This window comes from Candidatus Cryosericum hinesii (assembly GCF_003570985.1).
Taxonomy (GTDB): Bacteria; Caldisericota; Caldisericia; order Cryosericales; family Cryosericaceae; genus Cryosericum; species Cryosericum hinesii.
Map to the genome: position 1 here is coordinate 1 of NZ_QXIW01000032.1, position 43,960 is coordinate 43,960.

A 43,960-nucleotide genomic window follows, 5' to 3' on the forward strand; every position below is an offset into this window, starting at 1 on the left:
CGCGTTTACAAACTACCTCATCACTGTATACTCTTCGTGTGGATTATCAATGGCAGCCGAAGGGGTGAGCGTGAACAACCTCTGGGACAACAATATCCTGATAGTCGCGATCATCGCGGACCTCATTGCACAGGGCATCAAGCCGCTCATCCACTACGGCGAGTATCATGAATGGAAGTGGCCACTCCTCCTGTCCAGCGGCGGATTCCCCAGTTCGCACAGCGCTACCGCTACAGCCCTGACGGCGATGGTGGGATTCACGGAAGGCTTCGCATCCCCCTTGTTTGCCATCTGCATAGTCTTCAGCGGCGTCGTCGTATTCGACGCTTCGGGCGTCCGCCAGGAAGTCGGCAAGCACGCACGGACCCTGAATGCCATGTTCGAAGAGTTCAAGTGGGGGGACAGCTTCGACTATAAGCACTTCACCGAACTTGTCGGACATTCCTTCTTCGAAGTAGTCGGAGGCATGGCGCTTGGATTACTCATTGCGCTGTTGTCTCTTCGCATCCCATTCCTCAGACCGAGGTGAGTACATGAAAATCATCATTGGTTCCGATCACGGTGGATTTCGCCTCAAGTCGTTCCTCACCCATGCATTGACGCTCAAGGGCTATGAAGTCGAGGACCTGGGCACCGACAGCGGTGAGCGCGCCGTCGACTATCCCGATTTCGCAGCAGCGGTAGGCCGCAAGGTCGTAGCAGATCCAACCACAGTCGGCATCGCCATCTGCGGTACCGGCATCGGCGCCAGCATCGCGGCCAACAAGATCGCCGGCGTCCGCTGCGCACTGGTCTACGACGGCTATACGGCACGGATGGCCAAGGAACACAACAATGCCAACGTGCTCGCGCTTGGCGGTCGGACGACAGCCGAGGAGATCGCGCTCGACTGCGTCGTCACCTGGCTGAACGCGACCTATCAGGATGGGCGTCACCAGCCACGCCTCGACAAAATCGCCGCCCTTGAGGAGTGTCCTCTGGGGTCAGCTGGTAAATAACCCAGAGTGGTACATTTGCAACCTGACCAGTGAAAACCGCTCTGCTGCTCGTCGACATCCAGAAGGAGTACTTCCCGGGTGGCGCAATGCCCCTCGATGGCCCCGTCGAAGCAGCCGTTCAGGCTCGAAAGCTGCTCGCCCATTTCCGGTACAACCACCTGCCCGCTATCTTCATCCAGCACGTGTCCCTCGACCTCGAAGCGACCTCATTCAGACCCGGCTCTCCCGGTATCAGTCTCGACAGCAGCATTCGTCCTCTTCCCGGTGAAGCCGTCGTTCGCAAGCATCATCCCAACAGCTTCCGTGAAACGAACCTGCTGGAGTTACTGCGGACGGATCAGGTCTCCCGCCTGGTCATCTGCGGCATGATGACCCACATGTGTATCGACGCGACGACGCGCGCTGCCTGTGACTACGGGTTCGAGTGCATTGTTGCAGCCGACGCGTGCGCCACCCGGGATCTGGCGTTTACCGGAGAAACGGTGCCTGCGGCCATGGTCCAGCGAGCCTTCCTCGCGGCGCTGAATGGCACGTACGCCCAAGTGACTACGACAGGCGAGATCGTCACGATGGTTCAGCAGCCGGCGCTGGATGACGCTGATGCCCATTCATTGGACGTGGAGGGTAGACATGAGTACCCATGAGACATGGGAGCTGTACCGTCAGGCGCTGGACGCCTCGATAGATGGCATGGCCCTGCTGGATGCCGCTGGGCGGTACGTCTACGCCAACGCAGCGCACGCCGCCGCCTACGGCTTTGCGCACGCCGAGGACCTTATCGGGCAGTCCTGGCGCATCCTGTATGATGATAAACAGCTGCACTTCATCGACGAGCAGGTCTTCCCCATCCTGCAAAGCCAGGGCCACTGGCAAGGTGAGGCGGTCGGCAGACGCCGCGATGGGTCAGTGTTTCCCCAGGAGCTTTCTCTCGCGTCCCTTCCCGACGGGGGCCTCGTCTGCGTCGTCCGCGACATCTCGGACCGTGTGCTGGCCGAACAGGCCCAGCTCCTGTACCTGCTGCTGTCCGAAAACACGCATGACATCATCCTGTTCATCGCTCCCAATGGCAGCATCCGCGAGGCCAACACGGCCGCTTGCACAGCATATGGCTACACCCATGACGAGCTGCTGAGACTGGGCATAAAGGACTTGCGGGCCCCAGAGGCGAGAGCAACCATCCCCACCCAGTTCGCCCAGGTGGCCAAAGGACCCATTGTCTTCGAGACGACACAAATGCGCAAGGACGGTTCGGCGTTCCCTGTCGAGGTGAGTTCCCACAGTGCCGACTACAACGGTGAACAAGTGATCATCAGCGTCATCCGCGACGTGACGGAACGACAGGCCCACGAAGCCGAAATAGCTCAGCTGGGACGGGCGGTCGACGAATCGTCCGATGAAATCTACGTTGTTGACGGTGACACCCTCTCGTTCATGCAGGCCAACCTGCGGGCAACGCAGAATCTGGGGTATTCCCTGGATGAGTTGCAGCAGATGAAACCGGTCGACGTAGCGCCCGAGATGACTGCTCAGCGTCTTGCCGAGGCACTTGAGCTCGTCCGGGCTGGCATACGGTCAACCGCTATGCTGCGTACGACCGCACAGCGGCGCGATGGCACGACCTATCCCGTCGAGGCACGCCTCTCCCTCGCCGAGACTGGTGGCAGGACGGCCATCGTTGTCATTTTCACCGACATCTCGGAACGTCTTGCTGCCGAGGCGGAGCATACGCTGATCCTGACTGCCATGGACCAGGTGTCCGAGGGAATCGTCATCCTCGACGAAGACGAACGGCTACAGTACGCAAACCAGGGGCTGGAACACATCCTGGGCGTACCGGCTGCGAGCATCCTGGGGAAGACACTCGCCGAGTTTCCTGCCGGGCCGGGCTTTGAGGAACTCCATCAACGTGCTGGCGCAGCGATGCTTTCGGGACAGCCGTGGACAGGAATGCTGATCATGACCCGTTCCGACGGGACGCCACTGACCCTGCGTGTCACTGTGCGCGCTATTCGCCAGCCCGAAGGCCAGACCCGGGGGTACTGTGTCATCATTCATGACGCCACCGAAGAGGCGCACCGAGAAGAGGAACTGCGTCAGAGCCAGAAAATGGAAGCGGTCGGATTGCTGGCGGGAGGCATCGCCCACGACTTCAACAATCTGCTGACCGCCATCATGGGCTATGCGGACCTGTTGACGTACTCCCTGCCCCCGGGTTCTCCCGAGGCAGCAGGTGCAGCCACCATCAGTCAGGCAGCTGTGAAGGCGGCCGACCTCACTCGCCGCCTGCTGGGCTTCGCACGCAAGGGGAAGATCGAGGATATCTCCGTCGACCTGCATACGGTCATCCATGAAGTGTGCAGTCTGCTGGAACGGACTATCCCACGCAGTATCGTGATCGCTGAAGAGCTGGATGCAACCCACTCATCGGTCATGGGCGATTCCACCCAGCTGCAGCAGGTCCTGCTGAACCTCGGCATCAACGCCAGAGATGCGATGCCCAACGGCGGTACGTTGTCCTTCAGGACGCGAAACGTGCATCTGGACGCCTTGTTCTGCCAGCTCCATCCAGAAACTCGTGAAGGGTGGTACCTGCAGACTGACGTCGAAGACACGGGGTGCGGTATTCCTGTCGAGAACATGCCACACATGTTCGAGCCGTTCTTCACGACCAAGGGTGTCGGCAAGGGGACCGGCATGGGACTAGCCATGGTCTACGGCATCGTCCGCAATCACGGCGGAACCATCCATGTATACTCTGAAGAAGGTCGGGGGTCAGTGTTCCGTATGTACCTGCCGTTCACGGAGATTACAGGAACTCCGTCCATCAACAGCCAGCAGCAGCCTGTTTCTGGTCATGGGCGCATCCTCGTCGTCGACGACGAGGATGCTGTCCGGAAGGTTTCGGCCGATATCCTCAGGCAACTCGGCTACGTCGTCGACGAATGCAGTTCCGGCGACGCTGCAGTGTCCTGGTATGCCACGCAGCCACAGGAACGGCGCCCTGACCTCATCGTCATCGACCTGAACATGCCTGGCATGGATGGCATCCAGACCCTGAAGGCACTCAAGACCATCGACAGTGGGACACGCGCTGTGCTGTCCACCGGTTTCGGCCTGGATGGGCGTCTGCCGGAAGCGACTGCGGCCGGGTTCACGGGCTGGGTCCAGAAGCCGTTCCATCCCTACGAGCTGTCAGTTGCTGTCGCACAGGCGCTGAACACGCAGCACTAGACATCCCTTGGCTCGTCATTCCCGCAGGCATCCGTCATTCCCGCGGGCATCCGTCATTCCCCCCCGAGTATTTCTTTTCAATACCCCTGAGCATTTCAGTTCAATACGAGGGGCGTTCTGAGGGGTGCTTTCGGCGAAGGCGGGAATCCAGTCCTGCCCTTACCCGTTAACCCCGTTCCAGGGTCTGTCGCTCCGCGTCGAGGTCAAACACGAACTGCCGCAGACTTGACCGGAAGAAGTCCCTGATGTGGTCCCACGCAACAGGAGTCCCAACGTAGACGGGGTCCTCCTGAACGTCGGCGTGCTCGAACCAGACAAACCCCTTGCCGATGACCAGCGGCTCGAGGACGGTCACTCCATACCGCTCCAGAGCATTGCGTGCAACCTTGCGGAAGGGGACGGTCTGGAGAACGGTATATAAGTCCACGAAGTCACTGCGCGTACCGCCCTGACTGACAGCCAGCAGCTTCATGGCTGCAATGTCCACGACACCGGCGACGTCACAACCATTCAATTTCGTGGTAGACTCCGCGAAACGCGCCGGGGTTTGCGTCAGCAAGAGCTGGGCGCCGTCTGCCTGCACGATCATCGCGTCGTCCCCCATCGTCACGGACTCCACGACGCTGGCAAGCCCGCGCAATTCCTCGAGGATGCCGGACGGTCTGAACACCTGCTGAGCGAAGAACTCAAGGTCGCCGGAGGTCCGGTGCCCCAGGTACAGCGCCAACCCCGTCCCCCCTGCCAGAACCCCTCCATGCATGCCCAGGGTCGGCCCCACCCGGCTCATCAGGATACGCGCCTTCTCTTCTACGCACTCAGGATGCATCGGGCACCTCGAACCACACCATCCAGAAGTTGCGTGCCCTCGCCGACAAGCTCTTCGCGGAGAGGACAACGTCGATGATAGTACTCTCGGGGTAGACGCCGGCGAGCCAGCGCAGGTCCTCCAAATCTCCTTGTTCCAGCAGACATGCGATAATGGCAGCGGCGTCCCTCTGCAGGGAGAGGGCGCTGGGATCCACACCGGCAAACAGCCGCATGGTATGCAAGGGCATCGTCGTCGCCCGTTGCGCCGCGTCGACTCTCCGCCGTACCTCGGGCCGGGTGAGCGGACCGATGTAGGACTGGACCATGCGCGCGCCATCACGGTGCACCATGTACGCGTACTCTTTGTTCCCCGTCTTGCGAATAGTGATGCTCATATGGTGCCTCCTGCGAGCATCATATATATCTTGCTATACAAGTCAATCGACTTCTTGTATAACAAGATATGTACAACTGACGTTTTTCCTCTTCAGAACGGACGTTCATGGACATAAATGACAGTCACTGCAGGCAAACCGCCAGATGTCCGGGCGACTCAGGTGTTTTTCCGTCATTCCCGCAAGATTTCGTCATTCCCGCGAAGGCGGGAATCCAGTCTGTTCTTTTGCGACGGACAACTCTCCGTGTCAGGTGGCAAATGTACCAGCTGACCCCAAAGTCTTGCTGGCATCCATGGTGATGGTCGCGGGGTTCGTGCTGCCCGTGAGGCCACCGGACCAGCCGGTGAAGGTGTAGCCGGCAGCGGGAATGACGGAGGCAGGGCGGTTCACCTCCGTTCTTACGTGAGTTGACACGGTCACACAGGAAAGCGACCCCCCAGCCAGTGACCCTGTGACCGGGGGTCGCGTATCACTCTCTGCTAGGGCATGTATGTGATCGTGATTGTTTTGGTTGCAGTTGCCCAGACGACAGAGCATCCAAGATTCTCAGAGACGAATCTCAGGGGAAGCATGGTTCTGCTACTGATGATCTCGGGGACTACCAAGGCATTCGTTGAATCGATGGGGGTGTTTTTACCATTTACGGTTGCGACATTCTTGCCAATCCAGAGTTCAATAGTCGTACTTCCAAGAGTCACTGTCGCCTTTCTGGTGGTTCCATCCCAACCTATCGATCCTTTGAGCGCTTCGATGATTGTACGTATGGGCACAAGGGTTCTCCCGTTCTTGATGATGGGTGGTGAATCGAGCGAACCATTCGAAATCCCATTGACGGTGAACGTAGACTTCCCGATCTGAAGAACGATGACCGCCTGTTCCTTCGTGGAAACAGTGATGGCTTGATAGCCCTTTATGCCTGAACCATCATGGGCAAGAGCCTCTACTATTACGCGACCAACACTCGTTCCAGTCAATATTCCTGTTGAGGCATCAATTGTTGCTGTTCCTTCAGCATTTCCCACTAACCAGATGACGCTCGGATCGGTGGCATTAGTTGGAAGAACAGTAGCGTTCATTTGAAGGGTTTTTCCATTCATGACTGTCGTGGCAAACCCTTCACTTGTGACGGTGATTCCTGCTACGAGAACGGGGGCTGTTGTTGCTTTTGCCGACAGAACCGACACGAAGACACCGGTGCACAGTGACAGGACGAGACATACTGCGATGAAAACTGACAGAACCTTTCTCATAGGGTATTCCTCCCCTTCAGGATGAACTTTCAGCGCCTGTGACGGTGGCAGCACCGTGGAACACAGTCAACAAAAACACATCCGATCCGTCTTGTGCTGTTTATCTATCTATAGTTCTACAAACAAGTATTCACCGTATCTCTACAATATCAAGGACTGTTCCTGAACACCCAACACAGCCACACCACAGCATCGTGCCCCATGGAGTCAGAACGCCAACCCACGCGGCGGTGCAAGGATGGATTCCCGCCTGCGCCGAAAGCACCCCTCAGAACGCCCCTCGTATTGAACTGAAATGCTCAGGGGTATTGAAAAGAAATACTCGGGGGGGGAATGACGGAGGCGTAAGACTACGGCAGCTTGCCCTCGACCAGTAGGATGGCACGCCTGAGGTCGTCCATGCCCTGCTTGAAGCGCTTGACAGCCGTCGTGACCGAACAGTGGCGTTCTTTGGCGATGACNNCGATGTCCGAACTCGTCCGGTGTGCCGTGAGGTCGCTCATTGTTCCTCCTGAGGTGACAGGAAGGCGTCACCGGTGCCGGCAGTGAACCACGGCGACGTCCCCGCCGTGCCGAGGTGCGTGGGTGTACGGCCCTCGTGGTCGCACCAGTGCAGCATGGTCCGCCTCGCGACAGTGTTGCCGATACGCAGCTGCTCGTCGAGCGGACGGCCCTGGTACCGGCCACAGCAAGACCACAGGGCATAGCCGGCAATCTGGATCAGGTCATCGGCGTCGAGCCCCCACGTCCGGGCGTAGCGGCGCGCCATGCCGACGATGACAGGGCGCAGACCATCATACAGTGGTACAAACCAGACATCCTTTCGTTTCACGCAATCCCTCCCTATGTGGATTATTTTACACAATCTGTGAACAACGCAAGTCATGTCACTATTTTCCTCTGTGTACTTTTTACGCTGTCGTGTATAATATGGTAGACACCANNGGTGCACGGCATGGCTTGCCACGACTGAAGCGCATGTGGTTCCTCATTCAATGTGAAAGGAGCAGATGATGGGGTTTAAGGAGAATGTCCAGACACTACTTGCACAACGCGGCTGGAGTCAAAGGGAGCTGGCAGCCGCCGCCGGCATCTCGCCCGGCGCCGTCGGGGACATCCTCGAGGGGGAGTCGTCCAATCTGCGGACCGCCACGAAGGTGGCCGCCGCGTTTGGCGTCGAGGTCGCCGATCTCATGCGGGAGGAGCAGCCCTTGGAGCCCCGGGACGAACTGGACGTGGCACTGCGTCACCAGGGAGACCTGTCCCCCGCCGACATCCAGGCCGTAAACGCCTTCATCTCCTATATCCGGGGCACCCGGCCGGGACGGGGCAAGCGTGGTCGTTAGAACGTGCCCATATGACAATGCAAGCATGGATTCCCGCCTGCGCGGGAATGACGGAAGCCAGGCGTAACCATGGCGGCTAGAACGTGCCTCTCCCCGCGCCTGATGGCATATGCCCAGCACGTGCGTGAGCACTTTCCCCGAGCCATCGCGGGGACAACCGTCGCCGACCTGGACGCCCTGGCCGATGATGTGTGCACCTCCCTCGACGACTTTCCTCTGACGACGGGCGTGCTGGGCTGTACGGTGTTTGAACATGGTGAGGCTTACACCGCCATCCGGGAGGGCTTGCGGCGCGACGAGCCAGCGCGTTATCGGTTCACCCTGGCGCACGAGCTCAGCGAGATCCTCTTGCGGCGCTATCTCGACGCCCTGCCCGATCAGAGCCGGCGCGAGCATGTCTGTGACGCCTTCGCGGCCGAACTCCTGCTCCCGCATGCAGCGGTCCTAGCCACTATGGCAGTTCTCATCCAGGTCCATGCCGGAGGCCCCGGACCGTCCGACGCAACGCTCGACCAGCTGGCACGGCGCATGGCATCCACCTATGACGTGTCACTCACGGCGGCGCGCATCTCGATTGCCGAGTGCCTTTAACTGTCATTCCCGCGAAGGCGGGAATCCATTTTTGCCACGACGTATGGGTCCCCGCATTCGCGAGGACGACAACAAGGGATCGTGCGGGGTGCCACTCTGGACTTAATTACCAGCTGACCCCATATAGCTGGACAGTGCCTGGTCCCGCCGCTATACTGCTGAGGTTATCTCCAGAAGGGGAGGCACCACAGTGTCCGAGAACGACCAGAAAACGAGTATGTCACGCCGATCGTCCCTGACCCGCCTCCTGCACACGCAGTCGGTAGCCCAGGCGGCGGTACTCATTGCCGTGATTTCATTCCTCAGCAAGTTCGTCGGTTTCGCCCGCGAGGTCGTCATCGCGCGCCAGTTTGGCGCCACTGGCCAGACGGATGCCTTCCTCATCGGCATGATGGTCCCCAGCCTGGTGCTCGGCCTCTTCGCGGGAGGACTCGGAACGCTCATCGTGCCCTGGTATCTGGGTCATAAGCGGGAGGACCCGGAACGCGCACGTGTGCTGGTCGACCAAGTGACACTCGTATGGGGAGTTGTCTTCGCGCTCGTCTGCGTCGGCGTGTGGGTCTTTGCGCCCCAGCTGGTGCACATCTTCGCTCGTGGCTTCGAGGGCGCGCGGTATACGCTGGCCGTCCAGGTAACACGCCTGCTGGTCCCCATGGGCTTCATGCTCATCATGACCGGCTTGTTCACCGGCCTCCTGCAGGCAGAGAGCAGCTTCCTGGTAGCGTTGCTCTGGACAACCGTAGGCAACATCGCCTTGGTCGCCTGCCTGCTTGCGTTCTCGTCCCGCATGGGCATTCAGGCCTGGACACTGGGCCAGACAGCGCTGGCCGTCATAGGTTTCGTCCCGTTGGTCATCCTGCTGGCAAGCAAGAGGTACGGCTTCTTCCGCCGTTTCGACATCCGGCATATGAATTGGCCGGCTATCCTGCAGTTTGCCGCCCTGCTCATGCCGCTGGTACTCGCGGGTGGCGTGGGCTCCCTCAATGTGATGGTCGACCGCTGGGTCGCCTCACGCCTGCCGGAGGGGGCAATCGCCGCCCTGAACTTCTCCGGTCGCGTCTGGACCATCCCCATTACCCTGCTTGCCAGTCCCATCGCCATAGCCGTCTTCCCCGCGTTCTCGTCCATGGCGGTGGACGGCTCAGCCCTGCATGCGATGGACGACAAGGTGCGCCGTACTGTGGCCTTTCTCGCCTACATCGTCATCCCGTCATCCGTCGGCATCATCATCCTGGCAACGCCCATCACCCGTCTGCTGTTCCAGCGAGGGGCTTTCGACACCACCGCGACCGCCATCACGGCCTCCTGTGTCCAGATGTATGCCCTGGGACTCGTGTTCCAGGCGGTACTGCCCATCCTGGGCAAGGTCTTCTACGCATTCAAGAACACGGTGACGCCCCTGCTCATCAGTCTGGGCATTGTGGGAGCCAACATGGCCGGCAACATCATCCTCAGCAGGTACCTCGGGGCTGCCGGCATTGCGCTGGCGACGTCCATCACCGTCACGCTGGGCACAATTATCTACGCCCTCCTCCTGCGGCGCTACTTCCGCACGGAGGACCGCCCCACGACGACTTACCCGCTCTGGACTCAGACGCTCAAGACTCTGCTGGCGACCGTCCCCGTCGGGCTCATCGCCTGGCTGGGCCTCAGGTGGGTGAACCCGGTCACGGCGTTCGTTCCTCTGGTCGTCCGCACCATGGCCGTCTGTATTGTCGCCGCCCTTGCCTACGCGGGTTGCAGTATCGCCCTGCATCTCGACGGGTGGCAGACCATCCAGAGCCGGTTCACGGGGCTGGCGCATCGACTGCGAGGCAGGTAACAGCCCGTCATTCCCTCTGAGTTCCGTCATTCGCTACTTCGTCCTTCCCACTGAACATCTGTCATTCCCCCCCGAGCCTTTCTGTGTAAGGCGAGGGGTGCTTTCGCCGCGAAGGAACGTCATCCCCGAATGTTTCTGTCGGGGACGGGAATCCACCGACGTGAAACGGACTGGATGCCCGCCTGCGCGGGCAAGACGAATCGGGAGACAAGTGGCGGATGCCCGCTGATTACCAGCTGACCCCAATCACTTGTGGTTGTCATGGAATCCATAATGAAGGTGTCATAGGAGGATAACATGGCAAAAGGACTCGACTACTCGTTTGGACGGCCCAATCTGGACACGGTCAAACAACGGGGTTATAGCTTTGTTGCGCGGTATCTCGCTGTCGATGGTGGAAGCAAGCTCATAACCAAAACTGAGGCTGACCAGATACGCGCTCATGGACTCGGTCTGGTGCTTGTTTACGAGCAATATGCGGGGAGGGCGAAAGAAGGGCGTGCCGCCGGCAAAGCTGATGGGCAGACGGCACTCANNTATTGATGAGTACCTCCGTGGTGCTGCCGACAGTATCGGGGCCAATCGTGTGGGGGTTTACGGCAGTTATACTGTTGTAGAGCGATGCTTCACGAATGGCTCAGCGCGGTTCTTCTGGCAAACGTATGCGTGGTCGGCCGGGAAGATTTCAACTCATACCCACATTCTCCAATATAGTAATGGCCAGACGGTTGGTGGCGCATCCGTGGATCTGAACGAATCGAAGCAGGCCGACTTCGGAGCCTGGGGGATTCCTGCCCTCGTCCCTGCTCCAGCCCCGGTACCGGCGCCCGTGGTTCAGCCCGCAACTAGGCTCTCTGTGGCACAGCAATGGGCAATCGACCAGGGCATCATGACCCCTCCCGTAGATTAGGACGGGCAAGTAGATTACAACATTTTGGCTTGGGCGCTTATGAAGGCCCGCGGGAAGATGTAAAAGCCTTTGGGGGGAGCCGTCATTCCCGCTGAACTCCGTCATTCCCACCGGGCTTCGTCCTTCCCAATGAACTCCGTCATTCCCGCCGAACTCCGTCATTCCCGCGAAGGCGGGAATCCATCCTTTGTCCTTGCCAATGTACCAATGGGCACCTAATTACCAGCTGACCCCATATCGCCGTTTCGATAGCTGACACCGAACGTGAGGAGGAAGATAATGCCGAACAAGCGGAGACATGACCTGATAGAACAAGACAAGAATTCCTCGCCGATTGCCGGCGCTCGTGGTGGCGAGATCATCCTGTACAACGCTCCCGATGGTACGGCGAAACTGGATGTGCAGCTTGAACACGACACGGTCTGGTTGAATCTGGATCAGATGGCCACCCTTTTTGAACGAGACAAATCAGTCATATCGCGCCATTTGTGAAAGGTGTTCGCCGATGGCGAGCTTGAGAGAAGTTCAGTTGTTGCAAAAAATGCAACAACTGCCGAGGATTCCTCGGTAGTTCAAGACGAAGGAGGGCGCACAGTGCATCGAACCGTGCGCTTCTATAATCTTGACGTTGCCCTCGCAGTCGGCTCGCCGCCCTCGTGGCTACGACACTGTTGATCGCAGAAAGCAAGCCGGATGAAAAAGACGTCATCGTCCGCATCGTGACAAACCTGCTCACCGAACGGCCAAAGGGGACAGTCTCATGACAAGTGACGCAAGAAAGATATCTAGATGTCCTCTAACCAGGCGAGGGGTGCTTCTCCGCTAGGCTTCATCATTCCCCCCCGAGCCTTTCTGTGTAAGGCGAGGGGTGCTTTCGGCGCAGGCGGGAATCCATCCTTGCATCATTGTATGGGTCCCCGCATCCGCGAGGACGACAAGATAGTTAATCCGTCATTCCCGCTGGACTTCGTCATTCCCCCGAACACTTTTTTCCCATGCGAGGGGCGTTCTGAGGGGTGCTTTCGGCGAAGGAACGTCATCCCCGAATGTTTCTGTCGGGGACGGGAATCCATCCTTTGTCCTAGCCAATGTACCACTCTGACTTATTGAGCAGCGTATCACAAAGGAGAAGTATCACTCAAGCTTTATAGTAAGCTTCTTCCCACATGCTGCAGCGAATTGAGCAATTGAACGAATGCTGCCAAGATATCCTTCCCGCTCCATACGAGCAATCTGTGGTTGAGTACGCCCCATTCTAGCTGCAAGATCTGCCTGGGTAAGGCCACAGTCCTTTCTTGCTTTTGCCAAACGAAGCGCGATTTCTGCCTCTTCCATCGCTGCTTTCATCCTGACAGAACGTACTGGATCGGCGGCAATGGCTTTCTCTGTGTCTCTGCGTAGACGATTGCTAGCCTCGATGACCTCTCTGGAAACGAGAGGTTCCTCTATTGCTTTCCTCCTCGTAGTACTCATCTCTCCCTACCTCCACATCCCCTTCTTGAGCTGCACCAACCTCCTGCGTGCCAGGTTGATCTCCTTAAGTGGCGTCTCTCTCGTCTTCTTGACAAAGGCAACAAGACCATAAATCAGGTTGCCCCCATTCCAGTAATAGTACAAGATACGTGCCTGTTGGCCATCATCGTGTGCTCGAATCTCGAAGATTCGCTTTTCCTTGTCAACGATGTCTCCTTGTGGAGACACCAAAGTCCCATTCTTTTCAAGTACTTTGACAAATCCCAACAACTCATCCTGCAATTCCTGCGGAAGTTCCGCTAGTTCACCCTGTGCCGGCGGAATCAGCACAAAAAGCTTCTTCATCCAGTTTCCACCATGCCCTCCCGAGACATCCTCCTTGACCTACCGTTCAGAATTACACGAGCAGCCAATCGACAAAGGACATACCAATATTGTTATGACTACCACAGAAAAGTCAAGGGCCTACACTTGGGAGAGATGACCACCTTCGTCTATCCAGCGTTGATGGGTTTCACCACTGCATGCAGCATACCAATCCGTCTCTGTCCTTGCCTGTGCTCTGTCCTCCCCCCGAGCACTTTTTTCCCATGCCCCCGAGCCTTTTAGTGTAAGGCGAGGGGTGCTTCTGAGGGGTGCTCCTCACGAGTATTTCTCTGCAATACGAGTGGTGTTCCTCGGCGTAGGCGGGAATCCATCCCTTCATCTCGCCGATGTACCACCAGGTGCCTATTGAGCAGCGCATCACAAAGACGAGCCTGATCAAAAAATGGCAAATGGACTTGTCATTTTTATCATAAATATGCCAACTGGACTTGTCATAATTATGGCATTGCCCTATACTCGATTCTAGGATCGGGAGGTAGGTATGGATACGAGTGTCTTCTCTATAAGGAACCCTTGGCGTTCTGGGCTCCTGGCCAAGGAACCAGACCGGATTCCACGGCATGAACTGCAGACTGCACTATCATGGATGGACAGCAGGCACGTCATCACCATCGTCGGACCACGACAGGCAGGAAAATCGACCCTGATGAACATGCTCATTCGTCATCTGCTCAGTAGTAGTGCAGTGCCGGCTGCCAATATCTTCTACTTCACCACGGACGATGCCGAGACGGTCACCCTTCTTGCCAACGTCGGTGACTTACTGGCGTTTCTACGAGGTAACTCGACAGGCAATGGACGGCTTTATCTCTTCATCGACGAGATCCAGCGACTCGGGAGTCCAGGGCTCTTCCTGAAAACACTGTACGACTTGGACCTTGACCTCAAGATTGTTGCTTCGGGATCATCTTCACTCGAGATCCGCAGTGCGTCAAAAGAGCACCTGGTCGGGAGGGGCCGCGAATTGGTTCTGTACCCTCTGTCATTTGGCGATATTGCAGCAAGCAGGATCCCGGGGCTGCGGGCAAGCTCCGCCGACATTGCCCAGATTCAACGCCTGTATGGTACTGACCTTGTGCGCACGTTTGAGGAGTGTGCCGTGTGGGGGACTTATCCTGCCGTTGTCACTGCCCCAACCATGGCACAACGACACGACGAGCTGCAGCAACTATACCAGAGCTACGTGCTCCGGGACGTGTCGCAGTTCTTTCACATCCAGCACGTCGGAGTCTTCAACAATTTGACCACCTTGCTGGCAGGCAGCGTCGGCAGTCAGGTACAATGGGAAACGTTAGCCAGAACCACGAAATCAAGCGCTCAGACGATCCATAGCTATGTCGATCTTCTGGAGGGAACCTTTGTCTGCCGTCAGGTTCTGCCATATACGGGCAACGTCGTGGGATCCATCCGCAGAATGCCAAAAATCTACTTCATAGACTGCGGACTGCGCAACAGTGTCCTCTCCGACTTTTCGGCGCTGTCATCGCGCTCCGATCGCGGGCATCTCGTCGAACAGGTCGTGTTTCAGGAGCTTTGCAAGATCCTTGAGCCAACAGACAGACTCTACTACTGGCGCATGTACGCTGGCTCACACGAGGTCGATTTTGTCGTCGTCCGAGGGGAGTCGCTTGTTCCCATTGAGATAAAAGACTCAAGCATGAGGAGCCCTGAGGTTCCCGATGGTATCAGCGATTTCTCCAAAGCCTTCAGGCCCTGGGGCGCCATTGTGATGAACCGTGATTTCGCCGGGGAAGCAACGAGCGGAAACACCACCGTCATGTTCGTTCCCACTGCCGCAACCCTCGCCCGGCCAGACCTTTTCAGGGAGCTGCTTACAAAGGCACTCCACTAACCCCACATCCGTCATTCCCCCGAGTATTTCTGTCTAATGCGAGGGGTGCTCTGAGGGGCGCTCTGCCGCGAAGGCGGGAATCCATCCTTGCATCATTGTATGGGTCCCCGCATCCGCGAGGACGACAAGATAGTTAGTTCGCCCTTCCCCCGAGCACTTTTTTCCCATGCGAGGGGTGCTTTCGCCGCAGGCGGGAATCCATCCTTGCATCATTGTATGGGTCCCCGCATCCGCGAGGACGACAAGATAGTTAGTTCGCCCTTCCCCCGAGCACTTTTTTCCCATGCGAGGGGTGCTTTCGGCGGATGCGGGAATCCATCCTTGCCACGACGTATGGGTCCCCGCATCCGCGAGGACGACAAGATAGTTAGTCCGTCATCCCCCCCTGAACATTTCTTTTCAATGCCCCCGAGTATTTCTTCTTAATGCGAGGGGCGTACTGAGGGGTGCTTTCGCCGCGCCGAGGACCTGATCAGGCAGTCCTGGAGCGTTTCCCGGCGGATCTATTGACCGAGCCCGATGCTGCTCATGTCGTCGGTCCTGAGGGCGATCGACAGCTGAGCCATCTTGGCGACGTCCACGATGTCGATCGAGGCACCCTTGGGGCTTCTGCCAAAGCCGGTGATCGGTGCGGTGATGAACACAATGTCCTTGCTGCGCAGATCTCTCATCGCCAGTGCCTGCGAGTAGATATCGGTGACAGAGAACGCATTGTCCAAGGTAAGATTTCGAGCTATGGCGTTCACAAGGGCCGCAAAGCGTATCGGGTTGGTCAGAGTCTGCTTGCTCAGTGCTTTGAGCATTAGCGCCTTGACGAACGCCTGCTGGCGGCGCCCCCGGGAGATGTCGCCCTTGCTGAGCTGGTACCGCTCGCGGACAAACCCTAGTGCAGCCTCACCGTCAAGGTGGTTCATGCCCACATGAAACACATAGCCAAACTCGTTGCTAGCCTCCTCGGCGTAGACGTCCACCCCGCCAACCGCATCGGTCATGGCCTTGAAACCTTCGAACCCAATGACGGCAACGTGATCAATGGGCACATCGACGAGACTTCGCAGCGTGCGTATGAGCAGCTGCGGCCCCCCGTATGCGTAGCTAGCGTTGATCTTGTCCTTGCCGCGCCCCGGTACATCGACGTACATGTCACGAGGGAAGTGGACAAGATAGACCTTCTTGTGATCACTGGTGATATGCATCAGGATGATGACGTCAGAGCGTCCGTTGGCTACAGTGGTATGGCTGTCCGAGCCGATCAGCAGGATGTTCTGGGCTCCCTTGGCCAATGGGACCTCGGCCGACGGAACTGTGGCCGATGGATCTTTGGTCGTTGGGTCCTCGACAGGTGAAGTCTCGCCCGCGCTGGGGGTCGGCAGCAACACCTCGTGCTTGACGTTTGTCGTGACGGTGTGGTTCAGCAACGCCCAGTAGACCACGCCGGTCCCGACCGTGAGCACTAGCAGGATCAAGACAATGCTCACAATGATCCGACGGGTGCGGTGCGTCCTGGGAGCAGCAACGTTGGCGGACGCCAACGGCGTGAATTCTTTCTGTGTTCGTTTCACGGGCCCTGGGGTCAGGCTGCCAGGAACGCTTCCTGATCCTCGTCAGCAAACCAATGAAGATCAGAGCTTCCGCAACGGCGCCAAGCAGCCGCAACAAGATAGCTCACGACAACCATCCGAGTCCAAACGGTGTGTGCTTTCATCTTGACCCCTTATTCAGTCATGGACTGATGATAGATCCATCTAGCAACGTGCGCAACACTCTCTCTCCCAAGCAGCGGCGAAGGCCTTGAACGCCTTCTTGCAGCTCTCGTCGAATTCTGCCCACGTCTAAATTATGATAGCACTCTCTCGAGGAATCCCATGCATCGACAGTGACGAGCTCCGTCATTCCCCCCCCCCGAGCATTTCTTTCCAATGCGAGGGGTGCTCCTCACAAGCATTTCTTTTCAATGCCCCCGAGCCTTTCAGTGTAAGGCGAGGGGTACTTCTGAGTGGCGTTCCTCGGCGAAGGAACGTCATCCCCGAATGTTTCTGTCGGGGACGGGAATCCATCCTTTGTCTTCGTCTGTCCTTGCTTACGGGATATTGATAGACGGGTCGATGGTGTGCAGTGCGGCGCGCATGGCATTCACGTCATGACTGCGCGTGGCGTTCAGCAGGGCGTCGACGGCCTGACGGAGCACTGCCAGCTCCGGGATCGCCGGACACTCGACACGCATGATGCTCTCGTTGCTGGTCGGCACGACATGTTCCGTGCCCGACCACAGCTCCTCAGTCATCTTCTCGTTACCGCGGTTGCCGCTGATGACGATACTGGCATCGCGCCCAACCTCCAACCCCGCCAGCTTGATGTAACTGCGTGCCAAGTCAAGGATCCGGATGGGCTCACCCATGCGCAGGACAAAGATGTCCCTCCCCTGTGCCAGTGCGCCGGCCTGCAGCACCAGCTGCACTGCCTCGGGAATGAGCATGAAGAAGCGTTCCATGTCGGGGTCGGTCACCCGCAGGGTGCGAGACTCCTGCAACTGCTTCTGGAAGACCTCTGTCACACTGCCCTTGCTGCCCAGCACGTTCCCGAATCGGACACTGGTCGCCCGCAGGCGCTCGCGCCCGTCGTTCACCTGGACCACGAGTTCCACGACGCGCTTGCTGGCACCCATGAAGTTGACCGGGTTCACTGCCTTGTCGGTGGAGATGTTGACAAACCGCTCGGCCCTATGCGACGCGGCCAGCCGCAGCAGGGTGCGTGTCCCTCCGACGTTGTTGAGGATAGCCTCCTCTGGGTTCTTCTCCATCAGCGGCACGTGCTTGTGCGCTGCAGCATGGAAGATGATGTCGGGACGGTACGTATCGAACAGCCAGGCCATGCGGGCCTCATCACGCATGTCCCCGATGACGGGCACGGCACACGTCACATTCTCGAGCTGCTGCATCTCGCGGTCGATACGAAAGATGCGGTTCTCCCCCCTGCCCAGCATGATCACCTGTGACGGGTTGAGCTCAACGACCTGCCGGACGATTTCGGAGCCGATGGAACCGCCCGCGCCTGTCACGAGAATACGTTTGCCCTCCACATAGGCCCTCACCGGCCCCAGGTCCGTGGATACCGGCGTCCTGGTCAGCAGGTCCTCCAGCCGGATCCGCCGCAGGTCGTCCACGTGGATGGATCCGTTCACCAGTTCCCACATGCCTGGCAGGGTCCGTACCTGCACATCGGTGTCGGCCAGGTTGGGCAACACGGCGCGGGTAACAGACGCAGCATGTGACGGGATGGCGATGATGGCCTGGGTGGCGCCCGTCCGCCGCGCCGCATCGGCAATCGTGGCGACAGAACCCAGCACGCGCACGCCCCGGATTGTACACCCACGCTTGGCGACATCGTCATCGATCAGCCCAACCACCCTGCCCAGCTCGGGGTGCCCCTCGAACTCGCGCAGGACTTTGTCCCCTGCATCGCCCGCCCCCACAATCAGCACGCGTGCCCCAGATGGCGTCTTCTGCACCGGCACGTCGACCCTCTCCTGCCGTGCGGTATGCTCGTACCGCCATCGTGCGACCGCCCGCACGCCTGCCATGAACAAAAAGGCCAGTACGGCAGACGCGGCAAATGCCCCCCGAGACCATTGCACTTCTCCACTCACGGCTATCAGTAACTGTAGGGTCAGAACCTTGGTGACTGCGACGACGATCGCCACACGCTCCATGTCTCGCAGGCTGGCGTACGACCACAGCGCCAGCGGCGTCTGGAGGAGCACAGACGCTGCGACGAACACCAGGTTCTCCATAAGCCCAGGGAATCTCAGGATGTAGACTAGGGACCACGGCGCCGCACCGAAGTCGAGCCGAGCGAAAACAGCCAAGACTGTGGCGAGGTTAAGCATGGCTAGATCGACGAGAAGCTTCGCGATTGCCCGGCTCCAGTTTGGGCGCCTAGTCTTGCTCACGACCGGATGCATCATCGCGCTATCTTCCTGACCCGCGTCGTCAATCCATCTTTCAAGCATGTCACGACCTTTTGCTGCTGTTCGGGCGTGATCATCGTGAAGAACGGCAGGGCGATGGTCCGTGCGGAAACGTGTTCCGTAATCGGGAAGTCGCCCGGCTTGTACCCAAACTCCCGCACATAGAACGGCTGCAGATGGATAGGCGTGAAGTAAGGCCGGCTCTGGATACCATGGTCCGCCAACCAGCCGATGAGCCAGTCGCGGTCAACCCGTGTGAACTGGTCGGCAAGACGGATCACGTACACGAACCAGCTCATCCTTGTCACGTCCGGCAGGATCGTCTGCGTGATAACTTCCGGCACATCCTTCAGCAGAGCATTGTATCGTTCGGCTGCCTGTCCCCTCAGTTCAATAATGTTGTCCAACCGCCGCAACTGAGACGTTCCCAGCGCACAGCTGATATCCGAGATGCGATAGTTGTACCCAAGGCGCTCGTGTCCCAACCATTCGCCGGTCTCTCCTCGTCCCTGGTTGCGCATGCTGCGACACAGCGCGGCTATCTCGTCAGACTGCGTGACGACACATCCGCCCTCGCCCGTCGTGATCTGTTTGTTGGGGTAGAACGCGAACGCCCCGGCAGCGCCCCACCCGCCACAGCGCCGACCCTTCCACTCGGATCCAAGAGCTTCACACGAGTCCTCTATCAGCTGCAGGTTGTGCTGACGCGCGATGTCCTCGATTGCATCCAGTTCGGCCGGCTGGCCAAATGCGTCTACGGCCAGAACAGCCTTGGTCCGTTCGGTCACTGCCGCGGCTATGCGTGCAGGATCGATGTTGTACGTGTTCGGCCGGATGTCCACGAAGACCGGCCTCACCCGTTCAAATAGCAGGCAGTTGGAGGAAGCGATGAAGCTGAACGGCGTCGTGATGACCTCGTCACCCTCCTTCAGTCCCAGCGACCGCACGATGAGGTGCAGCGCCGACGTCCCGCTGTTCACGGCGACACCGTGCGCGACTTCCGCCACATGCGCCAATCCCTCCTCGAACTCCGGCAGGCGTGGCCCCAAGCTCAGGTGGTTACTTCTGAGGACCTCAAGGACAGCCTGTTCATCACTCGAGTCAACCCACTGAGAAGACAGCGGAACATTCATCATAACGTCTATTCTCCTTTCCGCCATGCTCGAGCAGGCCCGCCAGCGGCGGCGATTGCCTCAGGTGCATCATACACAATAGCACTCAATGCTCCATCACTCATTCGCCCACGTCCTGGCCGCAGTGCCCTGACAGCCAACTCGCCAGCGCCCAAGAATGCGCTGTCCCAAATGTGAACGTTGCCACCGGCCTGACAACGGAGGGCCGTAGCGAAGGGCTCGCGCGTCACAAGCAAGGAGGCCATCAATCATGGGCACTCGCATGGGCTGGCTCCTCATCAAAACGTACGATGCAGAAGGGCACCTTTCCGGACGGGAAGGCTTCAACTTGGTCTACAAACGCGAACTCGATTACCGTAGCCGAACCGAGCACGGCCAACATATCATGGCGAAAACCGTCGAGAGACAGACGTATTCTGGGTTCCTCCGGGCTGAGTCCAGGCCACAACTTCAGGCGAATCGTGTACTTCTCCAGGCCTCGCTGGACGATCTGATATTGGCTGATGAACCCTTTGTTCTGGACAACATCAATGAGATGTGTGAAGAGCAATGGGCTGAAACGGCTCCCGTCTGGACCCCTGAGCATGGTCAACTCTCTTCCATCCACTGATTCCAGGCGCTGCCAGCCATGCTGTGGGTAGAGAGACTCCGCACTATCGATCGTCGCGTAGTCTCCAGTGTCGTAGCGGATGAGCGGCATGCTCAGGTTGTTGAGCACGGTTACGAGGATCCGCCCGGTACCATGTGCGATACGTTGACCATCAGCATCGACAACTTCCACAATGTGCGTTGATGGGTTCACATAGAGAGCATCAGCGCCACGCGCGCACGCAATGCAACCTGCTTCGTCAGACGCATATCGGTTGAAGACCGGGCAGCCGAAAGCACGCTCTATGTTCCTCCGCCAGTCTGGAAAGAGCGTGCCTGCCGCCGTAACAACACCTCGGGGAGTATAGCTGAGCCGTCGACCACTAATGTTGATATACTCGGCCAGTGATTCAGCAGCGTTCACATATGACAAGATGATCTCCGGCCTCGTGCGGTCGATGACATCAACGTAACGGTCGAAATCCCCTGCTCTGAGCGCGTTTGCGTCCAGTTGAGGCTGCCCATAGAGCCAGTTCAAGAGGCGCCGCTTGACCGTCGGGTGGTCTCCCAGCACCTCAGCATACGATCCCCAGATCTTCTGGATGCGATCGGTTGGCTTCCATCCCACCCATTTGAAGAAAAGGTAACTACCTGCGGAATTGGCTGCACCGTATCGTGAGTCCTGTAACACATGCAGCAGGACTCCCGTCGAACCGCCGGTGCACTTCCAGTGAACAGATCTGGGCAACACATCACTTGTGTACTTGCCCGGATCGTTGATGAGGTCTTCACGTTTCATGATGGGCAGCGTTTCGAGCAAATCAAGTATGTCGAGAGAGTGGCTGTGCTCCAGCGCGCGATGTGCAGGAACGTGAAGTTGGCTCCACGTAAGAAGCTCCTCCAACCTTGGAGCGGCAATTTCACGCCACGACAAATCCTGAGAGGATTCCATTTGGCGCAAATCTCTCCACATTGCACCGTTCCGCACGTGATCTATAACATACCATAGACTGATCATATGACCTCCTGTGACCGTTCGACTGCCGAGTCGGCACGATATGCAGGGAAAAAGGATGGCTCCGGCTCCCATGTTCGGCCCATTCCCGCTTCCCACTTCTTTCTGGCAGCTACAAGCAAGTTGTACTGACTCTTGTTCCACACAACACGCCGGACCCAGAAATCCATGAGCCCGCGCGGCTCAAACGCTCTCTTGAACTGGAACAGTCCATCATTCGCTTTGAGCCCGCCACCAACCACGAAACTCGAGTACCTTCTCTGGTGACCCCACTCAACGACCTTGTGCTTGAGCAGCTCAGCTGGACGCAACTTGAAGTAAGCAGCGTCAGTACCACTCAGGAAAGAATATACCGTATCCGCCGACAGCAGCAGGAGTTGGGCTGAAATGACGCGCTCCTGGAGGAATACCAGTACATACTGAAGCTCTCCATAGGGCTGCAGAGAATCATGCAGATGCTGAAGCTTGTCCAGGGGAAAGAAATAGTACTCTTTGGCATGGTCACGTTTCATTGTGTCATAGTAGATGCCGAGGAACGGTTCCAGGAAGCTTGCGCTGTTGCTGATCTCCACTCTGAGCCCGGCTCGCTCAGCGTGGCGAACGCTCTCCCGAACCTTTGGCGCATATCTCAGCCAGCGCTCTTCCATGGGGATCCGGAGGTCCACGACGACGTTCTGCTGCTGAACGAGATGCTCGCCGTCATGGCGAGGGGCCAAGTGTTCAGTGAAGAGGTCTTCGCGCACGAATTCTGATACGACATTCATCTGAGCGAAGAACGAATGAAGAGCATACTCAAGCAACTCTTCAGCAGTTTGCCGGTCGGCATCGTCACCCTCAAATGTTGCTCCTCCGTAACCATAGGGTGAGATGACATCTACCCCGGGTGAGTTGCCCAGTTGCTGTGCGAAGGGTAGCTGAGCAAGGTCGAGCACGTTGAATGGGTATAGACTCAGCAAACGCCCTTCACAGAGGCATGCAATCGCCATCGGCCGTTCGCCAGGCGAAGACATCGCCTCAAGAAAGCCCGGATGGTCGTGTGGTCGCCGACTCTTCGATGCTGACCAGTGCGCAATCCATTCTGCTCTGTCCTCGGCAACTGCTGCGTCCAGTAGCAGCAAGACTTGACTGTCCCGTCTGATGGTTTTCATGCTACGCCGTCATCTCTGGAACGCGGACGACTTCCATCCCACTCCGTCATGAGAGTCACAACCCTCTCCATGTCATTCCTCGTGTATCGTTGGTCACATGGCAGCGTCAGCATTGTCGCCGACACTGACTGTGACCCCGGGAAACCAGTTGCGACGTCAGTGGGGAGCTGCCAGTGAATCGGACAGTAGACACCGTGACTCGTCAGAAAGATTCTCAAGTCATCGCGGCGTGGCAAAACGATTGGGCATCCGAGTGGGCAGACACCTTGTGGAAGTGTTTCTTGGAATAGATGCAGGGATTGCAACCGAGAGATGCCTGATGCAAGAGCGGCATAGTTAGCTCTGCGGGCAGACACAATGGCCACCGTATCCAGTTGACCCCACATGGTGCACGAGACTCGCGACATGGGTACAGCCGCAGTGCAGCCGTCAGCTATATCCTCCGCCATTCCAAACAGTGTGTGGTATCCGTCTTTCTGTGACAGGATGCCATCACAGTAGAGTCCCTTCATTAGACCTGCCACAAGTCGAGCACGACCGAATCCTCCGTCAGTCGAGTCGGCATCCAGTGGCATCGAAAATCGGGAACCCCTCTTCCAAACGAGTCCTCCATCCGGCAAGCCTGCCCACTTCCTGAGACTGGCTACTGTGTAGTTGCTACAGGGTATCTCGTCCGGTGCTATGTTGAAGAGACTGTGGGTCATGTCCAAGATAGTGACCGCCCCACGGTTATGTTGCTGCTGTGCGAGATCCTGTGCTGTTGCCGATACAGGGAATCCGAAGTAGTTGACGTACAGAACAACGCTGCCATGGCCGACTGCCAAAGCCCAGAGGCCGTCCACCGGAGCCAGATGGCCATCAACCGGGTAGTAGTGCACCTCGAGTCCCGATTGTCGGAAGGGCTGCACCATCGATGCACACAAGTATGAGGGTAGCCAGGCATCCATCAGTTTCGCCCCGTAACGGGCGTCTCTCAGGGCTGTCAGCAGCGCTGCCTGGCCATTCTGCACGAGGCGACACTCGCCAGGCGGTAATCGCCACGACTGCGCCGACAACAGGTCGCACTCTTCCGGGTGTGCCAGAGAACTGTCTCGGAGCTCGAATTCGCCGCCTACTTCCCATTGCATCACGTGTTCAGTCCTCCCCGTAACCTGTCTGTGTCACCAGATCCTTGTACTTGTTGGCCAATATCGCGACGTACACCCAATCCTCGTGCAGATCTCTGAGAAAAACAAGATCCTCTTCCTCAATGGCGCGAAGGCAAATAAGCTTACCCTCAATGCTCATTGCCATCATCTCCCTAAAGAGTAGTTTGGGCCTTTGTTCTTCCACCGAGTGCACCTGTGATCGCTACCCCAAACCTGGTCCAGCAGGTGAGGCTACGGCTCAGTGATGTCAGGCGGCCTTTCCAAGCCACGTTGTCGCAACACCTGACCAATCGTCATGAATAGTATACGGACATCCAGCCACGGTGTCCAATGGTCAATATACCAGGCATCCAGCTTGAAGCGCTCGGTCCACGATATGCTATTGCGTCCGTTGACCTGCGCCCACCCCGTAATCCCCGGTCTCACTTCCAGCCTGCGTCGCTGAAACTCATCGTAGTTGGCGACCTCTTGAGACAGTTGCGGTCTTGGTCCCACCAAGCTCATTTCACCCTTCAGAACATTAACAAACTCGGGCAGCTCATCCAGGCTGGTCCTGCGCAAGAACCTCCCAACAGGCGTCACGTATGGATTGTCCGCAGCGATATACTCCCCATGAATCCGCTGCTCCGCGTCACGGGTCATCGACCGGAACTTGATGATGTGAAACGATCGTCCATGCAAACCAGCTCGTTCCTGCAGAAAGAACACTGGACGCCCGGTGTTAACAAGAATTGCCATCGCAACCAACAACAGCAGAGGACTGAAGACAGTCAGTGCAATGAGGGCGCAAACAGTGTCAAAAGCTCTCTTCATGGCAATAGACCCGTGCTACCGTCAGTGTTTTGTTGCAGCACATGAAGAGTCTTAGGTGGCGCACTAGACGACACTCCGCTTCCTTGCAAGTGAAACATCCAAAAAATAGTGGCTCCGCGCCGGGCGTATAGAGAGTCCGTGGAATAATCCCCACCTAGAGACATGTTCTCACCCACGCCAGCGTCCGAGCGAGGCCGTCTGCCAGCGACACCGAGGGCTTCCATCCCAGTTCATGCCGCGCCTTTTCTGCATTCAGCGCAATTCTCCGTACCTCGCCTGCACGGGCCGGCGCATACTCCCGAGCAACAGGATGGCCAACAACACGCTCGAAGGCAGCCAGGAGCTGATTCAGGGACGTTTCGACCCCCGTACCAATGTTGAGCGTGTCCAGAGGCCCCCGCATCGCAAGCATGTTGGCCTGTGCGACGTCGTCGACAAAGACAAAGTCACGTGTCTGCTCCCCGTCACCATACACGATACATGATTGACCGAGCAGGATATGCCGCGCGAAGATGCCGACAACGCCTCCCTCTCCTGTGGGATCCTGCCTCGGTCCGTAGACGTTGGCGTACCGCAGGATCACCGTTTCCAGCCCGCAGACGCGATGGAAATACCCGATGTACTGCTCCGCACAGTACTTTGATACACCGTAGGGGGACAGAGGCTGGATGACGGACTGCTCGCCAGCCGGCAACGTTGAGGGTTCGCCGTACAGCGCTCCGCCCGTCGACGACATGACAAACCGTCGTACATGCGCCTGGACACATGCGTTGAGCACGTTGATGGTGCCCCCAACATTGACCTGCGCGTCAAGCCCCGGGTCGCGGACCGCTCTGCGAACGTCGATCTGGGCGGCCAGGTGAAAGACGTAGTCGACGCTGCCGGACACTGCTGTGCCTACGGCCTGCTTGTCGCGCACATCACCCACAGTCAGGGCGATCCCAGCCTCAACATTATCGCGCTTCCCCGAGCTCAGGTCATCAAACACCGTAGCTGTGCAGCCCCGTGCCGCCAAGGCATCAACAATATGCGAACCAATGAACCCTGCACCGCCTACCACCATTGCGTTCACTGCTGAATCCTCCTCTCGGCCGCAATGGCGGCCGCCTCAGCATAAACTGGCATCATCTGCGACATTGCGGCTTCAAGCGAGAACCCTCCCTGGATGGTCACGCGGCCTGCGTTCCCCATGCGATGAGCCACGTCCGGCTTCAACACAAGCTCCGCCACTGCGTCGGCCATCTGCTTTGCTTCACCCAGTGGTACGAGCCTTCCGTTGATGCCGTCCTGAACCAAATCCCGCACGCCGCGGATTTTATACGCCACCACTGGCACGCCAGCTGCCATTGCCTCCATCATGGCACGGGGCAACCCTTCTCTCTGCGATGTCATGATGAAGAGACGAGAACCTGCAAGCAGGTCCGGTATCCAGTCGATGCTACCAACGAACCAGCAGACATCTTGCAGGCCCCATTCAGCACAAGCGGCTTTGACCGTGGCAAGAAGAGGCCCATCTCCAGCCATGACGAGGCATACTGACAGTCCACGGCGTCGCAAGTCGGCTAGAACTCGCAGTGCCTCCAGCGGTCGCTTGCCAGGGTTGAACTCACCTACCCACGTGATAACGCACTGATCAGGACTGAGCTGAATACCGTGCTCTGGTAGTGGCATTCTTGTCGGCAGTAGCGAATCATACTGCTGTGGATCCACCCCAACCCCTGGCACGTATCGAATTCGGAGTTTGTGTCCTGACATCTTGAACTGAGCGGCCGTGTAGTCATCCCTGTTAATGGTTACAAGGATGTCGGTCCAGTGGGCCGCCATACGCTCGGCTGCCAGGAAGACAGCGTTTGAGATACGCCCTCCGTACTCGTGAAAGTGAAACCCGTGAGCCGTGTAGACCACACAGGGAGTCCCTGCCACATGTGCGGCCCATCTCCCAAAGAACCCAGCAACGGGAGTATGTACATGCATGACGTCGAAGTGGCCACGTCGCAGTAGTTGCAGCAACTCATGCGTTCCTTTGATGTTAGCAAGGTGCAGCGGCGACCTGGCAAACGAAACAGGGTGGACGACAAATCCCTCCGCCTCGATTCGTTCCGCATAACCACTTGGACAGGCAGCTGCTTCAACGCACCAGCCCTGCTTCCGCAGCGCCCGCATGTAGGGCATCAGAAAAGCCCAGATGGTGACATCGACAGTGGCCACGAAGAGGACTCGCGGCAGAGCTTGGTCTGGTAATAGTTCCATTGTTGTCGTCATGGCACCGGTGGCTCTATCAGGCTAGCGTATAGGCTAAGCCATCGATCAGCTACAGACTCCAAAGAGAAGCTAGACTGGGCCAACTGGCGTGCGGCATGTCCCCATGAGCGTCGAGCTGCCGGCACCATGTTGAGTACCTCGATGACCGCAGCAACTAACGCTTCATCATCATTGGGAGAAACAATGCGTCCGGATATGCCATCAAGCACTGCGGTCGGGTTGCCCCCAACATCCGTCGCAACCGCAGGCAATCCACTCGCCGCAGCTTCCAGCAAGACGATCGGTAGACCCTCCCAGAGAGAAGACATAAGATACAGGTCACTGGCCCGCATAAGGTCGGGTATGTCATTTCGGATGCCGAGAAATCGAACAGAGTCTGCCACATGAAGGGTCGTCGCTAGCGTACGAGTGGCATTGAGCAGCGTTCCCTGACCAACGAGCAGCAGTGTAGCACTTGGGTGTGTTTCAAGAACTCGTGCAAACGCGCGCAGCATGCCCGCATGGTTCTTCGCTTCCTCGAACCGGGCAACCGCCAGTATGACACATCCATCGGCTCCTAACCCCAACGAATGGCGAACCGCAGTGCGACGCTCCTCGTCAGGGCAGAACCGTGACATGTCTACTCCATTAGGCATGTAGATGATGTGCCCCGCCGGAGCGGCTCCTACAGCGACGTAACGGTCGACAGCAGCCTGGCTGACATTGGTCGTGATGCTAGCCCAACGGTCCGTGACCCGGTACGCATACATGCGCAGTCTTCCACCCTCGTTAACATTGTGAGCGGTACACACAAGTGGTATCTTGCGCCATCCAACTACCCGGGACGCCCGCGCAAGCAAGTTAGCATGGATCATGTGGCTATGGACTATGTCGGGTTTGAACTGGCGCACAATACTGGCTAGACGCCAGACCATCCTGGGATCTGGCCACTTACGTTTCATGTCTAATGACCACAGATGAATCCCTGCGCTGGTCAGATCATCTTGGTAGGCTACTGGTAGCAACATGGAGACAACTCCGACCGACAGACCCCGGGCTTTGAACGCCAGCGCCACATCACGTACCTGGGTCTCTGCCCCACCATAGTCCAACCCAGTAATCACAAAGAGAGTGCGATGGACCGTTGGTTGAGCGACGGCAGAGTCCGTAGTCTTATGTGGGACGCTTGACGTGATTGTCACCTGTACCCCCTTGCAAAATTGGCAATTCCATGTTCATTAGAATTCTCACGTACAGCAGTGGTTCCCACATCCCTCTCCCAGCTCTTGCAACACCCTGTTCATAATCATCAATGATTCAGCCACTACCAAGTTGCCGCAGGACTCCCGCCAACTGGAGAACGACCAGAGCGTATGCTCTGGACACCATCCCTCCGTACTTCGACGGGCACCTTCCATTTCGTTCTCAGTCGTCGGAACGTGTCTCTGTTGCGAGCAGCCACCCTTTGTCCTGGCAGGGCACGCAGGACTAGCGGGCATGCAATCGTTTCTCATTATGCAACTCCAATACCTCCTCAAGGAACAGCAATCGCTTGCGCTCCTTCGGATCTACGTCTATCTGCAGGACATCTTTCCTTGGAACCCTTTTCCCCATCCATTTGGACACGAAGCCCTCGACAGCGGCTATCTCACTCACTAGACTGCCCTGGCGATTGGGTACCTGCAAAATGAAGGGAACAGGCAAGGGGAAATCGGTGTCTTTGCATCCCATGACTACAGGGAGTCCATACGCCAGATACTCCCGAACCTTCAGTGAAGAGGACTCGGCACCTCCCTTCCGATATAGCGCCAACGTGCCGATAGCGACGTCTGCACGTCCAAGTATGGGTTCGTACTCTTCGCGACACATGCTACCGTGACAGGCAACGTTCTGCCTGGCGCATGAGCCGGCTGAAACGCCCACGAGGTCGAAGAACCAGTCAGTCTTCAGGCCTGCCAGGGTCAGTATGTCATCTACACCCTGCCACGGTTGATTGTCGCTGCCAAGGAACACGAGTCGCGGACATGTGTGGTGCGTGGGGGACTGCACTATGTAGTCCTCAAGTCTTATCCCGTTGCCAATCACGACATACGGCTTACCAAAACAATCGTATTGGGGCAATTTGGATAGCTCGGCACTGACAAACACCAGTCCTGACGATGTCCGCAACAGAAATCCTCGGGTTAGGCGATTGTACGTACTCCGGGCCCTCGACGACATGCGATATTCACCTAGATCGTCGGTGTTGATTTCAAGCACTAAGGGCACCCGTCGAGTCAGCTCCTGAATAGCTGGATACCATAGATCACACCTATGATAGACTACATCTGGTCGCCACCGCAATACGGACTTAGCCGCTGAGTTCCATGCACGCATGCGACCAACGTATGTTCGACGGGGATACGGGAAGACGTGCCAAGCAAAATCAGGGGTCCCATAGGTGCCTGTATCATTGGCAGAAATGTGAAAGACGGCTACGTCGTTTCCCAATCGTCGCCAACATTCAACCTGGTATAGTATCTTGCGGTATACACCGCTCCTCTCGGGATGCCCATCGAAGTCACAGTGACAGAGATAAGCGATTCTCATGTCTTCCTTTCACCCACTGTACCGCATGTGTATGTGACCACAAAACCCATCGCAAACCAGATCTGGGGCCAGACATAGGAACGCGCTAGAATAATCGCTGACAGGCAAAAGAGTAATGTGATAAGCGGGAGTGGTCCCCTTCCCCTTGCAAGGAGAGCCCGCGCACGTCTGGCCAGTGCCACAGCCAGTGCCACAAAGGAGGCAAAGGGAACGATACCGTATGCGGCGAGAAATGATAACCAATTGTGAATATAGTCCCCCAGAAGGCCCGTTTGCCACCATTCGCTCATGTAGCGGCCGAGGAGCCAGTCCTGCCGCAGCACCGCCCAGCCCGCGCCAAGAAGCACTGCCCTACTTTGGACAGAGCTGTCTGCACCAGGACTGAGGACAATCGAAATCATACGGTTGAGGAGTGGCGAGGCTCCAATAGTCGCCTGATGCTCTGACAGGACAAGCAGCACTGCACCGAGCACAACAGCGGATAGCACCGGACCGACTACGGTACCAACAACGGATCTATGGCGCATGGCGCTGAGCCACAAGTAGATACCTCCCCACGCCAAGAACAGATAGAAGCTCGCTCGTGAGAAGGAGAAGAAGAGAAGCCCGCTGGCTATGACGTAAACTAGCAATTGCGTCCGCGGAATCCTACGATAGGCGCCCATGAGGAGGAGACTCCACACAGCCAGAGTGTCGCCAAGCGCGAGGTAGTTGAAGCTTTGTCCCGTCTCATAGTTCTTGAAAAGCAATATGACGACGCCATATCGGACCATGCTGGCTACGACCCCATAGAGCACTGGCGCAGCCAAGGCAAGAAATACGGTCCATAACATGAACCTCGTCGAGACGACATCCCTAACGTTCTCATAAACACGACCAATTGACAGACCAATTAGCCACATCAGCAGAGGGAGCAGGAGAGTCATCGCCGCGTTGCTCCAGAAGTCCGCCTCACCCCCTGCACGGACGACTTCTGGGTACCACAGAGCATGAAGGACCGCCATACATGCAAGCAGACTCCATCCTACGATCTGATACAGATTGGCTCCTGAGTGAGAACGACGCAACAGCGTGTCAATTGCAGACCGCCCCATCATCAGCAGCATCAGGGGGATGTAGACGACTACTGTTAGCGAGATCGGTTTGAAGTTCCCGAGGACGGCAAAGTCTGCATAAGAAATTGATACTGCGTACATAGCCAGTACATACAGGCCGAACAGGCCAGACGCCCTCAGTCTATGGTCAGTTGTCACAGCATGTGAAGAGCCTCTAACGCGATGTATCAGCACGTCGAATAACTCCGAGGTCCCTGACCTAGAGGAGGACTCGAATGCATCAGCCGAGAACAAATCCGTTTCTGGGCCGCTCTTTGCGAACCATTGACCTCCAGGATACGGTCTCGTGCAATGAGAACTGAAGGAGATTGGCTCCTGCCAAACAGACCAAGAACACCAGAACGCGCGTTCGCCGATTCGTCAGCCAGAACGGCTTCCCGGACAAGACGTCCGGTGTGTTGGAGGTGCGAGACTCTGCAGGTGACAGTACCACGACTACGAAACCCTGACCTAAACATGATCAGCCAATACCGCGTCAACCAGCCGCGTCAGACCGCTGATGGAGCTCACTAGGACACCTTGCGTAATACGCTGCTTCAGCAACTCCTGCATGTAATGCCGAACTGCGGGAACATACAACTTGCTCCAGTTCCGGTTGTGCCAAAGCAGGACCAACACGCCACCGCAGCGTCGGCACTCCTGTGACACGCGGTCCAAGACCTTCGTTCCTTCAGACCATGCAGACAGGTACGTTGCATCCATGAACATCAACGGCCATTCGAAAATCGACATTTCCCTGTCACTCTCAATGTCGTAGGGATGGAAGGGCAGACAGCTACCACACCTAAATCCTGCAGCTTTGCTGTAACCCAACGTCGCGTCGTAGGCAAGCCCCTCTGCTTCCCAAAGGCGCCATGTGGTCGGCGTCTGCCATCGCAGGTAGTGCTGGCGGCCGCCAACAATGGGCAAGCCTATCGATTGCAACCGGGACAACTCATTGTGAAATCGCTCGGCATTCTCATAGGCGTTGAATCCTGCATGGAATCCGACCTCGTGTCCCATACTCCCCATCGTCTTCATCACGGCCACCACGCCGGGTGCATCGACTGCGTAGTCTGCACCGTACTGACCAGCGTTGTCAGCCAGAAAGTAGTATGCAGAACGCACCCCAATTGATACCTCCCACGCCGCCATCTCCGACAGGCAATCGTATTCGTCGGCCTTCCTGTGGGTCATAGTCTGCACATAGTCGCGAAAAACCATGCGGTCCATAGTTGACCCTCGACCTGTCGCGGAGCGTACAATGGCGTGCGCGGGTGGCTTGCCGCAAGCAAAACGATGTAGTTGGTCGATATCATGGGTGAGTGCTATCGCCCACGGGGCTGTTCCCCACCACCTCCGTTGTTCGCCCGTAAAACCCGCGACGCGCAACATCTTGAGGAGCTGTTCAGCATATTGGTTGACGATCGGTTCCTGCAGGAACCCTTCCTGAAACGCGACGCTTGACTCTGCTGGGAAACGGTCAAACACATCCACTGCAGGCACAACGGTCTCTTCGTACCGGGAAAGCATGAAGAAGGCCCCCGCAACAACATCGACGTGACAATCGACCCGGGTGCCTTGCGCCTCACGTTGGACACTGTAGAATGTGTCACCTGACCCACGGTCATCGCGGTACAGCGCTGGGATGTTTTCCATTCGAATGACAGGACGCTCGGGCATGGCATCGATACTACCATAGTGGCCATCGAAGAAGCCAGACACGAAGACGTGGACACCACTGTCAATCCCCTCAGGTGCTACTCCATATGTGACAAGCACCTCATCTTCCCGCCGCTCGGCTGCGGCAGTCCCTTGAACAAGGCAGTCCGGAGAAACGACCATCTCGAGGAGAGTGTGAAGGGCATACTGGGCAGCACGGGGGTGCCCCACGTTGCCGACGGAGTACCTCACCCTGGTGATCATCCTCAGTGCCTCCTCAAGACGCCCTTGAACCGTGACAGTTGCACATACGCTGGGAACGCTGCTCTAAACCATAGGGGTTCTCTCGAGATTGCGAGGCGCGTTGTCAAAGTGCCCCCGAACTCAAGCTTGAAATCCGACACGCCGGGCAGGTTGGCTCCACACCAATCATAATACTCATAGCCCATAGCTTGCAGTTCCTTGAGTAGACAAATGTGCATCGCCACGGCTGCGCCTTTGGTCAGACCTATCGCAGAGGTACCACTCCAGATACCATAGACAGTCCGTGTTCCGTGCGCCATGGTAAAGACCGCACTCAGAGGAACACCGTCGACACCGCGCACTACAACTTGCATGCCATGGACTCCAGCGGCCTCTATCAGGGTAAGCAGCTGTTTTCTGCTTGGGCGCACATCTTGTCCATGCCGCGACATTGTCGCCTGCATGAGATCACAAAGAACATCCCCATCAGGAGGCTCGACACGTGCGGTGACCTCCGCACGTTGGGCTTTCCTCATTTTGTAGAGTTCAGGTCGGGACACGCTTTCCTCGAGTACCCATGTTTTCAGCGCTGTCACCACGGTCCAGCTGGTCGTCAGGTCCCAGTGATGCCAGAGGGCTTGGCGCAGATCCACCATGTCCGTAGTGCAAGTGAGGGGTGGTACGACGAGCCTTCGACGGGCTATGTCCTCAAGAAGTGTCCCAAGAATCTTCTGTCTTCCCTGGACGCTTTCCCCGGAAATCACGATAGGGTTGTAAAGCAAGGACGAACGTACCATGTGTGCGGGACCTACATCGATGGTTTGCAGGGCCACGCCGCCTACCAGTCGTTCCTCGTCAAAAACGGCAAGCAACACAGGGTGGCCTCCAAACGCTCTGCAGTTTGCGTCGAGCCACCAAGCCGAGGAAAACGGAGAGCCCCACGGCTGCAGAACCAGCCACTCGTCCCAGCGATCCCATTCTACCTGCTTCAGCTCGCGCACGGTCAAGTTGGTCATGCCCCTGCCTGCCTCGTCACATCCTCAGGCACGCGACCCGAGTGTAGCACGAACCACCGCCGATAGACACGCAGGCTCGTGATGTAGGCCACTGGCACGAAACCGACTTTCGCCGAACTGCGCTGAGACGCATGGTTTGCTACCACAGTGTCGGTCACGAATGCCTGAACCAACCATGTTGGCTCCGCCAACACTTCGCTCATGCTGCTGCATAGCAGTACCGGCAGTATACCGTGACCACGCCAGGCAGGCGCCGTCCAACCGTAATGTAGCCAACTCCAGCCCGGAGGAACGGGGACGCTTCGCGTCACGACACCCTTGCTCCTGTTGTCCAATCGCCAGCAGTGGCCGACGACCTTACCGGTACCATCAATGGCCAACCAACCTGATTCGCCCGCAGCATGAAACCTGAGAAAAGCCTCGGCAGTACTGTTCGAACGAGCAGTCGCGACGTCGGACATAAGGGCTGGCTCAAAACGGACGATAGAGACGTCGCCGGGAACGGTACTCTTGGAGCGATATTCCTCACATCCACTGCGCGCTGTTGCGGCGTCGAGCTTGAACTCAACGACCCTCAGTATCTCTAGTCCAGGAATCCTCATGTTCAATCCAGCCCTCTAGTAGGTACTTCTGGACGAACAGGAACACAGGACCTCGTCCACAACATTTGTCGCCGACAACGACAGTGAATGTGACATCGGCAAGCTCAGCACGCTCGGAACGACCGCGTCCACGTTCAGCGGTTCCTCTGGCAGTTCCTGCTTGCCCACGAAGCACCGCTGAAAGTAGTGGCCAGCAAGAACCCCTTGTGGAAACATGCTGGCCCCCACCAAGGGAAACGCCGTCAGGAAAACCAGATGTCGCGGAAAAGACTTTGTCATGCCTTCCCGCCATTCTGCAGTAGCCGAGATGCATGGAGACTCGCGAGAGAGTTGATAGTCGGACTGGGCGAATTCTGCCAGAGAAGCCGCCGCTCGCGCGCGTCTGGCCATCCTTCAAATGCTCCCAGTGGATCCCTCGCGATGCAACGTCGCTTGCGCTCCACATCTAAAATCAAGCGAACTCCCGGGACAACTCGGCCTATTTGTCTGAGGCGAAGCCCAGACATATTTCTCGCAAGCGAGGCAACAGAGGGGAGTCCCAACTGGTGTAGGTCGATACCTAGATCCGCTCCAATCTGGAAAGTAACGTTCTTCTGGAGTCTGCGGTTGAGTCGGAGCTCGGGTGGCACTCGCAACCAGAAGTCGATGATCCTCCTGTCCCAATAAGGTAACAACCAATCAAACCCGAACCAATCATAGACACGAACACTGTTGGCAATGAACTTCCCCTGTCGATTTCTCCAATCGAAAGCGTCAACCACGCTGCACGCTTCGACGACATCTACAACGCCCCCGGCAGGACAAAGCTCTTCTTGGAGCTGTTCAAAAAGGTCATTCGCTTCGGCCACCTGCAGCCCTGTCTGATGCAGGGTGGCTATAGCAAAACGGCGGTTCCAGAGTCCCATGTGTCGTTCGAACGTTATCTGTGCGATGTCGTCTGCCGTTACGCTGCCGCTACCTGTCATCAGCCGCTCCTGCCACTGTAGCGGGATGTGGCCCCCAGATACCAAATCCATTGTGTGTCCCGGGATCAGGACCGACCCCGCGTCTATCCGACCGCCTGACGCAAGTTCACGCACAGCAACGAAGTCCCCTACGTGTGCTATTGACCGGAGCCCGCCCGCCCATGTTGCATAGTTGTTGTAGTCCCGTGAACTCAGAAACTGCCTCCATGTTTCGGTTCCATACTCCACGAAAAACCAGGGAACCCTCAGTGCGGCCGCTACCCGTTCAGATACTGTTGAGTCTTGGTTTCCACGACGGCCATACGAGAAAGCGACGACTTTCTCATAACCCAAACGCTTCAGCATCAGCAAGATCAGAGTAGAGTCATGGCCACCACTCAAGGGAATGACCGCTGTTCTGCCGTCAAGTTCAGTTATGATATCTTCAAACTCGTCGTTCAGAACCTCCGACCATGCACTGAACCAGTAATCGTCAGTGTGGCCGCCGTCAGGTCGCCACTCCCACGAAAACAAATCGTCCTGGGTGCTTGCCCAATAGGAGCCTTTGCATGTCAATACCACGCACTCTGCAGCCTGCAGGCAATGAACGCGCCTGCAGATGGTCGATGTTCCGAGCGTGAAGCCGGCGAGAAGCATCGCTAGCGACGCTTGTGAATCGATTTCGCTCAGGCAACCTGTTTCCTGTGCCAAAGCAACAGAATCATCACTTACTGTAAGCCTGGAGCCATCCAGAGTGTAATAGACTGGCATGGACGATACCATGTCGCTGACGAGTCTCACTACGCCTGGCTCGCGAGCGTCAAGGACAGCAAAAGACCCCGCCAGCTTGCCCATCAGAGAGCCAACAGCGCGGGGAGGCACCGATTCCACTAGCTTGGCCAACTCCAACGCGCCGATTCTCTTCCCATCTGCCACACCCTGTCCGCGCACGGCGACTCCATTCTGTACCTCCCAACGAGTGGAGCACAGCAGAACAACAGATGGGCTTGCCATCAATTCGACGCATCTGGGACGCCCATCGCTGGGGGTATTGACGAACAAAGGAGCCATGTTCAACTCGCCTCCCCAATCCCTGCAAGGCACGCATGCCCCCCCAAGTGAGCTGCGCAGTATCTCACCAGTGTGGCCATGCCGAGTCAGCCTAAAGGGGCTGTAGATGCGCTGTGCAGACAACCATTCGAAGTACACAGAGGTTGCTGGCATGAGAAGGAACACAGAACCTCGCCCACAGCATTTGTCGCCGACAACGACAGTGAATGTGACATCGGCAAACTCAGCACGCTCGGAACGACCGCGTCCACGTTCAGCGGTTCCTCTGGCAGTTCCTGTTTATCTGAGAAGCAGGGCTGGCGATGCAGGGGCTCTGGGTAATAGACCTGCGTCTGGATGCCGGCCTGCGCCAGTGCCTCCTGGATCGTTGCCCGTCGCTCCGCTGGGACCTTGATCGTGCACTGGTGATAGGTATGCCTGCACTCGGGCATCACGTATGGCACCTGGAGCCAGTCAAGAGTTGAGAGTTCCTTGTCGTAAGCAGCTGCCAACACGCGTTTGCGCTCGGTCCACTGGTCGACGTGTTTCAGCTTGACGCGAAGGATGGCGGCTTGCATAGCGTCTAGACGACTGTTGATGCCCAGTTCCTCATGGTGATACTTGCGGCGCGCACCATGGACACGGAGCATGCGAACATGCTCAGCCAGGTCATCGTCGTTGGTGGTCACCATGCCGCCGTCGCCATAGGCACCAAGATTTTTGGTGGGGAAAAAGCTGAAACACCCGATGTCCCCGATACCGCCCGATTGGTGCCCCTTGTAGGTGGACCCGAAGGATTGAGCACAGTCCTCCACAACCTTGAGATTGTACGTGCGCGCAAGCTCAAGCAATGGGTCCATGTCACAGCATTGACCATACAGGTGCACAGGGATGAGGGCCTTGACAGCAGGCGTGTAGGACGCTTCGAGGTACCGGCGCACGCTGCCGGGATCAAGGTCGAAGGTGCGAGGGTCGATGTCACAGAACACCGGTGTTGCTCCGAGACGCACGACAGCGCTGGCAGTGGCAAAGAAACTGAACGGGGTCGTGATGACCTTGTCCCCAGGTCCAATGTCCAATGCCATGAGTGCGAGCAACAGCGCATCGGAACCGGATGCGACGCCTATGGTATGTCGGACGCCCAGATACCTTGCAACCTCATGCTCGAAGGCCTCGACCTCCTCACCCAAAATGAAGTGCCCACTCTCAACAACGCGATGGACTGCCTCATCAATTTCGTCCTTGATTTCGTGGTATTCGCCTACTAGATCGACCATCATAACCTGCTGTTCTTCCATGCTGCTCATTTCTTCTCCTCCTGGCTCTCCAGCAGTTGATCCTCCGGAACATCCCGGAACACACGCGCCGGATTGCCCGCCACAATGACCCGCGCAGGTACGTCGTGTGTCACAACAGACCCGCCAGCCACAACACCCTGCTCATCGACCGTTCGGCCGGGTAGAATCGTCGCGTTGACGCCGATGCGGCCGCCACGCTTTACCGTCACGCCTTTGAAGTGCTTGAAGCGCTCGCTACCCCGTGCCATGTAGTTGTCGTTGGAAGTGGCAACCATCGGAGCGACAAAGACGTCGTCCTCAAGTTCAGAGTACGCCGTGATGTAGGCGTTGGTCTCCAGTTTGCAGCGTTTGCCGATCGTGCAGCGGTTCTCGATGGAGACGCCGCGCCCAACAATAGTCTCCTCACCGATGGTGACCGCCTCACGTACCGTTGCCAGGTCAGCTACCATGACCCGCTGTCCAATGGAGGCCCCTGCGTACAGGATGCAGCCGCAACCGATCTGGACGTCATCACTGATCTCGCACGGCTGCTCGTCCGTGACGGGAGGCATGCCGGAGCGGACGCTGTGCATAGGTCTCCTGCCGATCACTGTGTTGTCTCCCACAGTGACATGACGGCCAAGGCGGCTGCCCGTGTGGATCACAACATTGTGCCCAAGAACACACCCATCGCCCACCGCGACATCGGCTTCTATGACAACATTGTCACCCAGGGCCACGTCTTGGGCTATGCGCGCGTCTGGACTAATCGACATGCGGTCCTCCGAGACGACTGTGGGGATAGGGCGTTCCCAGCTCCACCGGCATCCCCATCTCGATGGATTCGTACATAGCACTGACTAGTTCCAGAGCCTTGCGGCCCTCATCACCCTCCAGCATGTTCGGCTGTCCGGTCGCCAGCGATTGCAGGACCGACCGGAACAATGCTTCATGACCAAATCCATAGACGCTGTCCGGAATGTAACTCGCGTCCTGAACCTGCTTGTCTTCGGGCCGTTCATCCACAAAAGCCCACGTCCGCACCTGGTTGACGGCAAAGCCTGCAATCTCGACCTCGCCCTCCTTCCCCAGGACCGTGATCGATGCCTCCAGATCCCTTGGATTGGCACAGGTCGTCGCCTCAAAGGCACCAAGAGCGCCGGACGCAAACTGCCAGGTCGCCACTGCAGCGTCTTCGGCCTCCATGCGATGCAGGAAACGGCGCGATGCTGCGTAGACGGAAGCCACGGGTCCACCCAGCCACTGCATCATATCCACGTGGTGGATAGCCTGATTGGAAATGCACCCGCCATCCTGGGCCCAGGTGCCACGCCACGGCGCCTGATCGTAGTAGTCCTGCGCCCGATGCCACCGGACTCGCGACGTAATCATGAGAACACGTCCGAACCTGCCCTCGTCCAGTGCACGCTTGAGCATCTGAATCGGAGCGTTGAACCGGTTCTGCTTGACTGTGAACAGCCGGACGCCTGCTTCACGGGCAGTCGCGACCATGGCATCCGCGTCCGAGAGACGCAATGCTATGGGCTTCTCCACGATAACGTTGCAGCCAAACCTCTTCATGACATCGATAGCCACACCAGCGTGGTTGCCACTTTCGGTACAAACGTTCACGACATCCGGATGAAGCTCGCTCAGCATCGTTCCGTACGAGGTGTACCACGGCACGCCCCACTGCCTCCCTGTAGACTCTGCCTTGTCAGGAATCAGGTCGCAGACGGCTACGAGCTTCGCCCCCTCTACTTTCTCCAGTGCCTCGCAGTGCTTGCGAGAGATACGCCCGCATCCCACCAGGGCAACATCCATGCTCATGACGTCTTCCCCCCTTGTGGGGGCAGTCCGACCCAAAGCTTGCCGGGGTCCGGCCGGCCAACGCCCCAGTACTCCAGCCCTGCTTCGAGGACCAAGTCGGCATCCAGCGTATTGCGGCCGTCGACGATCAGTGTTCCCTTCATGACATGGGCAACCGATTTCCAGTCGACCGTAGCCCAGTCCGCCGCATCGTTGGCAATGACAACAGCATCGGCACCAGCAACACATGCTGCCAACGAACCCTGCATTGTAGTTACGACGTCACCTGGCAGCCGCGTGCGCACAACATATGTATCATATGAGCGAACCTCGGATCCTGCCGACAAGAGGCCACGAACGATGGGAAATGACCTGGTCTCGCGGGTATCATCCGTCCCGCCCTTGAAAGCAAGCCCTAGAACTGCGACCACCTTCCCCTGCAGCGACCCAAGCCGGCTCGCCAAATGGTCCAGCACGACCTTGTACTGGTGCTCGTTGACGGCCACGGCCGATGCCAGAACCCTGAAGTCATACCCAACACTGCGAGCAACGTGGAGCAGCCCCACCGTGTCTTTGGGAAAGCACGAACCTCCAAAGCCGATGCCCGGCTGCAGGAACTTGGATCCGATTCTGCTGTCAAGGCCTATTCCCTGCGTCACTGCATCCACGTCTGCTCCGAGACGTTCACACAGATTGGCCACCTCGTTGACAAAGGAAATCTTCGTCGCCAGAAAACAGTTGGCAACATATTTGATGGTCATGGCTGACACCGGATCGGTCACGACGACGGGTACGGCAAATGGCGCATACAATTCCAAGAGGCGGTTGCGCGCTTCCGCATCCGACACGCCGATGACGACACGCTCCGGATGCACGGTATCGGCTACCGCCATGCCCTGACGCAGGAATTCCGGGTTGACAGCAAAGACCATTTGCCGCGAGCCCGCCACGCTCCGCATCTCGACCTCAAGCGCAGCAAGTGCAGTTGGAGGTACCGTGCTTTTGATCACGATCACCGCGCCCGGCGATGCGCCGGCCGCTACCTGGCCCAATGCCAGGCGGACATATGTCAGATCCGGCTCCCCTCCATCACCTTCCGGCGTCCCGACAGCGATGAAGACCAGGTCTGAGTAGTCTCCAAGCGTTTCCAACGATGAATCGAAGCGAAGACGCCCAAGCTGGAGATTTCTGCGCAGCAGTGCCGCGAGTCCATTCTCGACAATCGGACACTGACCACTGCGCAGGGCCGCTACCTTGGCCACATCGGTGTCGACACACATGACGTCATGCCCCCGACTTGCCAGACAGACGCCGGTCGTGAGGCCGACGTATCCGGTTCCAATGACTGCAATCTTCACGATCCCCCCTTCAGAAGGCTCGCTCCCCACTTATTCCAGATGCTGCGTGGCGCTCGATGGGCCGCATCATGCGCATCTGTCGCTGTGCAAGCAACAAGGCCACGGTCCATCAGGTCTTGCGCGAGGTCGTCGCCTCTGCCACGGTCCAGACTCGACGCGTTGACCTGGGCAAGGCAGCCGTGCTGGACCCAGCGGTCCAGGACATGCCAGTCGCTGCGGACATACGCATAACGCTCGACATGGGCAAGGACGGGGATGATGCCCATCACCTGAAGGCGGAAGACGACATCATCGACATAGGTAGCCAGGTCCTCGTAGGGGAGCTCCAGCAAGAGGTGCGTGCCCCGGTCCGCAAGGGTCAGGACGTCGCCTGCCTTCACCCGGTCGGGGAGGTCGGGACAGATGAAGGCCTCGTTGCCGGGGAGAATGGTGAGAGGGATGGCGCGAGCGTTCAGTTCTGCCTGCAGGGCTGTGGCGGCCTGGCGCACCACTTCAGGGTCCGTCTCATGCTCGTCTGCGATCCAGTGGGGCGTGCCGATCATAGTGCCGATGCCGGCTGCCACGGCCAGACGCGCCATCGCGATGCTCGTGGCCATGTCCGGCGAGCCGTCGTCCAGGCCCGGCAGGATATGGCAGTGGATGTCGAGGGCGTTCATGAGCCGGGGGTCACTTCCTCGGGCGTGGAAGGTTCGGTGCCGGAGGTGCGGGCGTAGTAATAGTCGTTGACCCGGCGGCGGGCACGGTTGAGCACGACCCCCAGCAGGGTGGCGTGCGCCTCTTCCAGGACCTCCTGCGCATGGCGCACCTCGCCGCTGCGGGTACGGCCGGCCTGCACGACCAGGATGACACCGTCGGCCAGGGACGAGGCAACGACCGCGTCGGTGACGGGGACGATGGGCGGGGTGTCCATGATGATCATGTCATACTCCTCCCGCAGACGGTCCATGAGGAGCTTCATGCGGGCACTGCCCAGGAGCTCGGAGCTGTTGGGCGGGATGGGGCCGCTGGTGATGACGGACAGGCTGGGGTAGTCCTTGAGGCTGGTGATGACGGTGGTATCGGCGTCTCCCATGATGAGGTTGGAGAGACCACGCTGGTTGCTCAGCCCAAGCCGGCGATGGAGGGTCGGGTTGATGAGGTCGGCGTCGAGCATCATGACCTTCTTACCGGTCTGCGCAATGGCCTGAGCAAGGTACTGGGCGACGGTGCTCTTGCCCTCGTCGGGGGAGGCGCTGGACACCATGATGACCTTGAGGTCCTTGTCGACGGCGGCAAACTGCAGGTTGGTCCGCAGGACGCGGAAGGCCTCGGCTACCGGGCTGCGGGAGCCCTTGTACCCGCCGTACCCGTTGCTGTACCGGTCGGTCCTAGTACGCACGGCCATGGCGGGCCTCCCTTCCATTCATGTCCGGGACCACCGCGAGCACGCGGAGGCCGAAGAGCTTCTTGATGTCGTCGGCGGTCTTGACCGTATCGTCGAAGTAGTCGACGAGGAAGGCGAGCAGGACGCCCAGCATGCATGCGGCCACCAAGGCCACGGCGATGTTGAGGAAGGGGCGCGGGCTGACCTGGTCAGTCACGGGAACGGCCCGGTCGATGACGCTGACGTTCTCGACCCGGTTGACCAGGGTGGGCAACTGGGCGATAAACGAATTGGCCATCGCGTTGGCAATATTGGCTGCACGTATCGCATCCTGGTCCTTGACGCTGATACTGATGATCTCGGTCTGGCCCTCGACTTGAACAGTGGTCATATTGGTAAGCTCTTTCACTGTCTCGGGCAGCCTCAGAGTATCAATGGTGTCCTGCAGGACGGCACGACTGGTGATGATCTTGGCATATGTCACGGCAAGAGCTTGGGATGTCTGTATCTGGCCATAGTCGATACTGTTCGTGGCTTGCGTGGTGTTCTGCTTCTCATTCACGATGAGGGACGTGTCGACCTGGTAGACGGGCGGGAGGATGACGTACGACAGCAGGGCCGCCAGCACCAATGCAATGAAGACGACCACGAGGACGATCCAGAAACGACGACGAAGAATGCCAAGAACATCTTTGAGGCTGAGTGTGTCTTCCATGATGGGAACCCTCTCCAAGCTGTTTCTTTGTCAAAGCAGATCCGCGTGGGTAAGCACAAGGTTCCTCGCGGCCACACGTTCCGGTTGTTCTCTACGATACACCAACCCCAGAGGATCCCGAAGTACTGCCTGAAGTATTATCTTTTTACAACTTTCCCCAGGATTTGCAAGAGGGATACGGCATCATCCCCCGCACGATGTCAGCGGAGTGAGGAGGACACGTCTGCAGACGTGTCTGCAAAAAGTGGATGCCGATTCACAGTTCCTGAGACATCACACATGGGCGGAGGAGCCGTTTCGGACCGGTGCGTGAACGGGAAAGCATGTCGTAGACAAGCATTCATGGTGCATCACATATTCTTCACACTGTTGGGCTTACATAATTCTATTTCTGTATTATTATTCGCCTGTAAGAAGTATAGGATCGATTGCTTGACGTGACGTGTAAACTTGCTGGACATGACCTCTAAACTTGCTGTATACGGATTGTAGGTTGCAGGATTCTACCTGTAAGTCGCAGGACATGACGTGTAAACTTGCTTTACTGGAGTGCTCATGATCAGGATCACAGCCACACTTCTCTGCCTGGTGCTGTGTCTGGCCGGAGCCAGTATTCCGACCGCTTCAGCTGCCAGTCGCCTTACAACTGCGAGTAGCACTGCTCTCACTTCGTGCCTGCAACAAGAGTACCTCATGCGCGACACGTATCAGAATATCTTCGCCCAGTATCCGACCCTGACCGCGTTTGGCACCGTGATGACAGGCGATGTGGCGATGATCACCACAGTGAAGAAGGTCTTCGCCCAGTACAGAATCACTGTGCCAACGGACGCGGAGGTCTCTGCTGCGAAAACGATAGCAGCAACTGTAACCAGTATCACGAATGCTGATGCAGTTGCCATCAGCCTTGAACAATCCACCGCCACTCTGATGACACAGCTGTCTCGGACAACTGACAACCGTGACGTGGCCAATGTGGTGACGCTTGTCAAGACAACTTCGCTCGGATCGCACACTGGCACATTTGCTGCAGAGCAAACAAGCGCTTCTACTCCTACTACTTCTACCCCTACGACGCCCGTGGTCCTCGCGTCCTCAACCCGTCCATTCCCGGCGCCTG

44 protein-coding genes and 1 pseudogene are annotated in these 43,960 nt (G+C 57.7%); 12 read left to right on the forward strand and 33 right to left on the reverse strand.

All coding sequences use genetic code 11. The annotated features are described in order from the left end of the window. The 4 genes from SMC3_RS07905 to SMC3_RS07920 form a co-directional block, all read left to right on the forward strand. The coding region (locus tag SMC3_RS07905; RefSeq protein WP_207799722.1) for a divergent PAP2 family protein at window positions 1-529 on the forward strand (529 nt) is incomplete at its 5' end. 4 nt (window positions 530-533) lie between these two features. After that, entirely contained in the window at window positions 534-998 is a 465-nt protein-coding gene (gene rpiB, locus SMC3_RS07910) for a ribose 5-phosphate isomerase B (RefSeq protein WP_119086822.1), read from the forward strand. Between the two features lie 29 nt (window positions 999-1,027). Next, window positions 1,028-1,642, forward strand: a complete 615-nt coding sequence (locus tag SMC3_RS07915; protein ID WP_119086821.1) for a cysteine hydrolase family protein — start codon at window positions 1,028-1,030, stop codon at window positions 1,640-1,642. Continuing rightward, a complete protein-coding gene (locus tag SMC3_RS07920; protein WP_165846681.1) occupies window positions 1,629-4,229 on the forward strand; it encodes a PAS domain S-box protein in 2,601 nt (866 codons plus the stop codon). The genes SMC3_RS07915 and SMC3_RS07920 overlap by 14 nt, the downstream gene beginning before the upstream one ends. Before the next feature lie 166 nt (window positions 4,230-4,395). Here the strand turns inward: SMC3_RS07920 and SMC3_RS07925 are convergent, their stop codons facing one another. From SMC3_RS07925 to SMC3_RS07945, 5 genes are all read right to left on the reverse strand, one after another. Further along, the gene (locus tag SMC3_RS07925) at window positions 4,396-5,055 is read right to left on the reverse strand and encodes a hypothetical protein (protein ID WP_119086817.1); all 660 of its coding nucleotides are present in this window, start codon (window positions 5,053-5,055) and stop codon (window positions 4,396-4,398) included. Further along, a complete protein-coding gene (locus SMC3_RS07930; protein ID WP_119086816.1) occupies window positions 5,045-5,431 on the reverse strand; it encodes a DUF6922 domain-containing protein in 387 nt (128 codons plus the stop codon). The genes SMC3_RS07925 and SMC3_RS07930 overlap by 11 nt, the downstream gene beginning before the upstream one ends. Before the next feature lie 249 nt (window positions 5,432-5,680). Next, complete coding sequence (locus SMC3_RS09420) at window positions 5,681-5,854, reverse strand: InlB B-repeat-containing protein (protein WP_207799723.1); 174 nt, start codon at window positions 5,852-5,854, stop codon at window positions 5,681-5,683. A gap of 59 nt (window positions 5,855-5,913) precedes the next feature. Next, window positions 5,914-6,684: a stalk domain-containing protein gene (locus tag SMC3_RS07940; protein WP_119086814.1), complete on the reverse strand. Its 771-nt coding sequence runs from the start codon at window positions 6,682-6,684 to the stop codon at window positions 5,914-5,916. 499 nt (window positions 6,685-7,183) lie between these two features. After that, on the reverse strand, window positions 7,184-7,516 hold the full coding sequence (locus SMC3_RS07945) for a sigma factor (RefSeq protein WP_165846684.1): 333 nt from the start codon (window positions 7,514-7,516) through the stop codon (window positions 7,184-7,186). Between the two features lie 178 nt (window positions 7,517-7,694). Between SMC3_RS07945 and SMC3_RS07950 the strand changes: the two genes are divergently transcribed. The 6 genes from SMC3_RS07950 to SMC3_RS07975 all read left to right on the forward strand — a co-directional run bounded on the left by SMC3_RS07950 (window position 7,695) and on the right by SMC3_RS07975 (window position 11,845). Beyond that, a complete protein-coding gene (locus SMC3_RS07950; protein ID WP_119086811.1) occupies window positions 7,695-8,030 on the forward strand; it encodes a helix-turn-helix domain-containing protein in 336 nt (111 codons plus the stop codon). A 69-nt stretch (window positions 8,031-8,099) separates the two neighbouring features. Beyond that, window positions 8,100-8,621: an ImmA/IrrE family metallo-endopeptidase gene (locus SMC3_RS07955; RefSeq protein WP_119089992.1), complete on the forward strand. Its 522-nt coding sequence runs from the start codon at window positions 8,100-8,102 to the stop codon at window positions 8,619-8,621. Window positions 8,622-8,811: 190 nt separating this feature from the next. Further along, window positions 8,812-10,443 carry a murein biosynthesis integral membrane protein MurJ gene (gene murJ / locus SMC3_RS07960; RefSeq protein ID WP_119089993.1) on the forward strand — a complete coding sequence of 544 codons (1,632 nt, stop codon included), beginning with the start codon at window positions 8,812-8,814 and terminating at the stop codon, window positions 10,441-10,443. 297 nt (window positions 10,444-10,740) lie between these two features. Beyond that, on the forward strand, window positions 10,741-10,986 hold the full coding sequence (locus SMC3_RS07965; protein ID WP_119089994.1) for a glycoside hydrolase domain-containing protein: 246 nt from the start codon (window positions 10,741-10,743) through the stop codon (window positions 10,984-10,986). A 199-nt stretch (window positions 10,987-11,185) separates the two neighbouring features. Further along, the gene (locus SMC3_RS09430; RefSeq protein WP_165846685.1) at window positions 11,186-11,353 is read left to right on the forward strand and encodes a hypothetical protein; all 168 of its coding nucleotides are present in this window, start codon (window positions 11,186-11,188) and stop codon (window positions 11,351-11,353) included. Window positions 11,354-11,632: 279 nt separating this feature from the next. Continuing rightward, window positions 11,633-11,845 (forward strand): hypothetical protein, encoded by a 213-nt coding sequence (locus SMC3_RS07975; protein WP_207799724.1) that lies wholly within the window; start codon window positions 11,633-11,635, stop codon window positions 11,843-11,845. 642 nt (window positions 11,846-12,487) lie between these two features. Here SMC3_RS07975 and SMC3_RS07980 read toward each other — a convergent pair. Together SMC3_RS07980 and SMC3_RS07985 are read right to left on the reverse strand one after the other, a co-directional pair. Beyond that, entirely contained in the window at window positions 12,488-12,826 is a 339-nt protein-coding gene (locus tag SMC3_RS07980) for a helix-turn-helix transcriptional regulator (RefSeq protein ID WP_119089996.1), read from the reverse strand. A gap of 6 nt (window positions 12,827-12,832) precedes the next feature. Next, window positions 12,833-13,171 (reverse strand): type II toxin-antitoxin system RelE/ParE family toxin, encoded by a 339-nt coding sequence (locus SMC3_RS07985; RefSeq protein WP_119088142.1) that lies wholly within the window; start codon window positions 13,169-13,171, stop codon window positions 12,833-12,835. 523 nt (window positions 13,172-13,694) lie between these two features. On the opposite strand from SMC3_RS07985, the gene SMC3_RS07990 reads away from it, so the two are divergent. Further along, window positions 13,695-15,065: an ATP-binding protein gene (locus tag SMC3_RS07990; RefSeq protein ID WP_119089997.1), complete on the forward strand. Its 1,371-nt coding sequence runs from the start codon at window positions 13,695-13,697 to the stop codon at window positions 15,063-15,065. Between the two features lie 503 nt (window positions 15,066-15,568). Here the strand turns inward: SMC3_RS07990 and SMC3_RS07995 are convergent. The 26 genes and pseudogenes from SMC3_RS07995 to SMC3_RS08115 form a co-directional block, all read right to left on the reverse strand. Beyond that, a complete protein-coding gene (locus tag SMC3_RS07995) occupies window positions 15,569-16,627 on the reverse strand; it encodes an LCP family protein (protein ID WP_207799725.1) in 1,059 nt (352 codons plus the stop codon). Window positions 16,628-17,145: 518 nt separating this feature from the next. Then, window positions 17,146-19,074: a nucleoside-diphosphate sugar epimerase/dehydratase gene (locus SMC3_RS08000; protein ID WP_119089998.1), complete on the reverse strand. Its 1,929-nt coding sequence runs from the start codon at window positions 19,072-19,074 to the stop codon at window positions 17,146-17,148. Then, window positions 19,026-20,168 (reverse strand): DegT/DnrJ/EryC1/StrS family aminotransferase, encoded by a 1,143-nt coding sequence (locus SMC3_RS08005; RefSeq protein ID WP_207799726.1) that lies wholly within the window; start codon window positions 20,166-20,168, stop codon window positions 19,026-19,028. The genes SMC3_RS08000 and SMC3_RS08005 overlap by 49 nt, the downstream gene beginning before the upstream one ends. A 241-nt stretch (window positions 20,169-20,409) precedes the next feature. Continuing rightward, window positions 20,410-21,705, reverse strand: coding sequence for a phenylacetate--CoA ligase family protein (locus SMC3_RS08015; RefSeq protein WP_126851563.1), 1,296 nt, complete (start codon window positions 21,703-21,705; stop codon window positions 20,410-20,412). Window positions 21,706-21,767: 62 nt separating this feature from the next. After that, window positions 21,768-22,916 carry a GNAT family N-acetyltransferase gene (locus SMC3_RS08020; protein WP_119088147.1) on the reverse strand — a complete coding sequence of 383 codons (1,149 nt, stop codon included), beginning with the start codon at window positions 22,914-22,916 and terminating at the stop codon, window positions 21,768-21,770. Beyond that, a complete protein-coding gene (locus SMC3_RS08025; RefSeq protein WP_126850813.1) occupies window positions 22,913-24,046 on the reverse strand; it encodes a hypothetical protein in 1,134 nt (377 codons plus the stop codon). The genes SMC3_RS08020 and SMC3_RS08025 overlap by 4 nt, the downstream gene beginning before the upstream one ends. Before the next feature lie 4 nt (window positions 24,047-24,050). Then, on the reverse strand, window positions 24,051-24,203 hold the full coding sequence (locus tag SMC3_RS09435; RefSeq protein WP_165846686.1) for a hypothetical protein: 153 nt from the start codon (window positions 24,201-24,203) through the stop codon (window positions 24,051-24,053). A gap of 92 nt (window positions 24,204-24,295) precedes the next feature. Further along, entirely contained in the window at window positions 24,296-24,877 is a 582-nt protein-coding gene (locus SMC3_RS08030) for a sugar transferase (protein WP_119088149.1), read from the reverse strand. A gap of 154 nt (window positions 24,878-25,031) precedes the next feature. Beyond that, on the reverse strand, window positions 25,032-25,940 hold the full coding sequence (locus SMC3_RS08035) for an NAD-dependent epimerase/dehydratase family protein (RefSeq protein ID WP_243621757.1): 909 nt from the start codon (window positions 25,938-25,940) through the stop codon (window positions 25,032-25,034). Window positions 25,941-25,945: 5 nt separating this feature from the next. Beyond that, window positions 25,946-27,127 (reverse strand): glycosyltransferase family 4 protein, encoded by a 1,182-nt coding sequence (locus tag SMC3_RS08040; protein ID WP_165848327.1) that lies wholly within the window; start codon window positions 27,125-27,127, stop codon window positions 25,946-25,948. A gap of 8 nt (window positions 27,128-27,135) precedes the next feature. Next, on the reverse strand, window positions 27,136-28,320 hold the full coding sequence (locus SMC3_RS08045) for a glycosyltransferase (protein WP_119088152.1): 1,185 nt from the start codon (window positions 28,318-28,320) through the stop codon (window positions 27,136-27,138). A 286-nt stretch (window positions 28,321-28,606) separates the two neighbouring features. Then, window positions 28,607-29,167, reverse strand: coding sequence for a hypothetical protein (locus tag SMC3_RS09765; protein ID WP_243623388.1), 561 nt, complete (start codon window positions 29,165-29,167; stop codon window positions 28,607-28,609). 90 nt (window positions 29,168-29,257) lie between these two features. After that, window positions 29,258-29,707: pseudogene (locus SMC3_RS09955) on the reverse strand (glycosyltransferase); the annotation flags it as partial. Next, window positions 29,704-30,903 (reverse strand): hypothetical protein, encoded by a 1,200-nt coding sequence (locus SMC3_RS08055; protein WP_126850814.1) that lies wholly within the window; start codon window positions 30,901-30,903, stop codon window positions 29,704-29,706. The gene SMC3_RS08055 and the pseudogene SMC3_RS09955, both read right to left, overlap by 4 nt. Before the next feature lie 369 nt (window positions 30,904-31,272). After that, window positions 31,273-32,727 (reverse strand): polysaccharide deacetylase family protein, encoded by a 1,455-nt coding sequence (locus SMC3_RS08060; RefSeq protein ID WP_119090000.1) that lies wholly within the window; start codon window positions 32,725-32,727, stop codon window positions 31,273-31,275. A 2-nt stretch (window positions 32,728-32,729) separates the two neighbouring features. After that, the gene (locus tag SMC3_RS08065) at window positions 32,730-33,722 is read right to left on the reverse strand and encodes a GNAT family N-acetyltransferase (RefSeq protein ID WP_119088156.1); all 993 of its coding nucleotides are present in this window, start codon (window positions 33,720-33,722) and stop codon (window positions 32,730-32,732) included. Next, window positions 33,719-34,330, reverse strand: a complete 612-nt coding sequence (locus SMC3_RS08070; RefSeq protein WP_119090001.1) for a GNAT family N-acetyltransferase — start codon at window positions 34,328-34,330, stop codon at window positions 33,719-33,721. The genes SMC3_RS08065 and SMC3_RS08070 overlap by 4 nt, the downstream gene beginning before the upstream one ends. A gap of 9 nt (window positions 34,331-34,339) precedes the next feature. Further along, window positions 34,340-34,603 (reverse strand): hypothetical protein, encoded by a 264-nt coding sequence (locus tag SMC3_RS08075; RefSeq protein ID WP_119090002.1) that lies wholly within the window; start codon window positions 34,601-34,603, stop codon window positions 34,340-34,342. Next, on the reverse strand, window positions 34,600-36,339 hold the full coding sequence (locus tag SMC3_RS08080; RefSeq protein WP_165846688.1) for an asparagine synthase C-terminal domain-containing protein: 1,740 nt from the start codon (window positions 36,337-36,339) through the stop codon (window positions 34,600-34,602). Before SMC3_RS08080 ends, SMC3_RS08075 begins: the two co-directional genes overlap by 4 nt. A gap of 86 nt (window positions 36,340-36,425) precedes the next feature. After that, on the reverse strand, window positions 36,426-37,625 hold the full coding sequence (locus tag SMC3_RS08085) for a DegT/DnrJ/EryC1/StrS family aminotransferase (protein ID WP_207799727.1): 1,200 nt from the start codon (window positions 37,623-37,625) through the stop codon (window positions 36,426-36,428). Next, window positions 37,622-38,371 (reverse strand): acyltransferase, encoded by a 750-nt coding sequence (locus tag SMC3_RS08090; RefSeq protein WP_119088161.1) that lies wholly within the window; start codon window positions 38,369-38,371, stop codon window positions 37,622-37,624. Before SMC3_RS08090 ends, SMC3_RS08085 begins: the two co-directional genes overlap by 4 nt. Further along, window positions 38,361-39,425 (reverse strand): Gfo/Idh/MocA family protein, encoded by a 1,065-nt coding sequence (locus SMC3_RS08095; RefSeq protein WP_207799174.1) that lies wholly within the window; start codon window positions 39,423-39,425, stop codon window positions 38,361-38,363. The genes SMC3_RS08090 and SMC3_RS08095 overlap by 11 nt, the downstream gene beginning before the upstream one ends. Continuing rightward, window positions 39,422-40,762, reverse strand: coding sequence for a UDP-glucose dehydrogenase family protein (locus SMC3_RS08100; RefSeq protein WP_165846689.1), 1,341 nt, complete (start codon window positions 40,760-40,762; stop codon window positions 39,422-39,424). Before SMC3_RS08100 ends, SMC3_RS08095 begins: the two co-directional genes overlap by 4 nt. After that, complete coding sequence (locus SMC3_RS08105; protein ID WP_119088164.1) at window positions 40,759-41,418, reverse strand: tyrosine-protein phosphatase; 660 nt, start codon at window positions 41,416-41,418, stop codon at window positions 40,759-40,761. The genes SMC3_RS08100 and SMC3_RS08105 overlap by 4 nt, the downstream gene beginning before the upstream one ends. Continuing rightward, window positions 41,415-42,146 carry a CpsD/CapB family tyrosine-protein kinase gene (locus SMC3_RS08110; protein ID WP_165846690.1) on the reverse strand — a complete coding sequence of 244 codons (732 nt, stop codon included), beginning with the start codon at window positions 42,144-42,146 and terminating at the stop codon, window positions 41,415-41,417. Before SMC3_RS08110 ends, SMC3_RS08105 begins: the two co-directional genes overlap by 4 nt. Continuing rightward, on the reverse strand, window positions 42,130-42,840 hold the full coding sequence (locus SMC3_RS08115) for a YveK family protein (RefSeq protein ID WP_119088166.1): 711 nt from the start codon (window positions 42,838-42,840) through the stop codon (window positions 42,130-42,132). The genes SMC3_RS08110 and SMC3_RS08115 overlap by 17 nt, the downstream gene beginning before the upstream one ends. A gap of 555 nt (window positions 42,841-43,395) precedes the next feature. On the opposite strand from SMC3_RS08115, the gene SMC3_RS08120 reads away from it, so the two are divergent. Continuing rightward, window positions 43,396-43,960, forward strand: a 565-nt coding sequence (locus SMC3_RS08120; protein ID WP_133299231.1) for a hypothetical protein, incomplete at its 3' end; no start/stop codon positions are given.

Excerpts from the sequence above, each read along its gene's own strand:
- rpiB (WP_119086822.1), top strand. The coding sequence starts at position 534 with ATGAAAATCATCATTGGTTCCGATCACGGTGGATTTCGCCTCAAGTCG.
- SMC3_RS07920 (WP_165846681.1), top strand. The coding sequence starts at position 1,629 with ATGAGTACCCATGAGACATGGGAGCTGTACCGTCAGGCGCTGGACGCC.
- SMC3_RS07925 (WP_119086817.1), bottom strand. The coding sequence starts at position 5,055 with ATGCATCCTGAGTGCGTAGAAGAGAAGGCGCGTATCCTGATGAGCCGG.
- SMC3_RS07930 (WP_119086816.1), bottom strand. The coding sequence starts at position 5,431 with ATGAGCATCACTATTCGCAAGACGGGGAACAAAGAGTACGCGTACATG.
- SMC3_RS07940 (WP_119086814.1), bottom strand. The coding sequence starts at position 6,684 with ATGAGAAAGGTTCTGTCAGTTTTCATCGCAGTATGTCTCGTCCTGTCA.
- SMC3_RS07950 (WP_119086811.1), top strand. The coding sequence starts at position 7,695 with ATGATGGGGTTTAAGGAGAATGTCCAGACACTACTTGCACAACGCGGC.
- SMC3_RS07955 (WP_119089992.1), top strand. The coding sequence starts at position 8,100 with ATGGCGGCTAGAACGTGCCTCTCCCCGCGCCTGATGGCATATGCCCAG.
- SMC3_RS07975 (WP_207799724.1), top strand. The coding sequence starts at position 11,633 with ATGCCGAACAAGCGGAGACATGACCTGATAGAACAAGACAAGAATTCC.
- SMC3_RS07980 (WP_119089996.1), bottom strand. The coding sequence starts at position 12,826 with ATGAGTACTACGAGGAGGAAAGCAATAGAGGAACCTCTCGTTTCCAGA.
- SMC3_RS07985 (WP_119088142.1), bottom strand. The coding sequence starts at position 13,171 with ATGAAGAAGCTTTTTGTGCTGATTCCGCCGGCACAGGGTGAACTAGCG.
- SMC3_RS07990 (WP_119089997.1), top strand. The coding sequence starts at position 13,695 with ATGGATACGAGTGTCTTCTCTATAAGGAACCCTTGGCGTTCTGGGCTC.
- SMC3_RS08000 (WP_119089998.1), bottom strand. The coding sequence starts at position 19,074 with ATGCTTGAAAGATGGATTGACGACGCGGGTCAGGAAGATAGCGCGATG.
- SMC3_RS08005 (WP_207799726.1), bottom strand. The coding sequence starts at position 20,168 with ATGATGAATGTTCCGCTGTCTTCTCAGTGGGTTGACTCGAGTGATGAA.
- SMC3_RS08015 (WP_126851563.1), bottom strand. The coding sequence starts at position 21,705 with ATGGAATCCTCTCAGGATTTGTCGTGGCGTGAAATTGCCGCTCCAAGG.
- SMC3_RS08020 (WP_119088147.1), bottom strand. The coding sequence starts at position 22,916 with ATGAAAACCATCAGACGGGACAGTCAAGTCTTGCTGCTACTGGACGCA.
- SMC3_RS09435 (WP_165846686.1), bottom strand. The coding sequence starts at position 24,203 with ATGAGCATTGAGGGTAAGCTTATTTGCCTTCGCGCCATTGAGGAAGAG.
- SMC3_RS08030 (WP_119088149.1), bottom strand. The coding sequence starts at position 24,877 with ATGAAGAGAGCTTTTGACACTGTTTGCGCCCTCATTGCACTGACTGTC.
- SMC3_RS08035 (WP_243621757.1), bottom strand. The coding sequence starts at position 25,940 with ATGGTGGTAGGCGGTGCAGGGTTCATTGGTTCGCATATTGTTGATGCC.
- SMC3_RS08040 (WP_165848327.1), bottom strand. The coding sequence starts at position 27,127 with ATGGAACTATTACCAGACCAAGCTCTGCCGCGAGTCCTCTTCGTGGCC.
- SMC3_RS08055 (WP_126850814.1), bottom strand. The coding sequence starts at position 30,903 with ATGTACGCAGTATCAATTTCTTATGCAGACTTTGCCGTCCTCGGGAAC.
- SMC3_RS08060 (WP_119090000.1), bottom strand. The coding sequence starts at position 32,727 with ATGATCACCAGGGTGAGGTACTCCGTCGGCAACGTGGGGCACCCCCGT.
- SMC3_RS08065 (WP_119088156.1), bottom strand. The coding sequence starts at position 33,722 with ATGACCAACTTGACCGTGCGCGAGCTGAAGCAGGTAGAATGGGATCGC.
- SMC3_RS08075 (WP_119090002.1), bottom strand. The coding sequence starts at position 34,603 with ATGACAAAGTCTTTTCCGCGACATCTGGTTTTCCTGACGGCGTTTCCC.
- SMC3_RS08080 (WP_165846688.1), bottom strand. The coding sequence starts at position 36,339 with ATGGCTCCTTTGTTCGTCAATACCCCCAGCGATGGGCGTCCCAGATGC.
- SMC3_RS08085 (WP_207799727.1), bottom strand. The coding sequence starts at position 37,625 with ATGAGCAGCATGGAAGAACAGCAGGTTATGATGGTCGATCTAGTAGGC.
- SMC3_RS08090 (WP_119088161.1), bottom strand. The coding sequence starts at position 38,371 with ATGTCGATTAGTCCAGACGCGCGCATAGCCCAAGACGTGGCCCTGGGT.
- SMC3_RS08095 (WP_207799174.1), bottom strand. The coding sequence starts at position 39,425 with ATGAGCATGGATGTTGCCCTGGTGGGATGCGGGCGTATCTCTCGCAAG.
- SMC3_RS08105 (WP_119088164.1), bottom strand. The coding sequence starts at position 41,418 with ATGAACGCCCTCGACATCCACTGCCATATCCTGCCGGGCCTGGACGAC.
- SMC3_RS08110 (WP_165846690.1), bottom strand. The coding sequence starts at position 42,146 with ATGGCCGTGCGTACTAGGACCGACCGGTACAGCAACGGGTACGGCGGG.
- SMC3_RS08115 (WP_119088166.1), bottom strand. The coding sequence starts at position 42,840 with ATGGAAGACACACTCAGCCTCAAAGATGTTCTTGGCATTCTTCGTCGT.